The sequence below is a fragment of the Castellaniella sp. genome (assembly GCF_041675725.1).
Taxonomy (GTDB): domain Bacteria; phylum Pseudomonadota; class Gammaproteobacteria; order Burkholderiales; family Burkholderiaceae_B; genus Castellaniella.
This window is the reverse complement of sequence record NZ_JBAYTI010000016.1, coordinates 1-52218: the sequence shown is the minus strand read 5'-3', so window position 1 is coordinate 52218 and position 52218 is coordinate 1. Positions and strand designations below refer to the sequence as shown.

Sequence of the window (52218 nt, the reverse complement as noted above, 5' to 3'; positions counted from 1 at the left end):
CAGCACGCTGAACCACGCGCAAAGCCCCATGGGCAGCCGCCAACTGCGGCGCTGGATTCAGGCGCCGCTGCGCGATAACCCCCAGGCTCAAGCCCGTCAGGATGCGATCACACAACTGCGTAACGGCACCGCGCGCGGCGGCCTGGACCGCCTGCGCGATGCGCTGCACGGCCTGCCCGATCTCGAACGGCTATCGACCCGGCTGTCCATGCAGACCATTCGCCCGCGCGAGCTGGCCAGCCTGCGCGACGCCCTCGCGGTACTGCCCGGCTTGGCGGCCCAGTGCCTAGAGGACTTCACCGATCCGGCCCTGTTGCCGGATAGGCCAGCGGCCAATGACGGGCTGCTGGCACGCTGCCTGGCCGATGTTCCGGTGGATCCGGCCCTGCATGCGGCACTGCTGCATGGCCTGGCCGAAGAACCGGCCGTCATGGTGCGCGAGGGCGGCGTGGTCGCGCCGGGCTATGATGTCGAGCTGGATGAACTGCGCCAGCTGGCCAACGACAGCGGGGCCTTCCTGCTGCAGGTCGAGGCACGCGAACGCGAGCGCACGGGGATCGCGAACCTCAAGGTCGAATACAACCGCGTACATGGCTTTTTCATCGAGGTCAGCCGCGGCCAGGCGGACAAGGTGCCAGACGACTATCGGCGGCGCCAGACCCTGAAGAATGTCGAGCGCTACATCACGCCGGAGCTCAAGGCCTGGGAAGACAAGGTGCTATCTGCACGCGAGCGCAGCCTGGCGCGCGAAAAATCATTGTACGAGCAATTGGTCGCTCAAGCGGCCGGCCACGCCGCCACGCTTGCGCGCAGCGCGGCCGCCCTGGCCTGCCTGGACGCGCTCGCCGCGCTGGCGTGGCACGCCCAGCGCCATGGCTGGACGGCTCCAGCGCTGGCGCAAGACAGCGGGCTGGACATTCGGGCCGGGCGACACCCCGTGGTCGAACGCAGCATCGAAACCTACACGCCCAATGACTGCCGACTGGACGTCGAGCAGCGATTGTTGCTGATCACCGGCCCCAACATGGGCGGCAAGTCCACGTACATGCGGCAGGTGGCCTTGATTGCGCTGCTGGCACGGATGGGCAGCCACGTGCCGGCGGACGAGGCCCGCATCGGGCCCATCGATCGGATTTTCACGCGCATCGGCGCGGCCGACGACCTGGCGGGTGGGCGATCGACCTTCATGATGGAAATGATGGAAGCCAGCGTCATTCTGGGTGCTGCGACACCGCACAGCCTGGTGCTCATGGATGAGATCGGGCGCGGCACCTCGACCTACGACGGGCTGGCCCTGGCCTGGGCCATTGCCCGGCGGCTGCTGAGCCACAACCGGGCCCTGACACTGTTCGCCACCCATTATTTCGAACTGACCCGCCTGCCCGACGAAGACCCGGCCGCCTTCAACGTGCACCTGGCCGCGGCAGACTCAAGCCAAGGGGTGGTGTTCCTGCACCAGGTGCGCCCCGGCCCTGCCAGCCAGAGCTACGGCCTGCACGTGGCCCAACGCGCCGGCATCCCTGCTTCGGTGATCCGCCAGGCCCGCACGCTGCTGACCGAGCTCGAAGCGCGCAACCAGATGCCCACACAGCTGAATTTGTTCGATGCAGCCGCCGACGCGCAGGCGCCAGCGACAGACGGGGCCCTGCGCGATGACTTGCACGATGATTTACACGACGCCTTGCACACGGCCCTGCAGGCCCTGGACCCGGACAGCCTGAGCCCACGAGAGGCCCTGGCTGCCCTGTACCGGCTGCGCGAAGAATTTCTTAGCGCGTAGTCTTCAGATTGTCGGCCAGCACGGTCAGGATGCGCTGGGCGGTGTCATCGGTGAGCATCTGCCCCGTTTCGTCCAGCACGGTGATGACACTACCCCCGCCTTGCTCGACCACATGGATGCGCAGGCGCAGGGGCTCTGCCGTGTTGCGCGAGCCAAACAGGCGCCCGAACATGGTTGGCTGTTCGATTTCTTGGCCGGTATCCGTGTCCAGATAGCGGATGTAGTAATCGCCCGCCGAGCGGTTGCGGTCTTCGACCGTGAAGCGCGCCGAGTCGATGGCCACGCCCACGCGCCGCCAGGCCCGGTCGAAGGGTTCGTCGAGCGTGAGGGCGGTGCGGTCGGCGCTGATTTGGGTGGCGCCGCCCTGTACCGTGCTTTGGCTTGCAGCGCGTACCTGTTCGGCTGCCTGCGCCTGTTCGGCCCCCAGATAGACCATGAGGCGCGCCAGCATGGCGGCGTTCAGGCCTGGATCTTCTTTGCCGAACACCCACTTGAACGCCGTGCCATCGGCCGTGGGGGTTTCTTCCATGTGCTGGTGGCTGATGTAGATCTCGGTGCGCGAGCCGTCTCGTTCGAGCCGCGTGGTGAAGCGATCGCGCTCGCCGCTGTCGAAGACCTGGTCGAGCACCTTGCCCAGCGCGCTGCGCAGCCAGCCTTCGGGAATTTTGGCGCGGTTTTCGGCCCAGTCAGTTTCGATCAGGCCGGCCTCTGGGTTCTGTGTGTGGATGGTGAACCCTTGCTCGTTCCAGAATTCGACGATTTGCGGAAAGAGGATGTGCGGCGATTCGGCCACCGAAAGCCAGCGCAGGGTGCCATCGCGCAGGACCTGCATGCTGGCGCTGCGCGGCAGGACGCGGTCGGCCGGATCCAGGCGCTGACGCTGGCTTGCCGCGTAATCGCTTAGGCGGGCGACCCCTTCGGGGGCCACGTACCGCGTGTTCTTGTTGGCCTGGGTGAGATCGGGCGGGATGGAGAGCGGATCGCCGGACACGGTGCTTTTGTACTCGACGGATTCGGTCGTGCCGACGAGCTCCTCGAGCGAGGAACATGCGGATAGCGACAGGACACTGATCAGGATCAGTGTCGAGCGGGCAAGGGGCATGGGTATATTCATGAAAGGCAACCGGCTTCGGACAGGGCTTCACGCACAATGGGGCGCAGGGAGTCGGACAACGGGGTCAGTGGCAGGCGATAGCCTAACCGAATCAGACCCATTTCGGCCAGCGCCCATTTGACCGGGATCGGATTGGCCTCGAGGAACAATACGTGATTGAGCGTGCACAGCTTGGCATTGAGGCGCTGGGTCTCGGGCACGTTGCCGTTCAGGGCGGCCATGCAGAGTTCGTGCATGAGCCCCGGGGCCACGTTGGCCGTGACCGAGATATTGCCCTGCCCGCCCAGCAGGATCAGCGCTGCGGCCGTGGCGTCATCGCCACTGAGCACATGAAAGCCTTCGGGCGCGGCGGCAATCAGCCGGCCGACACGCGCAATGTTGCCGCTGGCTTCTTTGACGCCGATGATGCCCGGCACCTGGGCCAGGCGCAGGATGGTTTCGTTGGCGAGGTCGGCCACCGTACGCCCAGGCACGTTGTAAAGGATGCTGGGTAGTTCGCACGATTCTGCGATGGCCCTGAAATGCTGGTAGAGGCCTTCCTGGGTGGGCCGGTTGTAATAGGGCACCACAGTCAGGCCCGCGGCAGCCCCCGCTGCGTAGGCATGCCGCTGCAGTTCGATGGCTTCGGCCGTAGAGTTGCCACCGGTACCGGCGATGATGGGCACCCGCCCATCGGCGTGGCGTACGGCCAGTTCGATGAGTTCTGCCTGCTCTTGCACGGTGACGGTGGGCGATTCGCCCGAGGTCCCCACCACGCAGACGGCATCGGTGCCTTGTTGCACATGCCAGTCGATCAGCCCGCGAAAAGCCTCTAGATCGAGCTGGCCATCAGGGTGCATGGGGGTGACAAGGGCCACCATGCTGCCGCGAAAGACAGGAAAGTTGGAATCCGAGCCGGCCATGATGCGCTGTGCCTCCTGGGTACCGGGGTGCCCCGATGAGATAAAACCACAAGTTTACCGGATTCGTGCCGGTGTTTTACATGAACCCGCCGACGAACCATTCTCCGAGGCGCAACAGCGGCATCATCAAGGGCCACAGCCAGCCCAGCAACATCAGGACGATCAGGATGGGCAGCCCGTAGGGTTCTATTTTCCCATACTGCCAGGCCAGGCGGTGCGGCAACAGGCTGTAGACGATGCGCCCACCGTCCAGCGGCGGCAGGGGCAGCAGGTTGAGCGCCATCAGGATCAGGTTGATCTGCACCCCCGCCTGGGCCATGAGCGCCCAGAAATCATGGCCGCTGCGAATCAGGCCGGTCGCAATGCCGGCCCGCAGGAACAGCACCCACAGCACCGCCATGAACAGATTGGACGCCGGCCCGGCCAGCGCCACCCACAGCATGTCCTGCTTGGGGCGGCGCAGGCGGCCGAAATTCACGGGGACGGGCTTGGCCCAGCCAAACAGCAGCCCGCCCCCCATCATCCGGGTCACGAACAGCAGCACCAGCGGCACCACGATGGTACCCATTGGATCGATATGTTTCAGTGGATTGAGGGTGATGCGCCCGGCCTGGGCCGCCGTAGGGTCGCCAAAATGCCGTGCCACATACCCGTGCGCCGCTTCGTGCAGGGTGATCGCAAACAGGACGGGCAAGGCGTAGACCGCCAGTGTCTGGATGAGCTGCTCCATGCCTTGTCAGAGACCCAGGGCGGCGGGGTCGCCCCGCCCACGGCGCATGACTTCGGGGGCGGGACCGGTGAGGTCGATGACCGTGGTGGACTCGAACGGACACGCGCCGCCATCGATGATGGCGTCCAGGTCATGGGCATAGCGGTCGATGATGTCTTGGGCGTCGTTCAGCGGCAGCGCTTCGCCTACCGGGATCAGCGTGGTCGAGAGCAGCGGGGAGCCAGCGGCGTCGATCAGGGCGCGCGCGACGCGGTGGTCGGGCACGCGAATGCCGATCGTCTTGCGCGACGGATGGGACACGCGCCGCGGCACTTCGCGGGTGGCTTCCAGAATAAACGTATAGGGGCCAGGGGTGGCCGACTTGAGCAAGCGGTACTGGGCGTTCTCGACGCGCGCAAAATGGCTGATTTCGGCCAGATCCCGGCACAGCAGGGTCAGGTGGTGGCGTTCGTCGAGCCCGCGCAGGCGCCGCAGGCGCTGAGCGGCGTCCTTGTCATCCAGGCGCGCCACTACCGCGTAGCTGGAGTCGGTGGGCACCGCGACCAGGCCCCCTTCGGCGAGCAGCTCGCCCGCCTGCTGCAGCAGCCGTGATTGCGGGTTGTCCGGATGTACAACGAATATTTGAGTCATAGGGTCGTATCCTTGAAGATGCAGTGCACCATCCAGGGCCTGCAAAACGTGAAAACGTGCTCTTGCGACACGTTAACATGGGGTAAACCGGCACCACAATGAGCCCCCCGCCAGACTCATCTGATATTCGACGAGGCTTATGGCTGCAAAAGAAGTGGGGGCGTGGTAGAATCGCCGTTCTCTCGGTGGTGACCGTAGCTCAGTTGGTAGAGTCCCGGATTGTGATTCCGGTTGTCGTGGGTTCGAGCCCCATCGGTCACCCCACCTCCTTTCGGGCATGGCCCCCATGCCGGGACGACCCGGCCTGCGATCCACCCATGGGTGACGGCACCCCGCCAGCGCGCCACGGGCCGTGTACACCTGAACACCATGCAAATCCATCAGCGTTCGGCAGGCGAACGCCTGTTCCATGCATTGGCCTTCGAAATCCTCGCCATTGGGCTGTCAGCCCCCCTGGCGGCGTGGATCACGGGGCACAGCGTACTCAGCATGGGGGTGCTCACGGCCGTCATCGCCACCATCGCCGTGCTCTGGAACATCCTGTACAACTGGCTGTTCGACCGCGCCCAGGCGCGCTGGCGCTTCGACCGCAGCACCGGGGTGCGTGTCGTGCACACCTGCGGCTTCGAGGGCGGCCTGATCGTGATCGCCATCCCTTTCGTGGCATGGTGGCTGGGGATTTCAGTCTGGCAGGCCCTGTTGCTCGACATCGGCCTCGTGCTCTTCTATTTGCCCTATGGCTTTCTTTTCAACCTGGGCTATGACAAAATCCGTGAAAAGATCGTGCCATGACCCAAGCAGCATCCTTCCTCACCTCCGAACGCCCCGATTGGTCCCTGGCGCCCACCGGTTTTGATTGGTGCGCCCAAGATGCCGACGGGCGCTGGTTCTGGTACCGTACCGAACCCGTTCCCGGCATCGGCGGCGGGGTCTGGCGCTCCAATTCGCGCAACCAGCAACTGGCTGGTCAGGGCCGCCCCAACCCCGATTGGCTCGAGACGCTCATGCAGCGTCCTGCGCAGTACTGAACCATGGTCGATTTGCTCTGGGCATTCCTGCAACAGTATTGGCCTCACCTGATCGCGCTGCTGTCGGTCGTCTTCGGCGTGGTGGGTGCGGTGCACGCAGCCATGCACAAGGACGACGTACGGGCCGCGATCGCCTGGGTTGGCGTCATCCTGCTCTCGCCCCTGTTCGGCGCGCTGCTGTATGCGGCGGCCGGCATCAACCGCATCCGCCACGACCAGATCTCCGGGCAGCGCAGCCGGCTGATCAAGGATTACGTGCACCACGCCCGCCCGTTGTTCGGCGACGTGGGGCCGGTGTCCGCGCCGCAATTCGCCGCCCTGCGCATCCTGTGCGACAAGGTCAGCCGTTTCCCGCTGCACGACGGCAATCACATCACCCTGCTGGATAGCGGCGACGAAGCCTATCCCGCGATGCTGGCGGCCATCGATGGAGCCCATCACTGCATCGCACTGCAAAGCTACATATTCGACCATGACCGCATCGGCCTGCAGTTTGCCCAGGCCCTGCGCCGGGCCCACGAACGGGGCGTGCAGGTCCGCGTGCTGATCGACGCCATTGGCTCGAAATACTCGCACCCGCCCATCATCGACCTGCTGCGCCACGATGGCATCCCGGCCGAACTCTTCATCACCAGTCTGCTGGGCCTGCGTACCGCCTACGCCAACATGCGCAGCCACCGCAAGGTGCTGTTCATCGATGGCCACATGGGTTTCATGGGCGGCATGAACATACGCGAAAGCTTCATGAAATCCCTGGTGGGGCCGCATGCCTCGCAAGATACGCACTTTCGCATCGAAGGCCCGCTCGCCGCGCAACTGTTCGCCGCCTTCGCAAACGACTGGGAGTTCTCCACGCGCGAGCGGCTGCGCATAGAAGACTGGTGCCGCATCGTGCCCCTGGCCCCCGAACCACAGGTGCCGGCCCGTTGCGTGCGTTCCAGCCCCGATCGCTTCATTGCCGCCACGCACAACGTGCTGCTGGGCGCGCTGTCTGTGGCGCAACACCACGTACGCATCCAATCCCCGTACTTCCTGCCCGATCAAACCCTGATGGGCGCGCTGAATACCGCGGCACGGCGAGGGGTCACGGTGGACATCGTCATTCCGGGCCACAACAATCTGCGGCTGATCAACTGGGCCATGATGGCACAGCTCGATCAGGTCATAGAAGGCGGCTGCCGGGTATGGCGCTGCCTGGCCCCGTTCAACCATTCGAAGCTGCTTACGGTCGATGACGCCTGGTCGTATGTCGGCTCATCCAACCTGGACCCACGCAGCCTGCGCTTGAATTTCGAACTGGACATGGAAATCTACGACCGGGCCATGGCTCAGCAGCTGGCGGCACGCATCGATGCGCAGATTGCGCAATCGGAAAGGGTCACGATCGAAGCCCTGCAAGCCCAGCCGTACTGGGCAAGGCTGCGCAACCGGGTGATCTGGCTGGCCAGCCCTTATCTTTGAGCCTTTGGGGCGCCCCGCACAGCCCGTATGGCCCGCCCTGCAGGACTCGAACCTGCGACCTGCCGCTTAGAAGGCGGCTGCTCTATCCAGCTGAGCCAAGGGCGGAATCACGGTACGCCGCAACGTGCCGGATCCCCGCATTTTAACCTGATCCGCCCCATTTCCTTTGAAGCAGCGGCATGAACCATCGATGCGTCCCGGCCGGGGCGCCCCGCCCTCGAATCCTGATCAAAACCTTAGGCTTCATGATAGAATCTGCCTCTTGCATCGGGGCGTAGCGCAGCCTGGTAGCGCATCTGCTTTGGGAGCAGAGGGTCGTAGGTTCGAATCCTATCGCCCCGACCATCCATTCAGGTCACCGTCACAGGGACCCTTCACTCCGGAATCCACCATTCATGTCTTGTTCAACTTGCGACGATCTGGGCAAACTTGTCCTGCGCCTGAGTCTGGGCATCTTTCTGTTGTTGCATGGCGTGGCCAAGCTGGGCGCAGACCTTGGCTGGCTGGTCAACGTCCTGACTGGCAAAGGCCTGCCTGGTTTCTTTGCCTACGGCGTCTATCTGGGCGAAGTCGTCGCCCCGATTCTGATTATTCTCGGCCTGTTTACCCGTGTGGGCGCGGCGATTGCAATCGTCAACATGCTCTTCGTCATCGGGCTGATACACCTGGCAGAACTATTCACTCTGGGCAAATCGGGGGGTTACGCACTCGAGTTGCAGGGTATGTTCCTGTTCGGCAGCGTCGCCATCCTTCTGCTGGGCGCAGGGGCCTTCAGCCTGGGCGGGCGCGAGGGGCGCTACAACTGAACGCCGGGCAGGGTCAGCACCACGCAGGCACCGCCCAGCCGCGCACTGCGCTCCAGGTGCACCCCGCCGCCATACAGCTCGGCCAGGTCGCGCACGATCCCCAGGCCGAGCCCTGAGCCCGGCGCTTTTTCGTCGGCCCTCGAGCCCCGCTCGAAGACCCGCTCGAACTGGCCTGGCGCCAGCCCCGGGCCGTCGTCTTCCATCCGGATTTCCAGCCCCCGGGCGCCCAGGCGGGCGGCCACCCGCACCGTACGACGCGCCCACTTTCCGGCATTGTCGAGAAGATTGCCTAGCATCTCCTGAAAATCCTGCGCCTCGCCCTGAAACGCCAGATCCGCAGACACACCACTGAGGTCGTACTGCAGGGCACGCTCGGCATGAACCCTTTCCATGACCCGCACCAGCCCCTGCAGCAACGGCAGCACCGGGCTGCGCAGGCCTGGCTGACGCACGGCGGCCGCGGCCCGGGCGCGCACCAGATGATAATCCACCTGGCGCCGGGCGGCCTCGATCTGCTCGGCCACCAGGCGCGGCAGTTCGGCATCCTGGGCCGCTGCCGCATTGGCCATGACGCTCAGCGGCGTCTTGAGCGCGTGCGCCAGGTTGCCGGCCTGCATGCGGGCACGCTCCAGGCCCTGCGCATTCTGCGCAAGCACCTGGTTGAGATCGTTCACCAAAGGCTGGATTTCAGCTGGGAAAGCGCCGCCGATCCGCTCTGCCTGCCCGCTGCGCAGCGCTGCCAAACGGGATCGCAGCGAGGTCAATGGCCGCAGGCCGAACCAGACCTGCATCCATACGGCGGCCATCAGCCCAAGCAGCAAAATGCCCAGCGCCAGGGCCAACTCGCGATTGAACCGGGCCACCGGCTCGGCCCACAAGGCCTGATCGGCTGCTGCCGACAGCACCAGCCGGTCGCGGGGGCCTTCGGCCGGGTACACCGTACGCACCCGCATCTGCAAAAGCGCATCGTGGCTGGACAGCCGGGTGGTGGTCTGCAGGTCGCCACCCGTCCGCTGGCTGGGTCGATCATCGGCCAGGCGCACATCCCACAATGAGCGCGAACGCAGCAACTGGGCAGACAGGCCATCCTCGGCCGGGGCGGAGATCTGCCAATACAGGCCTGAAAATGGCATGCTGAAGCGCGGATCGGCCGGCTGAGTGGCCAACGAGAGCCGACCTTCCGGATCCACCTGGATGGCTGCGGTCAGGTGATCCAGATAAATACCCAGTTCGCTTTGCAGCTGGGCGCGTATGTGCTGGCGAAACAGCGTCTGTATGCCCCAGCCTGCGGCCGCCACGCTCAGCAACACCCAGATCAGGGTCCCCAGGAGCAGGCGCCAGCGCAAGGACGGGTGGGTGGCATTCACGGGGCCGACGTCTCCCCCGGACAGGCCAGCCGGTACCCCAGACCCCGCAGGGTCTGGATCAGATGGGCCGGAATCTTGCGGCGCAGACGGGCAATGAACACCTCGATGGTGTTCGAGTCGCGGTCGAAATCCTGCGCATAAATATGTTCAGTGAGCTCGGTGCGCGAAACGGCTTCGCCGCGATGCATCATCAGGTACGCCAGGACCCGGTATTCGTGGCTGGTCAGCTCCAGCGGGGCATCATCCAGCCAGATGCGCGCCTGACGCGGATCCAGGCGCAACGGCCCGCAGCAGATATCTGCCGAGGCATGCCCGGCGGCACGACGCAGCAGGGCGCGCACACGGGCCAGCAGCTCTTCGGAGTGAAACGGTTTCGTCAGGTAGTCGTCGGCGCCGGCATCGATGCCCACCACTTTGTCGTGCCAATTGTCGCGTGCCGTCAGGATCAGCACCGGCATGGATCGATTCGCCTGGCGCCAGGCGCGCAGCACGCTCAGGCCGTCGCGCCCAGGCAGGCCGAGATCGAGCACCGCGAGATCGTAGGGTTCATGGAGACCCTGGTATTCGGCCTCGATCCCGTCATGAACCACGTCGACCACGTAGCTGGCCTTCTGGAGCACGTCCTTGAGCTGTGCAGACAGCAGGGGTTCGTCTTCGACCAGCAACAGCCTCATGAGCGCTTTTTCCTGTTGGTTCGAGCGTCCTTGCGAGACACCTTGATCACCTCGCCTGTACGCGCGTCTACGTCGAGCTTGACCAGTCGGCCCTCGGGCTGCAGGATCTTGAATTCGTAGATCCAGCGAATCTCGCAATCGCGGCCTTTTCTGCGCGCGTGCTTGCAATCGTCGTCCTCTTCGAACTCGACCTTCAGTACCTGGCCGGGATACGTCTTCTGCACGCTGGCCAGAACCTCTTGCAGGGGCAGGACCTCGCCCAAGGCCTGCAGTTGCTCGGCCCGCTCGCGGTCGTCGTCGTCGGCCTGGCTGCTGGCGGCATACAAGCCCAGGGGCGCGGCCAGCGTGGCCATCAAAAGATTTCTGCGGTTCATGTCGGTTTCCTCTTTAGGTTCAAGATACCCACACGATACGCATCTGACCCTGAACAGCAGATGAACGGGCGGCCACCCGAAGGCGGCTAGCCGAACCGCCCGGTAATGTAGTCTTCGGTCTCTTTGCGCCGCGGCTTGACGAAGATCTGATCGGTGGGGCCGTATTCCATGAGCTCGCCCAGGTACATATACGCGGTGTAGTCCGAACAGCGCGCGGCCTGTTGCATGTTGTGCGTGACGATGACCACGGTGTAGTCCCATTTGAGTTCGGCAATCAGTTCTTCGACCTTCGCTGTGGAAATGGGGTCCAGCGCCGAGCAGGGCTCATCGAGCAGAATGACCTCGGGTTTGATGGCCACCCCGCGCGCAATGCACAGGCGCTGCTGCTGCCCGCCCGACAGGCCGTTGCCGTTCTGGCCCAGTTTGTCTTTGACTTCGTTCCACAGCGCGGCCTTGGTCAGGGCCCATTCGACGCGCTCATCCATCTCGCCCTTGCTCAAGCGCTCGAACAGGCGCACGCCAAACGCGATGTTGTCGTAAATGCTCATGGGAAACGGCGTTGGCTTTTGGAACACCATGCCGACCTTGGCGCGGATCAGGGAGATGTCGCGCTTCGAGTTGAGCAAGTCTTCGCCATCGAGCTCGATGGTGCCCTCGGCGCGCTGGCCTGGATAGAGCTCGAACATGCGATTGAAGGTACGCAGCAGCGTCGATTTCCCGCAGCCCGAGGGGCCGATGAAAGCCGTGACCTTGTGCTCGAAGATATCCATGTTGATATCGTGCAGCGCATGGAAGTTGCCATAGTAGAAGTTCAGGTTGCGCACCGCCAGTTTGGTGCGCTCATCGGGCATATGCAGGGTGGATGTCATGGGATGGCTTGCCGGCATCATTTGCGAAACAGGCTGCGGGCGGCAATGTTGATCGCCAGTACCAGCAGGGTGATCAGGGCGGCTCCGGCCCAGGCGAGATGGTTCCAGTCTTCGAACGGGCTGGCGGCATACTGGAAGATCACCACCGGCAGGTTGGCCATGGGCGCGTTCATGTTCAAAGACAGGAACTGGTTGTTGAGCGCGGTAAACAGCAATGGGGCCGTCTCCCCCGCAATACGCGCCACCGCCAGCAGGATGCCGGTGATGATGCCCGAGCGCGCGGCCCGGTAGGAAATGAACAGCACGATGCGCCACTGTGGGCAACCCAGCGCCGCAGCCGCCTCGCGCAGGCTGTTGGGTACCAGGCCCAGCATATTGTCGGTGGCGCGCACCACCACCGGGATGACCAGAATAGCCAGTGCAAAGGCCCCCGCCCAGCCGGAATAGTGCCCGACCTGCGCAACGTATACGGCATAGATGAACAGGCCGATGACGATCGAGGGGGCCGAGAGCAGCACGTCATTCAGGAACCGGGTCATCGGTGCGAGCCAGCCGCGCTGGCCATATTCGGCCAGGTACGTACCGGCCAGCACACCGATCGGGGTACCGATCAGTGTCGCCACGCCTGAAATCAGGACGCTGCCGACGATGGCATTCAGCAGGCCGCCCGCCTCGCCGGGGGGTGGCGTGCTCTCGAGCAGCAGAGCGGGCGACAGCGCCGCCCCCCCCTTGACCAGCAAGGTGATGATGATCCACGCCAGCCAGAACAGACCCGAGCCCAGTGCAAGACCCGAGAGGCCCAGCATCAGGCGGTTGGTGAAGCGTCGGCGCCGATAGAGCGGATTATTGGACAGAATGGGGGCGGGTGTTGCAGCCATGTCAGCGAGTCCCCTCTTTGCGGGCCATGCGCAGCAGCATGAATTTCGACAGCGCCAGCACCACGGTGGTGATCAGAAAAAGTATCAGCCCCAGTTCGAGCAGCGCCGATTTCTGCAAACCGCCGGCTTCGTTGAATTCGTTGGCCAGCGCCGAAGCGATCGAGTTGGACGGCGAGAAAATGGAGGACGGCAGCTTGAAAGCGTTGCCGATCACGAAGGTGACCGCCATGGTTTCGCCCAGGGCCCGGCCCAGGCCCAGCATGATGCCGCCAATGACACCTTGGCGGGTATAGGGCAGCATCACCTTCCAGACCACTTCCCAGGTGGTGCTGCCCAGGCCGTACGCAGATTCCTTGAGCATGGCGGGCACCTGTTCGAAGACGTCGCGCATCACCGCCGCAATAAAGGGCACGATCATGATGGACAGAATCAGGCCCGCCGTGAACAGCCCGATGCCCATGGGCGGACCGGCAAACAGATGCTCGAGTACCGGCACGCCGGCAAACAGGCCGATGACGTGCGGCTGCACGTGGGCCTGAAACAGCGGCACGAACACGAACAGGCCCCACATGCCGTAGATGATGGACGGGATGGCCGCCAGCATCTCGATGGCAATGCCCAGGGGCCGCCGCATCCACATCGGGGCGAGCTCGGTCAGGAACCAGGCGATGCCGAAGGAGACCGGCACGGCAATCAGCAAGGCCAGAAACGAGCTGATCAAGGTACCGGCCACCGTGACCAGCGCGCCGAAGTTCTGCCGCACGGGATCCCAGTCTTCGCCCCAGAGAAACGCGGGGCCAAAAGTCATGATGGCGTCCCGGCTGCCATATACCAGGGAGCCCAGTATGCCCAGCAACAGGACAAAAACCAGGAAGGCGAACAGGCGCGTGAGCTGCCTGAACCCGGCGTCAGCCCATGGCCGGCTGCGAAACCGGCTCATGGCGCGCTCCAGAGTGCGCGAATGCGCTGGACGAGCGGATCGGGCAGCGGCACGTAGTCGAGCGTGCGGGCCAGCGCAGCACCCTGGCTGAAGGCCCAGTCAAAGAACGCATAGACTTGCTGGTTGCGCTCTGGCCGGATAGGACGCTTGCGCACCAGGATGAAGCTGGCCGCGGTGATGGGCCAGGCATCCGGGCCCGCCTGATTATCCAGCATCAGCCCCATGCTCGGGTCATCGTCGTCGCTGGCCGCCAGCGCCGCTGCCACGAAAGTGTCCTGGGTGGGCTGCACGAAGCGGCCGGCGCGGTTTTCCAGCTGAGCCCACGACAGATCATTCTGATGCGCATAGGCGAATTCGACATAGCCGATGGCATTGCGGATCTGGCGCACGTAGGCCGCCACCCCCTCGTTGCCCTTGCCGCCGTGCCCTGTGGGCCATTTGATCGCCTTGCCCTGGCCGACCTCGGCCGCCCAGCGCGCCGAGACCTGCGACAGATAATGCGTCCATACGAAGGTGGTGCCCGAGCCATCGGCCCGATGGACGACGACAATGCCGTGCGCGGGCAGCTTGAGCCCCGGATTCAGGGCCGCGATGGCGGGATCGTCCCAACGGGTGATCCGGCCCAGAAAAATGTCGGCCAGAACCGGCCCCGTCAGGCGCAGTTCGCCGGCCGCCACGCCCGGCAGGTTGACGATGGGCACGATGGCGCCGATGATGGCCGGGAACTGCAGCAAATCATACCGCTGCAGCTGATCGAGCGGCATGGGATCATCCGACGCGCCAAAATCCACCGTGCCAGCGATGATCTGCTGCTGCCCGCCACCCGAGCCGATCGATTGGTAATTGACCCGATGCCCGGTTTCCTTGTGATACTGGGCGGCCCACTTGGCATAGATGGGGTACGGAAACGACGCCCCCGCGCCAGTCAGGTCGGCGGCGTATGCTGCCGGGCACGCCAACAGGACCAGGCTGATCCAGATGATGGACAAGCTGCGCAGGCGCATGCCCCCTCCGTGCAAGATGTACCCTCGGGCACTGATTCAGGCCAAAACCCAGATGATAGGCTATCAATATGACAATTTGATGACAATTTCCACTTTGACCCCATGGACGCCCCAGGCCACTCGCAAGCGCCGTGGGATTCAGGCCAGGCGCGCCATCAGGTGCTGATGCAGGTTAAAGGGCGCGCGACGGTTGCGCACCCGCAGATAGCGGCCATCGGCCTGTACCGCCCAGGCCAGCTGGTTGTCGCGCCAGGCAAACGTAAAGGCCTCGTCGATCACGCGCCGGCGCAAAGCCTTGTCGAGCACCGGAAAGGCGAGCTCGACCCGGCGCAGGAAATTGCGGTCCATCCAGTCGGCCGAAGACAGATACAGGGCTTCGGCGCCGTCCTGGTAAAAATAAAACACCCGCGAGTGCTCGAGGAAGCGCCCTATGATCGAACGCACCCGGATGCGTTCGGAGAGCCCTGGCACCCCCGCCTGCAGGGCGCAGGCGCCGCGCACGATGAGATCCACGCGCACCCCGGCCTGGCTGGCCTGATATAAGGCCTGGATCACGGTGGGCTCGAGCAGCGAGTTCATTTTGGCCCGGATCCGGGCACGCCGGCCCGCGCGGGCAAACTCGGTTTCGCGCTGGATGAGTTGCAGCACCGTCTCGTGCAGCGTGAAGGGCGACTGCAGCAGCAGCTTGAGCTCGCGCCGCGCGCCCAGCCCCGTGAGCAGCGAAAAGATCTGATCCATGTCTTCACAGATCTGCTGATTGGCGGTGAGCAGGCCAAAATCGGTGTATACACGGGCCGTGCGCGAGTGATAATTGCCGGTGCTCAGGTGCCCGTAACGACGCAGGCGCCCTTCTTCGCGGCGCAGCACGAGCGCCATTTTCGCGTGCGTCTTGTGGCCGACCACGCCATAACTGACGTGAGCGCCCACTTCTTCGAGGCGGGCTGCCCAATTGATGTTGGTCTGCTCGTCGAAACGCGCCATGAGTTCGACCACCACGGTGACTTCTTTGCCCGCCCGGGCCGCCGACAGCAGCAGGCCCATGAGCTCGGAGTCTTCACCCGTGCGGTAGATGGTCTGCTTGATGGCCACCACCTGGCTGTCGAGCGCCGCGCTGCGCAGGAACATGAGCACCGGCTGGAACGACTGATAGGGATGGTGCAGAAGATGGTCGCGAGCCGCAATGGCGGCGAACATCATTTCGGGGCGCTGCACTTCGGCATCGAAAGGCTCGGGAATGCGCGGCCTGAACACCGGGTATTCCAGATCGGGGCGATTGATCCGGTCGCACAGCTGCATCAGGCGCGCCAGATTCACCGGGCCATTGATGCGATAGGTGTCCGCCGGCCCCAGGTTGAACTCGCGCTGCAGGAAAAGCTCGAGATCGGGCGGCATGGCGTGGGCGATCTCGAGCCGTACCGACGCGCCGAAATTGCGCTGCGAGAGCTCGCCCTGCAGGGCCTGTCTCAGGTTGGTGATCTCTTCTTCGTCTACATACAGATCGCTGTTGCGGGTCACCCGCCATTGGTAGCAGCCGAGCACATCCATGCCCGGGAAAAGCTCGCCCACGAATGCATTGATGACCGTGGTCAACAGCATGTAGCCATCGGGGATGCCGGCAATCTCGGCCGGCACCTTGATCATGCGCGGCAAGGCACGCGGTGCCTGAACGATGGCGATATGGCCTTCGCGCCCGAACGCGTCTTCGCCGGTCAGCGAGATGATGAAATTGAGGCTCTTGTTATAGACCCGGGGAAAAGGGTGGGCCGGGTCCAGCCCGATCGGGGTCAGCAGCGGCATCACGTCGCGCTGGAACAGACCATGGGCCCATTCGCGCTGCAGATCCGTCCAGCCCGTGGAATAGACCAGCCCCACCCCCTGCTCGAGCAGCCGGGGCATGACTTCGCCCGCGAGCAGGCGGTTCTGCCGGTCGACCAGCACGTGCGCCGCCCGTTGCACCCGGTCGAAGGCCTCGTCGGGCGTCAGGCCATCGACACCACGCAGGTCCGGGGTCTGGCGTTGCTGCTCCTTGAGGCTGGCCATGCGGATCTCGAAGAACTCGTCCAGGTTCGAACCGACGATGCACAGATAGCGCAGGCGCTCCAGGGCCGGCACATCGCTGCGCTCGGCCATGGACAGCACGCGTTCATTGAATTTCAGGACAGAAAGCTCGCGATTGAGCAAGGGTGGCAATTCTGCGGCGCCCACGAAACGGCTCCATGATCAAGGAATCCCGACTGAACCACTATAATCGCACAGTGTGACAATTTCGGGTATGGACATGAGCGAGCGGCTGGCCTCGATCGACCTCGGATCCAACACGTTCCGCCTTTCCATCGGCCGGGTCGTTCGCCAGGGTGGCTGTGCCCAGGTCTACACCGAAGACCACCTGCGTGAGCTGGTGGCCATGGCCGAGGGCCTGGATGAACACCAGCGGCTGCGGCCGGCCGCCATCGAACAGGCGCTGGCCACCCTGCGGCGCTTTGGCGAGCGCCTGCGTGGCTTCCCACCCGCCAATGTGCGCTGCGTGGCCACCAACACCTTTCGCGTGGCGCGCAACGCGGCAGACATCCTGCCCGCGGCCGAGCGCGCACTGGGCTTTCCGATCGAGATCATCTCGGGCCTCGAAGAAGCGCGCCTCATCTACCTGGGGGTCATGCAGGACCTCCCGCCCACCGACCACCACCGGCTGGTCATCGACATTGGCGGCGGCTCCACCGAGTTCATCATCGGCCGCGGCAAAACGCCCCTGCAGCTGGCTTCGCTCGAGCTCGGCTGCACCACCCTGACTCGGCGCTTCTTCCCCCAGGGCCGAATCACCGAAGCCAGGATGCAGCAGGCCATACTGGCCGCACGGGTGGCGATCGTGGGGATTGCGAGCCGATATCGCCAGGCCGGCTGGCAAGAGGCCTATGGCTCCTCGGGCACCGCCAAGGGTCTGATGGCCATCCTGCGCGGCAACGGCCTGAGCCAGACGGGCATCACCGCGTCGGGCATGCAGCAGCTGCGGGCCGGTCTGGTGCGCAGGGGCCAGGTTCGCCTGGAAGACTGGGTCGGCCTGAAACCCGAGCGCGTCCCGGTACTGCCCGGTGGCCTGGCCATCATGATCGCGGCCTTCCACGAGCTGGGCATCGACACGATGCAGACGGGTGAAGGCGCCTTGCGCACGGGCGTGCTGCAGGACCTGCTGGGGCGCGACCAACACCGGGATCAGCGCGACGAAACCGTGCGCCAGTTCATCCGGCGCTATGCCCTGGATGACGGACAGGCGGAAAATGTCTGCCGCCTGGCGCTGGCGCTGTTCGACCAGCAGCCGGCGGCCGAAGATGCGATCGAGCGGCTCGAATTGCGCCGCGCCCTGGGCTGGACGGCGCGCCTGCACGAGGTGGGCCTGGCCATCTCGCGCCACGATTATCACAAACACGCCGCCTATATTCTTGAACACGCCGATATGCCGGGGTTTTCACACGATGACCAGAAACTGCTGGCGTTTCTCGCGCTGGGCCACCAGGGGCGCCTGGCCAAGGTGCGTGCCTGCAAGCCCGACGCGGCGCGCTGGCTGGCCCTGCTGTGCCTGCGCTTGGCCGTCCTGTTTTTCAGACGGCGCGACGCAGCCGATGTCCCGGCCATGACGCTGCAATCGGCCTACCCGCACGTATTCCTGACGCTCGACGCCCGATGGCTGGCCGATCGGCCGCTCACCCGCTTTCAGTTGGCTGCCGAGACCCGGATCTGGCATAAGGTCGGGATCACCCTCGAAATTCTCGAAGCCAATGCTCAGAGCATGCCGAAATGACGCTTGTAGCGTATGTCCAGCCATTCGAGATCGAGCAGGATGGGGAAGTCGGCCGTATGAAAATCCGGATCCCAGGCCGGTTCCCCACAGATGGTGGCCCCCAGATGCAGGTATCCCTTGATCAGTGGCGGCACGCGGGCCGGTTCCTGGCGGTTCAGGCGCTCCAGGGGCCAGGGCAGCAGCGGCTGCAGGCGGGGTACATCGGGGTGCCGCTCCAGCAGAACCCGGGCGCGACGCCAGACCTCGGAGGCCGTGATGCCGCCATCTCGCAGGCTGACGCTAGCGCAACCCAGCATGTAGCGGTAGCCGCCCTGCATCATGATCTGCGCCAGCCCCGACCACAACAGCATGATGGCAGTGCCATGCCGGTAGCCGGCATCGATGCACGAGCGGCCGACCTCGACCAGCAGGGGTCGCAGCGCGTGCATGGGAGCCAGGTCGAATTCCGACTCTGAATAATAGCCACCGGCCTCGACGGCCGCCTGCGGTGTCAGCAGGCGATAAGTGCCCACCACTTGGCCCGTGCGGCTGTCACACACCATGAAATGCAAGCACCATGGATCGAAGCGGTCTACATCGCGGTCGCCCTGGGCATGAGGAAAATGCGCGCCCAGTTCTTCGGTGAAGATGCGCAACCGCAGCCGCTGCAGCTCGGCCAGCTCGGCCTCGGTACGCGCAAGGCTCAGGGTCAGGCCGCCGACCTCGAGCCCTTTCCAGTCGATCTGCTTCATGGTCGCGTCACGTCAGGCGAACCGCCAGCAGCTGACGAACACCTTCATCAGCCTGGACCGGATCCGCTGCCTCGACCATCAGGCGCAGCTTGGGCTCAGTGCCCGAGGCCCGCACCAGTACCCGGCCACGGCCGGACAAGGCACGCTCCACCGCGTGGATCGCGGCCTGCAGGCCCTCGTGGGCCTGCCAGTCAAGGCCCGGCGCGAGCGGTACATTGACCATCTTCTGTGCATACAGAGCCAGGCCGGCCGTCAGGTCGGCCAGACGCCGGGCGCCCGTGTGGCGCAGGGCCGCCAATACCTGCAGTGCGGCCACGATGCCATCACCTGTCGAGTGGCGATCGAGACACAGCAGGTGGCCAGAGCTTTCGCCGCCATATAGCCAGCCGCGCTGGTGCAGGCGCTCGAGTACGTAGCGGTCACCCACTTGGGCGCGCTCGAAGGCAATGCCCAGCTCGAACATGCGCTGCTCGAAGCCGACGTTGGTCATCAGCGTGCCCACGACCCCGGCCACTGCCCGTTCACGGGCCCGGTCCCGCACAATGGCGTAGAGCAGCTCGTCGCCATTGAACAGACGCCCGTCGGCATCCACCATCTGCAGCCGGTCGGCGTCGCCATCGAGCGCAATGCCCAGGTCGGCCTGATGCTCAATGACCGCGCGCTGCAAGGCCTCGGGGTGGGTGGCCCCCACCCCTTCGTTGATGTTGAAGCCATCGGGCTGGCAGCCAATGGCGATCACCTCGGCACCCAACTCGCGAAACACGTGCGGGGCGATGTGGTAGGCCGCCCCGTGGGCGGCATCGACCACGAGCTTCAGCCCCTGGAGATCGAGTGCGTTGGGGAACGTGCTTTTGCAGAATTCGATATAGCGCCCCGCCGCATCGTTGATGCGGCGGGCCCGCCCCAGGCCCGCTGAATCCGCGCACCCCGGCGGCTCTTCGAGGCGCGCCTCGATCGCCGCTTCGGTGGCATCGGGCAGTTTGGTACCGGCACCCGAGAAGAACTTGATGCCATTGTCGTAGTGGGGGTTGTGAGAGGCACTGATCACAATGCCGGCGGCCAACCGCCAGGCACGCGTCAGATAGGCCACGGCCGGCGTGGGAATGGGCCCGGCCAGCAGGACATCCACGCCTGCCGCCGACAGGCCCGCCTCGAGGGCCGCTTCGAGCATGTAGCCCGAGATGCGCGTATCTTTGCCGATCACCACCGTCGGGCGGCCGCTGGCGGCATCGGCTGCTTCACCGGCGAGTACCCGCCCGGCGGCATAACCCAGCCGCAAGGCAAACCCGGCGTTGATGCAATCGCCCCCCACGATGCCACGCACCCCGTCCGTGCCAAAGTACTTGCGTCCGCTCATGTCGTGGCTCCCAGGATTGCCGCCCGGACTTTCAGGGCATCCACGGTGTCGGCGACATCATGCACCCGCACGATGCCGGCACCGCGCTCGACTGCCAGCAGGGCTGCTGCGACGCTACCCCCCAGGCGCGCTGTGACTGGCCGCCCGGTTACAGCACCGATCATGGACTTGCGCGACAGGCCCACCAGGACCGGAAACCCGGGTTCTGCAATCTGCCGCAAGCCATGCAGCAAGGTGTAATTATGCGCGACCGTCTTGCCAAAGCCAAAGCCCGGATCGAGCACGATGCGATCGCCCGCCACCCCCGCCTCGCGCAGGCGTTGGGCGCCACGGGCGAGAAAATCACGCACTTCGGCCACAACGTCCTTGTAATGTGGGGCATCCTGCATGCTGCGCGGCTGGCCCTGCATGTGCATCACACAGACGGCACAAGCGCTTGGTGCAACCGCTTCGGGCGCCCCCGGCGCCATGAACCCATTGATGTCGTTGATCATGTCGGCGCCCGCCTGCAGCACCACCCGCATGACCTCAGGCTTGCAAGTATCCACCGACAGCGGCAGGCCGCAGGATTGCAGGGCCTCGAGCACCGGCAGGACGCGGCGCAATTCTTCGGCGGCCGAAACGCCATGGGACCCCGGGCGGGTGGATTCCCCGCCGATATCGAGCAGGTCGGCGCCCTCTTCGCACAGGCGCCAGGCCTGTGCGATCGCCCGGTCGGCCTGGAAATAGGCATTGCCGTCGGAAAATGAATCGGGCGTGACGTTGACGACCCCCATGACCAACGGGCGCTGCAGGGATATCCTGTAACGCCCGCAAAGCAGCGTGCCCGAAGTGCTGCCGCCAGACACGGTCAGACAGGCGTGGTGGCCGGATCTTGATCGTTCTTGGCCGTCGCCTGCCCCGTGGAGGGGGGCGTGTGCGGCGGCGTATCGCCGCCGCCGGACGCGTGCGGCGGGCGCGGTGGACGACCTTCCATGATGTCGTTGATCTGTTCGGCGTCGATGGTCTCCCACTCGAGCAGGGCCTTGGCCATGGCATGCATCTTGTCTTGATTGCTTTCGATGAGCTCGCGTGCAATGCGGTATTGCTCATCGATGATGCTGCGGATTTCGGCATCGACCTTCTGCATGGTGGCCTCTGAGACGTGCGTGGTTTTGGTGACGCTGCGCCCCAGGAAGACCTCGCCCTCGTTTTCGGCATACACCACGGGCCCCAAGGTGTCGGTCATGCCGTAGCGGGTGACGATGTCGCGCGCGATCTGCGTCGCCCGCTCGAAATCGTTCGATGCGCCCGTCGTCATTTGGTGCATGAAGACTTCTTCGGCAATGCGCCCGCCGAACAGCACCGCGATCGTGTTCAGCAGGCGTTCTTTATCCATGCTGTAGCGGTCGGTTTCGGGCAGCTGCATGGTGACCCCCAGCGCCCGCCCACGCGGGATGATGGTGACCTTGTGCACCGGATCGGTCTTGGGCAGCAGACGCGCCACCAGGGCATGCCCGGACTCGTGGTAGGCCGTATTGCGGCGCTCTTCCTCGGGCATGATCATGGAACGCCGTTCGGCCCCCATGATGATCTTGTCCTTGGCCTTTTCGAGATCCGCCATGTCGACCGTGCGCCCATTGCGGCGTGCCGCAAAAAGGGCGGCCTCGTTGATGAGGTTGGCCAGGTCGGCCCCGGAAAAGCCCGGCGTACCGCGGGCCAGCACGTTGGGATCGACGTCGGGTGCGATGGGCACCTTGCGCATGTGGACTTTCAGGATCTGTTCGCGCCCGCGGATATCGGGCAGCGAGACCACCACCTGGCGGTCGAAGCGCCCAGGCCGCAACAGGGCCGGGTCGAGCACGTCAGGGCGGTTGGTGGCGGCGATCACCAGCACCCCCTGGCCGGTTTCGAAGCCATCCATTTCGACCAGCAGCTGGTTGAGCGTCTGTTCGCGCTCGTCGTTGCCGCCACCGAGGCCGGCACCCCGCTGGCGCCCGACCGCATCGATTTCGTCGATGAAGATGATGCACGGCGACTGCTTCTTGGCATTTTCGAACATGTCGCGCACGCGGGCCGCGCCCACGCCGACGAACATCTCGACGAAATCGGAACCGGAAATACTGAAGAACGGCACCTTGGCTTCGCCGGCGATGGCCTTGGCCAGCAGGGTCTTGCCGGTACCGGGCGGCCCCACCATGAGCACCCCGCGGGGAATACGCCCGCCCAGGCGCTGGAATTTGGTGGGATCGCGCAGGAAATCGACCAGTTCCTGGACGTCTTCCTTGGCCTCGTCGCAGCCGGCGACGTCTGCAAAAGTGACGTTGTTGTTGTTTTCATCGAGCATGCGGGCGCGCGACTTGCCGAAACTGAACGCGCCGCCCTTGCCGCCCCCCTGCATCTGGCGCATGAAAAAGATCCACACGCCGATGAGCAGCAGCATGGGGAACCATGAAATGAACAGGCTGGTGAGGAAGGATGGTTCTTCGCGGGCCTTGCCGGAGACCTGGACGCCGTTCTTGACCAGTTCGGGCACCATCCAGAGGTCGCCCGGCGAGGTCAGGCTGTAGGAGCGCCCGGCATCGGGCGTGACATACAGCGTATCGCCCTGGATGTCGACCTTGTTGATGCGCCCGGCACGGGCATCATCCATGAATTGGGTGTAGCTGACCGCGTCCCCGCTGCTGGCGGGCCGGCCGTCGAACTGCTTGAACACCGTGAAGAGCACAAGCGCAATCACCAGCCAGACTGCGACCTTGGAAAACGAGTTGTTCAATGCGAAATCTCCGTGGTTTTGCGCTGTCTTCGCTGCCAAAGTACCCGGCAGGAAAGTATCAGGCGTATCTGATTGCCATTTTACCCGATCTGTGCATTGACCAATCTGCCCCCAGGCCGGGTTATCGGCCGTGCCGCTGCGCGGCCGGCTTCAGACCGATGCCGATCAGGTAGGTTTCAGCCGACTCGCTGCGCGAGGCGGCCGGCTTGCGCTCGAGCACCCGTACGAAATGCCGCTTGAAAGCCTGCACGAGCTGCGAAAAGCCGCTGCCGTGAAACGCCTTGACGATCAAGGCGCCGCGCGGTTGCAGATGCCCGCAGGCGAATTCGAGCGCCAGTTCGCACACGTGCTCCATGCGCGCCGCATCGGCCGAAGCCACACCAGACAAGTTGGGGGCCATATCGGAAATGACAAGATCGACCGGCTGCCCCGCCAGCCGGTCGCGCAACTGCTGCAGCACAGCGTCCTCGCGGAAGTCGCCCTGAATGAACTCGACCCCTGCCACGGGTTCCATGGGCAGCAGGTCCAGGGCCAGGATGCGCCCCTGGACCTGGCCTTGCGGCCCTGCCAGACGTTCGCGCACCACCTGCGACCAGCTGCCGGGCGCAGCACCCAAATCGACCACCACCGCGCCTGGCCGCAACAGCGATTCGCCCTCGAGCAGCTGGATCAGCTTGAAGGCTGCCCGGGCCCGATAGCCCTTTTGTTGCGCCATTTTGACGTAGGGATCCTGAATGTGGCGCTGCATCCAGGCCTTGGAGAATTTTTTCTTGGCCATGCCATTACAATTGCCAGATGACGAAACTGGAAATCACCCCGGCCCAGCGGCGCGCATTGCGCGCCCAGGCCCACGCCCTGAACCCGGTGGTCCTGGTCGGCGACCGCGGCTTGGCGCCCTCGGTGCTGGGTGAAATCGAACGCAGCCTGCAGGCCCACGAACTCATCAAGGTACGTATCTCGGGGGCCGAGCGGGATGTCCGCGAAACCATGCTGGCCCATTTGTGCGACACGCTTGGGTGCGCCGCGGTAGACCACCTGGGCAAGATTCTGATCCTGTACAGGCCCCGCGCAACCCCTGCCGCCGCCCAGGCGCCCGATGATCGCACGCCGGTCGCGGCAAGCCGGCGCGCTACCCAAAGACCGGGCAGGGTACAGCAGGCCCGCACGGTGGCGGCCGATGCACCTGGCCGCCCCGCACCGCGCCCACGGCAGCCCGCGCACGGCACGCGCCGGCCCATTGGCGGCACCGCCACAGCCCCCCGCCCCAGACGCCGGGTCGGCAGCGCGCTGTCGCTGCGGGCGGGGCGGCGCAGTAGCCGCACTACTCGTAGCTGACCGCGCGGATTTCGTATTCGCGTACCCCGGCCGGCGCGCGCACCTCGACCACGTCGCCGGCGCTTTTGCCAATCAGGGCCCGGGCCACCGGGCTGGATACGGAAATGCGGTTGGCGCGGATGTCGGCCTCCATGTCGCCCACGATCTGGTACACCAGACGCTGGCCGGATTCCAGGTCTTCGATTTCGACCGTTGCGCCAAACACCACCCGACCATCGGCATCGAGTTCGGCCGGATGAATGATCTGGGCGTTGGACAGGGCGCCCTCGAGTTCCTTGATGCGCCCTTCGATGAAGCCCTGACGCTCGCGGGCTGCATCGTATTCGGCATTTTCGGACAGGTCGCCCTGGGCCCGTGCTTCGGCAATGGCATTGATGACGTCCGGGCGTTCGACCGTCTTGAGACGTTGCAGTTCGGCTTGCAGGCGCTCAGCCCCGCGAGCGGTCAGGGGGATCGCAGACATGGTGTGGACTCGAGAAGGAAAACGCCCCATGCGCGGGGCGCCCCGATTTTATGGATACATGCGAAAAACCCCGGCAGAACCGGGGTGCTGCTTCATATTGTGGGCATTTCGAACGAAAAAATCAAGCCCTGCCGCGCAATAGCGCGTGCAGCAGAATCGCCCCAAAAGTGGCCGTGCCGATACCATCCAGGCGAAAGCCGCCCAGTTCGAGCGCAAAGTTGCCGGCCCCGAGAATCAGCGTCACCGCAGCGACGATGAGGTTGCGATTATCGCTGAAATCGACCTGGTTGACGACCCAGATGCGCGCACCGGCGATGGTGATCAAACCAAACACCACGACCGACATGCCGCCCAGCACCGGACCGGGAATGGCCTGTATGACGGCCCCGAACTTGGGCGAGAACCCCAGCAACAGCGCCACCAGGGCCGCCACCACGAACACCAGCGTCGAATAGATCTTGGTGACGGTCATGACGCCGATGTTCTCGGCATATGTCGTGACCCCGGTCCCGCCCACCGATCCCGAGATCATGGTGGCCACCCCATCGCCCAGGAAGGCCCGCCCCAGGTAGCGATCGAGGTTCTGCCCGGTCATGGCGCTGACCGCCTTGATATGACCCAGGTTTTCGGCGACCAGGATGATCGCCACCGGGGCAATCACGCCGATGGCGTGGGCCTGGAAGACCGGCGTGGTCACCTGCGGCAAACCCAGCCACGGCGCAGCGGCAATTGCGGCGAAATCGATCGGCGCCCCCAGGCCCAGGCCATTGGCCAGCAAGGCGTACAGTACACAGGCCGCCAGCAGGCCGACCAGAATCAGCAGACGCTGCACCAGCCCCCGGGTATAGACCGCCACACCCCCCACGCACAAGATGGTCAGCAAGGCCATCAGGGCCTCGAAGAGGCTGCCGCCCATGGCCCCCTTGGCCGCGATCGGTGCCAGATTCAGGCCGATGACGGCCACTACGGCCCCGGTCACCACCGGCGGCATCCAGCGATCGATCCACTCTGCAGCCCCTCCCTGGCGGGCATTCACCCACATGACCAGCAGCCCGATCAGGGCATAGAGAAAGCCACAAACCACGATGGCGCCCAGGGCGACGCCCATATTCAGATTCGGACCGCTGCCGGCATAGCCGCTGACCGCCACCACCCCGCCAATGAAGGCAAAGCTGGAGCCCAGGTAACTGGGCACGCGCCCGCCCACGAACAGGAAGAACACCAGCGTGCCCACCCCGGACATGAGGATGGCCATGTTGGGATCGAAGCCCATGATGAGCGGTGCCAGAATCGTCGAGCCGAACATGGCCACGACGTGCTGAGCGCCCATGGCCACCGTCTGCGGCAAGGGCATGGTTTCATCGGGTTGCACCACGGCCCCTTCGGCCGTCCCCGAGACCAGGCGCCAGCGCGGGAAATAGGTCTGAGACATGATTTGAGCTCTCGATCTGTATGACGCGGTTCAAAAAAACCCCGCCGAGAATGGCGGGGCAATGGTTTCGTTGGAGCTTCAGCTTGCGTGCGCGGCGTGCATGGACTGCAGTGAATACACCGTCAGGCCATCGCCATGACGCAAGTACTGCAGACCCTCGACCGCGGCGCAGGCCCCCGCGATGGTGGTGAAGAACGTGACCCGGTTGGCCAGCGCCTGGATGCGTATGGCACGCGAGTCCGCGATCGCATTGCGCCGCTCTTCGACGGTGTTGATCACCATGGCGATCTCGTCGTTCTTGAGCATGTCGACGATATTGGGCCGGCCTTCGGTCACCTTGTTGACACGTTTGACCACCAGGCCGGCCGCCTCGATGACGTCGGCCGTACCGCGGGTGGCCACCAGCTGAAAGCCCATGCCAGCCAGCCCACGGGCCACCTCGACGGCGCGTGGTTTGTCTTGGTCGCGCACGCTGATGAACACCTGCCCCGCCTCGGGCAGCCAGGCTCCGGCAGCGATCTGCGATTTGACGAAAGCTTCGCCAAACGACTCGCCCACCCCCATGACCTCACCCGTGGATTTCATTTCGGGCCCGAGGATCGTATCGACGCCCGGAAACTTGATGAAGGGGAAGACGGCTTCCTTGACGCAGTAATAGCGCGGCTCGGGGACCGTCTGGACCGCTTGCGACGCCAGGCTGCGACCGGCCATGACGCGCGCAGCGATCTTGGCAAGCGGACTGCCGGTGGCCTTGGAGACGAAAGGCACGGTGCGCGATGCCCGCGGGTTGACCTCGAGCACGTAGACTTCGCCTTCCTGAATGGCGAACTGCACGTTCATCAGGCCCTTGACGTTCAGTGCGCGGGCCATGAGCGTGGTCTGGCGCCGGATCTCCTGTACGGTTTCGGGCGACAGTGAATACGGCGGCAGGCTGCAGGCCGAATCCCCCGAATGCACGCCGGCTTGCTCGATGTGCTCCATGACCCCGCCGATGATGACTTGTTCGCCATCGGCCAGGCAATCGACATCGACCTCGGTGGCATTATTGAGAAAGTGATCGAGCAACACCGGAGAGTCATTACTGACCTTGACAGCCTCGCGCATGTAGCGCTCGAGGTCCTGGGGTTCGTGCACGATTTCCATGGCGCGCCCGCCCAGCACGTAGCTGGGGCGCACCACCAGCGGATAGCCGATTTCCGATGCCAGCGCCAGGGCCTCGTGTTCGGTGCGCGCCGTGCGGTTGGCCGGCTGACGCAGGCCCAGCTTGTTGAGCAGCTTCTGGAAGCGTTCGCGATCTTCGGCCACGTCGATCGAATCCGGGCTGGTGCCGATGATGGGCACCCCGCTGGCCTCGAGCGCGCGGGCCAGCTTGAGGGGCGTCTGCCCGCCATACTGCACGATTACGCCCAGGGGGTTTTCCTTGTGCACGATTTCGAGCACGTCTTCGAGCGTCAGCGGCTCGAAATACAGGCGATCGGACGTGTCGTAATCGGTGGAGACGGTTTCGGGATTGCAGTTGACCATGATGGTTTCAAAACCATCCTCACGCAAAGCGATGGCCGCATGCACGCAGCAGTAGTCGAACTCGATGCCCTGGCCGATGCGGTTGGGGCCGCCCCCCAGCACGATGATCTTCTGACGGTCGCTGGGGCTGGATTCGTCTTCGTCCTCGTAGGTGGAGTACAGGTATGCCGTGGTCGTGGGGAACTCGGCCGCACAGGTGTCGACCCGCTTGTAGACCGGGCGCACGTTCATCAGGTGGCGCTGCTTGCGGACCTCGGCCTCGGTGGTGTCGAGCAGCCAGGCCAGGCGGCGGTCGGAGAAGCCGCGGCGCTTGAGCTCGCGCATGGTGGCCTCGTCGAGATCGGACAGCGTGCGCTGTTCCAGCGCCAGTTCGATATCGACGATTTCCTGGATCTGCGCAAGAAACCAGGGGTCGATGCGCGTGAGCTGGTGGACTTCGTCCAGGCTGAAGCCTTGCGCGAAGGCATCACCCACGTACCAGATGCGTTCAGGCCCGGGCTCGCCCAGTTCGATCTGCAGGCGTTCGCGGTCGGTGGTCATCTGATTCAGGCCGTCGACCCCGACCTCGAGCCCGCGCAAGGCCTTTTGGAAGGATTCCTGGAAGGTGCGGCCGATGGCCATGACTTCGCCCACCGACTTCATCTGGGTGGTCAGACGCGAATCGGCCTGAGGAAATTTCTCGAAGGCGAACCGCGGCACTTTGACGACGACGTAGTCCACCGCCGGCTCGAAAGAGGCAGGCGTGGCCCCGCCGGTGATTTCGTTGTCGAGCTCGTCGAGCGTATAACCCACGGCCAGGCGCGCCGCCACCTTGGCGATCGGAAACCCCGTGGCCTTGGAGGCCAGCGCCGAAGACCGCGAAACCCGCGGGTTCATTTCGATTACGATCAGCCGGCCGTTGTCTGGATTGACGGCGAACTGGACGTTGGAGCCGCCCGTGTCCACGCCGATCTCGCGCAGGATGGCGATGGAGGCATCGCGCATCACCTGGTATTCCTTGTCGGTCAGCGTCTGGGCAGGTGCCACGGTGATCGAATCCCCCGTGTGGACGCCCATGGGGTCGAGGTTCTCGATCGAGCAGACGATGATGCAGTTGTCGACGCAGTCGCGAATGACCTCCATCTCGAATTCTTTCCAGCCCAGCAGGGATTCCTCGATCAGCAGCTCGTGCGTGGGCGAGGCCTCGAGGCCCCTGCGGCAGATGATTTCGAATTCTTCGGCGTTGTAGGCGATGCCGCCCCCCGTTCCGCCCAGGGTGAAGCTGGGGCGCACCACCATGGGAAAGCCAGAATTGCCGAGCTCTGCCGCAATCCGTTTCTGAACCGCCCAAGCGTCGTCCATGCTGTGCGCGATGCCTGATTTGGCCGACTCGAGCCCGATGGACGTCATGGCATCCTTGAACTTGAGCCGGTCTTCGGCCTTTTCGATGGCCTTGGCATTGGCCCCGATGAGCTCGACCCCGTAGCGCTCGAGCACCCCGTGGCGCGCCAGATCGAGCGCGCAGTTCAGGGCGGTCTGCCCGCCCATGGTGGGCAGCACGGCATCGGGTTTCTCGATGGCGATGATTTTTTCGAGCGCCTGCCAGGTGATGGGTTCGATATAGGTGACGTCGGCCGTATCCGGGTCCGTCATGATGGTGGCCGGGTTGCTGTTCACCAGGATGGTGTGGAAGCCGTCGGCCTTCAGGGCCTTGCAGGCCTGGGCGCCGGAGTAGTCGAACTCGCAGGCCTGGCCGATGATGATGGGGCCCGCCCCGATAATGAGAATGCTGTGGATGTCTGAACGTTTGGGCATGTGGGATGGCCGGAGTGCTTAGTGTGACGATTGGGCTTTGTATTGCGCCATGAGCTCGATGAATTTGTCGAACAGCACGTTGATGTCGTGCGGCCCCGGGCTGGCTTCGGGGTGCCCCTGAAAGCAGAACACCGGTTTGTCGATGAGTTCGAAACCCTGCAGGCTGCCATCGAACAGAGACACGTGCGTCACACGCGCATTGGCGGGCAGGCTGTCGCCATCGACCGTGAAGCCGTGGTTCTGGCTGGTGATGAACACCCGCCCCGTCGCCAGCTCTTGTACGGGATGATTGGCACCGTGGTGGCCGGATTTCATTTTCACCGTACGCCCGCCGAGGGTCAGCCCCAGCACCTGTTGCCCCAGACAGATGCCGAACAGGGGAATACCGCGTTCGATGATGGCCCTGCTGGCCTGCGCGGCATAATCGCAAGCGGCGGGATCGCCGGGCCCGTTGGACAGGAACACGCCATCGGGCTGCCGGGCGAGGATTTCGTCTACCGGCGTGGTAGCTGGCACCAGCGTGATGCGACAGCCCCTGTCGGCCAGCAGGCGCAGAATGTTGGCCTTGATGCCGTAGTCGTAGGCGATGACTTCAAACCGGGGATCGCTGGGCGCCTGATAGCCACTGCCCAGCTGCCAGGTACCCTGCTCCCAGGTGGCAGCCGCCGGCGTGCTGACTTTCAGCGCGAGGTCCTGGCCTTCCATGCCGCCGAACTGGCGCGCGAGCGCAACCGCCTGGTCGACGTCATCGCCCACGAACAGGCAGGCCCCCTGGGCCCCACGATCACGCAGGATGCGCGTGAGTTTGCGGGTGTCGATACCTGAAATGGCGACGATGCCTTCGGCCTGCAGGTAGTCGGGCAGGCTGCGGGTGGCCCGGAAGCTGGACACCCGGGCTGGGCAGTCGCGCACCACCAGACCGGCGGCGTGGATGCGATCGGACTCGACGTCTTCGTCGTTTACGCCGGTGTTGCCGATATGCGGATAGGTGAAGGTGACGATCTGCCCGCTGTAGCTGGGATCGGTGAGGATCTCCTGGTAGCCCGTCATGGCGGTGTTGAAAACGATCTCGGCGACGGAATAACCTTGGGCGCCTATGGATATGCCCCGGAATATGGTACCGTCAGCCAAGGCAAGAATTGCTGGTGAGCGGCCGGCAGGCCCCTCGGGAAAGATCGACGGCAGCAAGATATGACCCCGGATGCGAAACGGATGTTAAACCTTCGCATTATACAGTGCGCATGATCCCGCCATCAGCCGCCTGCACGGGGTCCAGGCGTGCCGCTTGGACAGCTTTTACATCAAGGTTTATTGCAACATGCCCCATCAACTGGACGCGCTGCGCGCACTGACCACGGTCGTGGCCGATACGGGTGACTTCGACGCCATGCGGGCCTGGCAGCCCACCGACGCCACCACCAACCCCACACTGATTCTGAAAGCCGTCCAGCAAGAACGGTACCGGCCCCTGCTCGACCAGATCCTGCGGGATCACCCCGCAGCGAGCCTGTCCGAACAGGTCGACCACCTGTTGGTGGCATTCGGGCGCGAGATCCTGGCCATCGTACCCGGGCGGGTCTCCACCGAAGTCGATGCCCGGCTCTCGTTCGACAGCCAGGCCAGCATCGAGCGGGCACGCCAAATCATCGCGCTGTACGAAGCAGCCGGCATCGCGCGCGAGCGGGTGCTAATCAAGCTGGCTTCCACCTGGGAAGGCATCCAGGCGGCCCGGGTGCTGGAAGCCGAGGGCATCCATTGCAACCTGACCCTGCTGTTTTCGCTGCCCCAGGCCATCGCCTGTGCCCAAGCGGGTGTCACGCTGATCTCTCCGTTCGTGGGCCGCATCTACGACTGGTACAAAAAAGCAGCCGGAGCCGCCTGGGACGAAGCCGCTCACGCCGGCGTCCATGACCCGGGCGTGCAGTCCGTCACCCGCATCTACAATTACTTCAAGGCCTACAACCTGGATACGCAGATCATGGGGGCCAGCTTTCGCAACATCGGCCAGATCCGCGCGCTGGCCGGCTGCGATCTGCTGACCATCAGCCCCGCGCTCATGGCCGAGCTGGCCGCCAGCGCCGATCCCCTGCCGGCCGGCCTGAGCGTCGACCAGGCCAAAGTGCAGGCACCAGAGTGGCAGGCCAGCAACGAAGTGGCTTTTCGCACCCAACTCAACCAAGATGCCATGGCCACCGAAAAACTGGCCGAGGGCATCCGCCTGTTCACAGCCGACGCCCTGCAGCTGGATACCCTGCTGGGCGCAGGGCGGGTGGCCGCGCGCTGAACCGGTTCAGGTTCCGCGCCGTTCCATCAGGGCCCAGGCGAGGGTGCCCGCATCCACGTATTCGAGCTCGCTGCCGCTGGGCACGCCGCGGGCCAGACGGCTGACCTTCAGGCCCTGGGCGCGCAGCATGTCGGCCAGGTAATAGGCCGTGGTCTCGCCCTCGGCCGTAAAGCTGGTGGCCAGGATGACTTCGCGCACCGCACCGTCGGTGGCGCGCGTGCGCAGCTCGGCAAAACGGACCTGCTCGGGGCCCACCCCCTCTAGCGGCGCAAGCCGCCCCATCAGAACATAATAAAGCCCGTTGTAGCCGTGGCTGGACTCGATCACCTGCTGATCGGCCGGGTTTTCGACCACGCACAACAAGGATGCGTCGCGTTCGGGATCCTGGCAGACCGGGCACACCGGTTCCTGAGAAAATGAATGGCATTGCCGGCAGTGCTGCAGGCCTTCGACGGCCTGCTGCAAGGCCGCGCCCAACTGCAGCGCAGCCTGCGGATCATGCTGCAGCAGGTGGTAGGCCATGCGCCTGGCCGTGCGCACGCCCACCCCGGGCAAGGCCCGCAGGGCCTCGACCAATGCCCTCAGGGGTTCGGGCTCGGGCAGCGGCGCGGGCATCAGAAGGGCAGCTTCATGCCCGCAGGCAAGGACATGCCGGCCGTGACGGATGCCATTTTTTCTTGGGCGGTGGCCTCGGCCTTGCGCTGGGCGTCATTGAACGCGGCGGCCACGAGGTCTTCGATCATGTCGCGGTCGTCGTCAAACAGCGTGGGGTCGATGGTGACCCGCTTGACGTCATATTTGCAGTTCATGCTCACCTTGACCAGCCCCCCACCCGCCGCACCTTCCACCAGGATGTCGGCCAGGGCGTCCTGGGCCTTCTTCATGTTTTCCTGCATTTGCTGCGCCTGGCGCATCAAGCCGGCAATCTGGTTCTTCATCATCTCAGGGGTCTCGTGTCATTGGACAAAAAGTGGAGAAAAGCTTCAGGCTGGGCGCACCGAACCAGGAACGATCCGGGCCCCAAACTGGCTGCCCAGGGCCTGTATCAAGGGGTCGCGTTCAGCCGCGTGTTCGGCTTGTTCCTGGCGTCGCGCCTGTTCGGCCTCGCTCACCGCATGCGCCGTATCCGCACCGGTTTCGCCATATTCGATATCGAGGCGCAGGACCCGCGCATAGTGTTCGGACAACACCGTGCAAAGCCGCTCTTGCCCCCCTCCACCCGATAATGTGTGGATCGCGACCCGCAACCGGATCTGCGTGTCGTCTGCGGCCACCCATTCGCTGTTCAGAGCAAGGGCACGGGCCGCACCGGTGACGGGCAGACGCGCCGCCAGTTCGGGCCAGGCCTGGGGGGTCATGGCAGCCGGATCTGGTATCTGCGCAATCACCGCCGACCCACCCGACCGCCCCCTGGCGCGCTCGGCAACCTGAACGGGCAGCTCGAGTGCGTCATCCGGCACGAAATCTGCAAAGTTTTCGTCTGGGATCAGATCGCCGTCCGGATCCCAGGGTGGGCCGTCATCCTCTGCCGACGGGGTGCCCTCTGCCAGGGCCTCGGGCGGATCGGCAGTATCTGGCGAGCGGCCCATGTCGGGCGCCCGGCGATCTGCTGCAGGCGGTGGACTGCCGGCATCAGGCGACGAACCATCCGCATCAGGCGATGAATTATCCACGTCAAGCGATAGATCATCGCCTGCGGTATCCGCCACCGGATCATCACGCTCTGGCGCCAGGGCCAGCATGCGCAGACAGGCCATCACGAAACCAGCGTATTCGTCTGGTGCCAGGGCGAGCTCGGCCCGGCTGTGCACAGCCACCGTGTAGAACAGCTGCAGGGTATCGGGGGCGAGCAGCCTGGCCAGCGCCACGAGATCATCGGCCTGGGGGTCATCTGCGGGCGCCTGGCCCAGCTGCCGGGTCATGGCCACACGTGACAGCAGCGTGGCCAGATCGCCCAACGCCACCCGAAATGACAGGCCGCGTGCCAGGAGATCGTCCGCCACGGCCAACACCCCGCCGGCATCGCGTGCAGCCAATGCCTGCACCAACGCCACCAGCTGATGCTGATCGAGTGTGCCGAGCATCTCGCCGACCACGGCAGCCGTGAGCGGGCCAGCGGCATATGAAATGGCCTGATCGGCCAGAGACAAGGCATCGCGCATGGAACCTGCCGCCGCCTGCGCCAGCAAGCGCAGGGCCTGCGGCTCGGCGTCGATGGCTTCGTCTTCGAGCACGTGCGTGAGGTGCTCGACCATGGCCGGTACCGTCATTTGCTTGAGATTGAACTGCAGGCAGCGGGACAGCACCGTAACAGGAATTTTTTGCGGGTCCGTGGTGGCCAGAATGAACTTGACGTGCTCGGGCGGCTCTTCCAGCGTCTTGAGCATGGCGTTGAAGGCGTGGCCGGTCAACATGTGGACTTCGTCGATCATGTAGACCTTGTAACGCCCCGACGAAGGTGCGTATATGGCCTGCTCGAGCAGCTGGGTCATTTCGTCCACCCCGCGATTGGAGGCGGCGTCGAGCTCGATGTAGTCGACGTAGCGGCCGGCATCGATTTCGGTGCAGGCCTGGCAATGACCACACGGCGCAGCGGTGACCCCTTGCTCGCAATTGAGGGATTTGGCCAGAATACGCGACAGCGTGGTCTTGCCCACACCCCGGGTGCCAGTGAACAGCCAGGCGTGATGCAGCCGGCCGGAAGACAGCGCATGCGTGAGCGCGCGGACCACGTGCTCTTGGCCGACCAGGGTCTCGAAAGTGCGGGGGCGCCATTTGCGCGCCAGAACGAGATAGCTCACAGGCGCCTTGCCAGAAAGGAAATGAAGAGGCGAGCCTGACTTCGGCACTGATTCTGCACGGCTGTGGCTGCTTCGTTCCCGACCTGACCAGGTTGACCGCCGAACCATGCGAAGGGGCCCGCCGCCCTGATTTTAACAGGGATACGCCGGCGGGTTTGGCGGGAGTGCCGGGCTTCGCCGTCTCGCGTGGCCGCGACACAGCGCCGTTTGGCCGGGACCACCTGGAAAACCCGGGCCGATCCAGGCCGATTCACCATTCAGTGGAAATCGCGACTCTTGTTGGTCTCGTCAGCCAGCCGCCCAAGCAGCGGAGTCAAGTCGACCAGGTGTGCCGCGACCACGTTGCCGACCCCTTCCGCCTGCTGCCAGCGGCCATATACCGCCAACAGCTTCGATTGCAGCAATACCGTGCGCTGACGCTCGCGCACCTTCTGCCAGACCACCACCTGCACCACCCCGGTTTCGTCTTCCAGCGAAACGAACACCACGCCCTTGGCCGTGCGGGGCCGCTGGCGCAGCGTGACAATACCGCAACAGCGCACCAGGCTGCCATCACGTGCATGTTGCAACTCTTGTGCGCTTTGCAGGCGCCGCTTGCGCAACACGGGCCGCAGCAGCTCGAGCGGGTGGCGCCGCAGCGTCAGGCCCACGCTGGCATAATCGAACAGGATCTCTTCGCCCTCGGGCGCGGGCGGCAGCTCGAGGATGTCTTCGCGGATCGGCGCATCCTGCAAAAGCCGGGGTGCGGCGTTGGATACCGAGGCTTCCCAGACCTGCTGGCGCCGGTGACCCGACAAGCCGGCCAGTGCATCGGCACCCGCCAACCGGCGCATATCCTGCATGCCCAATGCCGCCCGCCGGGCCAGGTCATCGGTGTCATCGAACAGCCCCTGGGCGCGCGCTGCCACGATGCGCGCGGCAGTGGCTTGCGACATCCCGGAAACCATGCGCAACCCCAGCCGCACGGCCGGCAGATCCACGGCCCCCTCGAGGGTGCAATCCCAGTCGCTGGCGAGCACATCGACCGGGTGCACCTGGACCCCGTGACGACGCGCATCCTGCACGAGCTGATCTGGGCTGTAGAAACCCAGCGGCTGGCTGTTGAGCATGGCCGCCAGGAATTCGGCCGGATGATGCCGCTTGATCCAGCACGAAGCATAGACCAGCAACGCAAAGCTGGCGGCATGGCTTTCCGGGAACCCGTATTCTGAAAACCCCCGGATCTGTTCGAAGATCGACTCGGCGAAAGCGCGCTCATAGCCCCGCGCGGTCATGCCATCGACCAGCCGGGCATAGTGCGCCTCGAGATTGCCCTTGTGCCGCCAGGCGGCCATGGAGCGGCGCAGCTGGTCGGCTTCGCCGGGGGTAAAGCCGGCCGCCAGCACCGCGATCTGCATGACTTGCTCCTGGAAGATGGGGACCCCCAGGGTGCGGCCCAGCGCCTCGCGCAGGGCTTCGCCTGGATAGCGCACGGGTTCCCTGCCCTGGCGCCTGCTGAGATAGGGGTGCAGCATATTGCCCTGGATCGGCCCGGGGCGGATGATCGCCACTTCGATGACCAGGTCGTAGTAGCACCGTGGCCGCAGGCGCGGCAGCATGCTCATTTGGGCACGGCTTTCGATCTGGAACACCCCGATCGTGTCGGCCCGACAGATCATGTCATAGGTCTCGGGATCCTCGGGTGGAATATCCTGCAGCTCGAACACGCTGCCCGTGCGCGCGCCGATGAAGGCCAGAGCCTTGCGAATCGCCGTGAGCATGCCCAGTGCCAGCACGTCGACCTTGAGCAGGCCCATGGCATCGAGATCGTCCTTGTCCCATTCGATCACCGTGCGGCCTTCCATGGCCGCGTTCTCGATGGGCACCATGCGCGACAGCGGCCCGCGCGACAGCACGAACCCCCCCACGTGTTGGCTCAGGTGCCGGGGAAAGCCGACCAGCTGCCCGGCAAACCGCAGCAGCTGGCGCACCCCGAGGCTGTCGGGTGTCAGGCCCGCCGCACGCAGCCGCTCGGGCGCGATTTCGCGGCCATCCCACCAGCGCTGCCCCTTGGCCAGGGCATCGAGCACGCTGGCCTCGAAACCCAAGGCCTTGCCCACATCGCGAATCGCGCTCTTGGGCCGATAGCGAACCACCACGGCCGTCAGTGCAGCCCGGGCACGCCCATATTTACGATACAGGTACTGGATGACCTCTTCGCGACGCTCGTGCTCGAAATCCACATCGATATCAGGGGGTTCGTTGCGCTCGCGGCTGATGAAACGCTCGAACAACACTGCCATGCGGGCCGGATCCACCTCGGTGACGCCAATGCAATAGCAGACCACAGAATTCGCCGCACTGCCCCGCCCCTGGCAGAGAATCCGACGCGAGCGGGCAAAAGCCACGATATCGGCCACGGTGAGGAAATATGGTTCGTAGCCGAGTTCGGCGATCAGCGCCAGTTCGTGCTCGATCTGTTCCTGCACCTTGGCGGGAATGCCACCCGGCCAGCGCCATCCGGCCCCCTCGTAGGTGAGACGGCGCAAATGGCTGGCCGGGGTTTCCCCCTTCGGCACGACTTCTTCGGGATACTGGTAACGCAGCTCGTCCAGGCTGAAATGACAGCGGGCCGCCACCTGCATAGTTTCGGCCAACAGTTCGACCGGATAGATCTGCGCCAAGCGCAGGCGCGAGCGCAAGTGGCGCTCTGCGTTGGGCTGCAGGCTGCGGCCGCAGTGCGTAAGCGGCTTGCCCAGGCGAATGGCGGTGAGAATGTCCTGCAGCATCTTGCGCGAGCGCACGTGCATGTGGACATCACCGCAGGCCACCAGCGGGATGGCCGTCAGCTTGCCGACCTCGCGCAACTGGTGCAGCCATCGCTCGTCATCGAGGCTGCGCAAGAGTTCGACCGCCAGCCAGCAGCGCCCCATGAAGCGCTCCAGCGTCCAGCGCGCCACCCCCAGCAGTTGCTCCGGGTCGGCAGGACGATGGGGTGAAACGAGCACGACGCAGTCCGCCAGGACGCGCGGATCGAGATCGTCTGCCTGCAGCTGGTAGCGGCCTTTGGCGGATGACGCACGCCGCAAGCCAGTGATGAATTCACACAAATTGCCATAGCCATGGCCATTGGCAGCAATTACAACCAGGGTGAAAGACGCCAGCGGCGCAGCGGCGCGGACCTCGAACTGGCTGCCCACCAGCAGCCTCAGGCCATGCGCCCTGGCTGCGACGTGGGCGCGCACGATGCCCGCCATCGAGCATTCATCGGTCAGGGCGAGCGCGCCGTAGCCCAGCTGCCGGGCGCGTTCGACCAGCTCTTCGGGATGGCTGGCGCCCCGCAGGAAAGAGAAATTGCTGAGGCACCTGAGCTCGGCATAGCCTGGCAAGGTTGGCGACGCATTGGTCATGGCGCCCTCACGCAAATGCCCCGTGCAGATACCAGGCCGTGGCATCACCAGCCAGGCGGACCTGGTAGATCCAAAGCACCCCGGCATGCTGGCTGAGCGCCACCCAGTAATCCCGCTCGACATGGTGGTTGGTGGCGTCGTCCCCAGCTCGATGCCACCAGCCGCCTTCGACGCGGTGGGGGCCTGCCAGCAGCATCAACGGCCCCTGGTAGATCGGCCGGTTGTCACGCACCGCAAGCTGCAGGGGTTCAGGCAGGATGAAACCTGGCTGCGGCACCGGGGGCGGTGCGATGCGCGGCCCCCGCACAGGCTGCGGCGCCGGCTGCCAATGCTGCATCCATTCGACGCGATGGTCTTCACACAACACTGGCTGCCAGACACGCCCGGGACCCAGGCGGGCGGCAATGCGTTCGAGCACCCGCGGCAGCAGCTCGCCCGCCGGGCCGTCTTGGGGCAGCAGCGAAGCACTATGCGCCTGCAGCGGCACGACTTCGGGCGCTTCGAGGGCCAGTTCGCCCACCGGGGCCTGCAACCTGACATGAGCCAGGTGCTCGGCCAGCAACCGGCACAGATGCTCGACATCGCGCATCGGCTGCGCGGTGCGAACCGTGAGCCAGCCTGTGCCGCCTGCGTCGCCCCCTGGGCGCAAATGCGCGCCATCATGCGCCCAGCGCACGGTGAAGGCCGTAGTGCCCGCCTGCCGCGCCGCCAGCCAGCCACACAACTGGACCAACAGGCGGCGGGCGCCGAACAGCAGTGCCGGGGCGGCATCCACGCGCGCCATCAGCTCGAGCCGGGCATGAAAGGTTTCGGGGAGATCGACCCAGCGATGCGCCTCGGGTTGCACGCCATAGGCCTGATCGAGGGCATCGAGCAAACCCTTGCCAAAGCGCCGGCCGATGCCCCCGCGCGGCAGACGGCGGACATCGCCCAAGGTGCGGCACCCGAGCTGTGCCAGCGTCAGCCGATGGGGGGCCACGGCCGACAACACCCCCATGGGCAGGGCATCGAGCACCTGGGGCAGTGGCTGGCGCACCCCGTTGAGTACCCCGGCCCGCACGCAAGCCAGCGCAGCCAGGCTGTTGGGCGCCCAGGCGATGGCGGCCATGCCTATTTCCCGGCCTTCGCCATCGATGCGCTCGTGCAGCGCCCGGCGCCCGCCGAACAGACGCGTGCTGGCCTCGACCTCGAGGACGACGGCGTCATCGGCGATGGCGACCCGGGGCGTGAACTGCAAGGCCCAGACCGCCAGCCCATGAAGAGCCTCATTGGAGGGTGGGGTTCCGTCGGGGGCGCAGGGCAATGACAGGGCGGCCCACAGCATGAGCAGGCACCTCGCGGGAAAACAGTTGGCCAGGCAGTTGGCCAGGATGCAGCTGCCGGGGGCTGAGAACCGAGGCCAGCGCACCGGGAACGGACGGCAGCGCAATCGGCCGGGCGTGTGGGGGGCCACGGCGCTTGAGGATATGCAGATCGAGCGCCCAATCCGGCCGCAAGCCGGCCCACACCCGCAGCGGGGCAGCCGAGGGTTCAACCCGTACGGCTTCGGGGCGGCACAGAAATACCAGCCCCTGGCAGGACTGCGCGCAGACTTGCAGGCGCCGGATGTGTTCGGGCCGAGCCTGGGGCAACCAGGCGATGATGGCGCCGCAGGCGTTGGCCCTGACCAGCTGCTCGGTGGCCCAGAGGCGCTCGGCCGGCGTCTGGGCCTGGATCCAGACGAAACGGCGCTCATCCAGCCCCCCCTGCTGCAGGCCCGGCAGGTATGGCTGACGCGGCGGCCCGACGACGATGACCTGCCCACCCCGTTCAGAGACCTGGCGCAATGCGGGACCCAGCAGCCGCCATTCGAGGATGGCGGGCTGTGGGGCCAGGATTTCGACCAGCGACTGGCTCGGCCAGCCGCCGCCCGGCAGCTCGCGATCCAGCAGTGCCCAACCCGTGGGCACCACGGCGACGGATGGATTGCTGATTTCAGTGCCGCGCCACACCCCCTGGATCGCCAGCACGGACTGCGCCCCCCTGCCGGCCGAGGAGGGAGCCCCTGCGGCCGGTTGGGCACGGAAGGAAAAAGCAGATTGGCTCATGATGACTACTGTGTTTATGAACAGTAATTTTGCCACAGAATCATGATGCAGGCCCGCTTCACCGGGTGAGGGCGACTCTGGGCACCGGACGCTGGTGACGGAGCAGGTCCTGGCCTTCGGACACGGGTACAATCGGCTTCATGCACGCATTGCGAAACCTGAAAGGAAGCCACAAGGGCGTCTGGCAAATTCTGCTTTGTCTGACGCTCTTCGCGCTGCTGTTTCGTACGGCGTTTCCTGCAGGCTATATGCCCAAGCTGTCGGGCCCAGGCAGCGGCACACTGACCATAGCGCTATGCACGGAAACCGGGGATGTCGGCCTGGCGTCGGTCACGCTGCTCGACGGTGTGCCGGACCACGATGGCGCCGCGCAGTCCTGCCCCTTCTGCGCCGTGGTGTCCCAGGCCGTCATGCCGGGTGCGGCCGCGCCAGCCATGGCCACTGCCGTTGCACGCGTCCCCACCCTCACGTTGCGCGACGGCATGACACCGCTGCCTGCGCGCATTGCGGGCCCGCCCCTCGGGCCACGCGCCCCCCCTGTCCTGCTCGGGTCATGACACCCGCACGGCTCATCAACCGTGCCTCTTACACCTCATCATCCCCGAAAGGCCGCCCTTGGCAGGCACTTTCACTGTGCGACACCCCGTCGCACGACCCGTTCTCGGACAGGAACTCACATGAAAATCAAGCTCACTCATATCGCAACCACCCTGGGGCTCGCCCTGGCACTCATGCAACCTGGCGCAATCGCCTGGGCGCACGGCAACGACCACAGCCACGGCAGCGATCACGGCCACGCCCACGGCGCCGCGGCGCAGGGCCCCGACTACGCGACACTGGCCAGCCGGCCCATCGCCGGACAGGTCACGGCCGACGGCTGCTGGATCCGGCAAATGCCCAAGCCTACGCCCTCAGGGGGTTTCCTGGTCATCCACAATCAAGGCAGCGAGCCTGTGCGCGTCCAGTCGGCCGCCTCACCCGACTATGAAGAGATCATGCTGCACCAAACCACCCACGAAGGGGGCGTGAGCAAAATGGCCATGATCGACGAGCTTGCCATACCCGCAGGGCAGCAAGTCGAACTCAAGCCCGGCAGCTACCACCTCATGCTCGAAGGTCCCCGGGAAGGCCTTGCCTTGGGTGACGAGGCCCAGGTGCTGCTTGCCCTGAGCAACGGCACGACCGTCTTGGCACGCTGCGCAGTGATGTCCCCCAAGACTGCCCGCAAACCCTAAGCTCGGGCCCGGGCCAGACTACGCCGAGGCGTCTGGCTCGGGCGCGCCGGCAGGCGGGCGCGGCCTGCGCAGCACTTCTTCGGCGCCTTGCTTGATCTTGCGGAACTGGTCGGACATGCCTTCCAGCTTGGCCTCCCATTCTGGATTGGGTTCCTGCCCCTCGATCGCCTGGAAATACACCTGCATCATGCAGGTGAGCGCCAGCGGTTCGAACAGGCCCACCTTGATGCTCCAGGCCAGCAACACGGCAAAGGCGACGGCCGCACCCGAGAGAAAGCCGGGCATGAGATAGGCAATCAAGGCCGCCGGAGCCAGCATGACGACGAACACCAGAATACTCAGGCCGTACATGATGGCGGCCAGCCAGGCGGCATTCTTGAGCATGGGCTTGTAGTTCTGGCCGTAGAGCACGAGCGACTTCCTGGCCGAATCCCAGGGCTCTTCAGCGCCGGTACGGATCATGCGCGCGAGGATGAGTTCATCCACGAAACCCAGTGCCATACGCAGGAACGCCTGGATCAGCGACGCCAGGCGTTCGCCTGCGGGAAACATGTTCAGCAGGCCGCGCACCAGGCCAGACAAAGCGCGCACCACGCCCTTGATGAGGATATCGATACCGAACAAGACGTTGGACGCGCCAAAGCGCTGTTGTATGACCTCTCGGCCATGACCAAGCTGGGATTTGCCCTCGGGGATGGACTTGCCATCGACCAGTTCGATGAGGACGGCGATGTGCGCGGCCTTGATCATGTACAAGAGCCACGCCCGCGCCCAGTACATGAGGGCGCCAAAGACACCAAAGCCAATCACCCCCCCAATGCCGGCACCCGTGGTCTGGCCATCGGCGCCAAATAGGGTGCCGACCCCGTAACCCAGGCCCGCCCCCACCCCGGTGACCAGCATGTAGCCCAGCGCAATGCCCAGATAGACGACGAGGCGCAGGATGATGAAAGGCATCGTGCGCATCATGAGGCCGAAGGCGGCGCCGAGGTTGAAATCCCACATAGTCGTTCAATTCCTTATTTTGCTTGACCGATTGATGCTGCGTGATACGGCGTAACCCTGGCCGCCGCATGTCTCTGGCGGCGGCCAGGGCGTGAAACTGCCGCTTTGGTGGGCTGCCCTCATGGGGCGGCCGTGACTGTAATCATGTGACGCGCCAGGGTCTTGTAGCCTTGGTTCTGGATGTAGCGGATTTCATAGGTGCCGGGCTCGGACGGCATGCGCAACGCCAGCGGGCTGCCCTCTTCAGTGTAGGTGTACTGGAGGGACGAAGCCGCGTTGGAGTCCTTGTCGGGGTGCTCCACACTGAGGTAGTCATGACGGTAGTCCGGGCCCGCCCAGCTGACGCGCACCTCGGAGCCGGCCACCGCCGTTGCGGGCGCCTCCAGCGTGGCACTCACCGGCGTCACCTCGATCGTGTGGCGCGCCAGGGTCTTGTAGTCCTGGTTCTGGATATAGCGGATTTCATAGGTGCCGGGCTCGGACGGCATGCGCAATGCCAGCGGACTGCCCTCTTCAGTGTAGGTGTACTCGAGGGACGAGGCTGCATTGGAGCCCTTGTCGGGACGTTCTACGCTGAGATAATCATGGCGGTAGTCCGGGCCAGCCCAGCTGACGCGCACCTCGGAGCCAGCCGCCGCCGTTGTGGGCGCCTCCAGCGTGGCACCCACTGGCGTCACCTCGATTGTTTGACGCGCCAACGTCTTGTAGCCCTGGTTCTGGATATAACGGATTTCATAAGTGCCGGGCTCGGACGGCATGCGCAACGCCAGCGGGCTGCCCTCTTCAGTGTAGGTGTACTCGAGGGACGAGGCCGCGTTGGAGTGCTTGTCGGGACGTTCCACACTGAGATAATCTCTCTCGCGGTCCGGGCCTTCCCAGGTCACGCGGATCACGGACCCGGCCACGGCCGTGGCGGGCGCGGAAAGGGCGGCGTCATAGTGCACCACGATGGGCAAGGTATAGCGCGCATCCTTGGCTGGATTGAAGGAGCCCTCGGCAGCAGCGCCATCGGACAGGCGTTCGACACGCACGTCTTTGATGCCCGGCTTCAGTGCCAGCTCGAGGCGGCCGGCATTGTCGGCCTGGTGCAGGATCTCGCCGGTACCGCCATCGCGCACGACCCAGCTCAGGCCCTGGGTGATCGGTGCGCCGCCTTCGCCATCCGTCGCCTGAAGAATACTGTCCACTTGGCGGGCTGGCACAGCGGGTGCCGCAGGCGCTGCCGGTGCGGTGGGTGCGGTCGTCGCCACGAGAGTGAGCGCTTCAGCCAGCTCCTGGGCATTGTCCGCCGTAAAGAACTGCCCCCCGGTGTGTTCGGCCATGCACTGCAACTGCTCGCGCGCCTTCTTGGCTTCGGCGCTCTCCAGCCCGAAGCCCACGGTGTGCACAGTCAGGTCCACACCCAGCTTTTCCAATGCGGCCACCGCCTGGCACGGATCGGCGTGACAGGTTTCTTCGCCGTCAGAGACCAGGATGACAGTGGCCTTGTTCTCGGTGAACTTGAGTTCTTCGGCGGCCAACTGCACGGCAGCCGCCATGGGCGTCATGCCCTTGGGATTGAGGCCCATGACGGCACTGCGGATCCCCGCGCGATCCGTACCAACAGGCGCCAGCATCTGAATGTCGCTGCAGTCGCCCTTGCGGTTGTGGCCATAGGCCATGAGGCCCAGGCGCCGGCTGGCCGGCAGCTCGTCCAGCAGCTTGCTGACCACATCGCGCGCGATGACGATCTTGTTGACGCCATCGATCTGGCCCCACATGGAGCCCGAAGCATCGAACACCAGGATGGCATCGGTGGCATCCGGGCTGGATTGCGCCAGCGCTGTCCCGCCGGTCAACAGGCCGCTGAGGGCGAGACAAATGGCAAATCGTTTCATGAAAGGGCTCCTTTTGTTCTTTGTTTTCTCAATTTATTTTCTCGATCTGTCTTCTCGGTCGGTTCGGCAGAAGGATTGGACTTCATCCGCCAGGGCCAGCACAGGGGTCCGCAGACCAAGCGGCTGTCGGTGGTTGGGCTGACGGGCAGGTTATGATGAACGCGCTCTTGAACGCGCCCTTGACCCCGCCCCGGGCCGATGGATGCTGCCGCGCTTCATCCTATCGTGACCCATGACGCTAAACCATGGGCCAAATGGCCCATGTGGGAGACACGTTTGGACACACTGGATGCATTTGCCCTGCTGCTGGTAGACGATCACCCTTTGTTCCGGGATGGCCTGGCCACGGCGCTGCGCCATCAGGCACCTGGCTTGCACGTGACCACCGCAGACCGGCTGGAACAGGCCATGGAAGTGCTGGCCCGCGATGCGGCCGGCTTCGATCTCGTACTGCTGGATTACTATCTGCCCGGCATCAACGGCCTGCGCGGCGCAGAGCTCGTCATGAAGCGCCACCCGGGCGTCGCCATCGGCCTGATGTCGGGTGCCGAAGATCCCACCCTGTCCCAGCGTGCACGGGACGCAGGGCTGGTGGCCTATCTGCCCAAGACGCTGGAAATTCACGCCCTGATCAGGCATCTGCGCAGGCTGGCAGCGGGCCAGGTGGTGTTCGAGACCAGCGACCCATGGGCTGCCCTGGCCACGGCCAATGCCAACCCGTACGGCCTGAGCGCCCGCCAGATGGACGTCTTGCGGGTGCTGGCCACGGGCGCCAGCAACAAAGAGATTGCGAACGCCATGGGCATCGCACCAGCCACGGTGAAGAATCACCTGGAAGCCATCTTCGCCAAGACGGGTGCGGTCAACCGGCTGCAGGCAGTGACATTGGCGCGCCAACTGCCGGCAGATCCCCCGGTTACCTGAATGGGCACGGCGTGATGAAGCGGTTGCCGGCTCTTCTGCGCGGTTTGATGCTGACCCCCAGCGCCATGGGGCCGGTGAACCTGAAGCCGTCGCACCGCTGCGCACTCGAGCGGCAGATGCTCGACGTATTGCTGCACAGCATGCGCGAGTTGCTGTTGACCGTCTCTCTGGTTCTGCCGGCACTCGTCGCCTGGCTGCTGTTGCCCTATGTAGGGCCGGTACAGGCAGTGGGCCCTGCCGTACTGATCCTGCTGCTTTCACTCGAGCGCCTGATGTTGCTGCGGCGGGTGCGGCGGGAATGGGACGGCACGATCGAAAGCACCCGCCGCTGGGCACGAGCCCTGGCCGTCCGTGTGCTGCTGGCGATCGGGGTCGTCGTGCTGTGGATTCATTTTGCACTGCAGGCGGGCGACGGGGAACTGATCTCGCGCGTACTCGCCTTGATCGCCGTCCTGGCGGCGGGCGCCGCTGCGCAATATTGTTGCTGGCCCCCGGTCATGTGGGCCACGAACACGCCATTGCTGCTCGGTCTGGCCATCCAGCTGGCGGCGCTGGGGACCACCGAACGCCTGATCGAAGCGGGTTTTGCGTGCATCCTCTGGATGGTGCTCACGATGGTCGGCCTGCGCTTTGGGCGCACTCTGCACCAAAACGTGCTCAATGAACTGCGCAACCGGGATCTGATGCGCGACCTGCATGAGAAAAGCGTACAGGCCGAAGCCGCAAATGCGGCCCGCGCGCGTTTTCTGGCGGCTGCCAGCCACGATCTGCGCCAGCCCCTGCAGGCGCTGAACCTTTACTTGAGCCTGCTGCAGCCACGCGAGCAGGACGCCACCACCCTGGCGCGCCTGCACCAATGCACTGCGGCGCTGGACCAATTGCTGGAAAGTCTGCTGGATCTCTCACGCATGGATTCAGGCCGGCTCGTTCCCGAGCCCCGCCCCTTTGCACTGCAACCGCTGCTGGAGCACGTGGCCAGCCTGTTCGAGGCGATGGCGCACGAGAAAGGCCTGCAACTGCGCGTGCACGCCACGTCGGCCTGGTCACGCAGCGATCCGGTCCTGCTGGAACGAGCGCTCTCCAACCTGCTGTCCAATGCCATTCGCTACACGGAACGCGGCGGTGTGCTGCTTGGTGCGCGCCGACGGGCCGGCGGTCTGCGCTTGTGCGTATACGACACAGGCATCGGCATCCACGCAGAGGCGCAGGCCAGCATATTCGAAGAGTTCGTACAGCTCGACAATCCGCAGCGGGATCCCGCACGGGGCTATGGCCTGGGCCTGGCCACCGTACAGCGCACCGCCCAGATATTGGCGCACCCGCTGCAGATGCGCTCTGTACCCGGGCGGGGCAGCTGCTTCATGCTGGATATCCCAATCGCCCTGCCCCAGCCGGCGCGCTGCGCCTCCGTGCAAACACAGCCAGCCGCGGGACAACTGCAGGGTCGCGTGCTGGTGGTCGAGGACAATCTGGTGGTGCGTGAAGCGCTGGTGCAGCTGCTGCGCGGCTGGTCCCTGCAGGTGCACGCCGTACCAGACGGCGAGCAGGCCTGCGCTGCCATGACCGAGGCGGCGTTCGACGCCGTACTGAGCGACTGGCGCTTGCCCGGAGGCATGGACGGCATCGCCGTGCTGCGGCACGCGCAGGCCGTCCTGCCGGAATTGCGCCTGGGTCTGCTGCTGACAGGCGAGGATACACAGCGGCTGCAGGACTTGCACCTCGAGTTCCCCGTGTTGCGCAAGCCCGTACGGCCGCTGCGCCTGCGCGCACTCTTGGGGCCCGCCCTGGCATCCTCGGGCTGGTGCGCCACCAAGCGCCCAGCCGTCAATCGCCGCCCCATGGGCGGAAAGCCTGTACGATCCGGTCACGGTGCGTCACGCCGTGGCGCAGCAGCAAGGTGAGCAACAGGCGCGCCTTGAGCCCATCCAGCCAGCCGCCACGTATCAGGCCACGGCGCTGCAAGTCGATTTCGCTGCCCAGGAAACCATAGGTCTTGGCCAGGGTATCGCCCGCCCCCGTCCGCGAGACAAGAATCACAGGCATGTCGTGTGCGGCCTGCTCGAGTGCATCGGCGACACTTGGCGCGACGTGGCCGCCACCAGTCGCTTCGACCACCAGGCCATCCAGCCGTGCCGCCGTCAGGGCGCGCACCATGGTGCCGTCATCGCCCAAAGCGATTTTCACCAGGCCGACCCTGGCGTCGGCCGGGGTCGGCTGCTGGACCAGAGGCTCGACGTGCGGTGGGCGCAAGCCCAGGATGACCTTATCCTCGCTGATCCAGCCGATGCGGCCGCAGTTTGGCGAACCAAAGGCATCCGGCCGGCTGGAGTGCATCTTGCGAACGAAGCGCGCCGCATGGATCTCGTCATTGAGCACGACCATGCAGCCGCATCCGCGTGCAGCCGCACTGACGGCAACGCGAACCGCGGCGAGAATATTGCCTGGCCCGTCGGCGCCTGGCAAAGTGGGATTGCGCATGGCGCCTGTGACGATCAGCGGCATCGGCAGGTCAACCAGGCGATCGAGTACGAAGGCGGTCTCTTCGATGGTGTCCGTACCTTGCGTGATCACGACGCCCTGGCAGCCGCTGGAGGCCAGCTCGCGTATTGTATCGGCCAGCGCTTCCAGATCGGCGAACTGCAGGTGTGCACCGGGTAGCTGGCGAAAAGAGCGCGCATCGATGTGCGCGATTTCCTGCAGCTCCGGCACGGCACCGACAAGCTTCTCGCCCGTGAGATTGGGGACGACGCCCGCGCCATCCCCCCGGGTCATGGCGATTGTGCCCCCCAGGGCGAGCACGGCGACAGATGGTTTGTTCATGAGGTTCTCCATGGTTGTACCAAACGCGGTCATGGTTGTGCCGGCTGCGGTCGTGCCGGTGCCCGCCGGCAATGCTTCAGCGGATCATCGCACGTTCGATGGCGTCGACGCAGACCGTCAGGTGTTTCGTCACCTTTTCCTGCCGATCCGCCAGCATGCGGTGGCGGATCGAGGCCACGAAAATGGCGGCCACTGGCGTTTGTGCGCGGTCGCGCACCGCGCGCCCGATCGCACAGACATCGAGCGCCGCAGTGCCTTCGTCGATTGCAATGCCGCCGCGCGCCCGGGTCAGGTCGATGGCTTCGCGCAGTTTTTCCTCAGTCAGCTGATAGGCTTGGAGACGCGGGCTAATGGCGTCGATGGCTACATTGATATCGGCATCATGCATGGCTGACAATATCGCCAGGCCACCGGCGCCCATGCCCAGGGGGTGGCGATCCCCTTCCGTACGCGTCATGGTCTGGATTGGAAAGTGCCCTGCAATGCGGCTCAGGCAAACGGACTCAAAGCCGCTGCGAATGACCAGGAAGACCATGTCGCCGGTCGAATTGGCGAGTTCGTGCAGCGCCATCTGCGAGATCTCACGCAAATTGGTGTCGGGCAGCGCCGCCAGGCCCAGCTCGTAGAGCAAGGGGCCAAGCCGGTAGCCACGCACCGGATCGCGCGCAAGCAGGCGTTCCGACTCGAGCCGGTGCAGCAAGCGGTGCGCTGTGGATTTGTCCAGGGACGCCATGGCCGCGATGTCGACCAGGCGAAGATTCTGTGCCTGGCTAGAGGCAATGATGCGCAGCAGCAATGCCGCGCGTCCAACCGTCTGTGCCGGCGCCTTCGGGCTTGAAGAGAAAGGCAATTTTATCTCAATAAATGAAATATCAAACAGAATCATTCTATCCCAAGTTTGTTCGGCGGATACGGTTCGGACACGAGGATGCCTGTTCCTGCCTGACATGAGGCAAAACAGGTTGATTCGGCAATCGAATACGCTGGTCGCGGGTGACGGGTCACAGGCAGGGCCGACCCATGAAATATTGGGGTTTACACGCATTTATTTCATTTAATGAGAAATAAATCGAAACTTGATTGACATGGCTATATCCAGGTTTTAGCCTTTGAGCGTCGAGGGTCGAATGGCATCTGTGCCAGAGGAACACAATCATGAAGTCGTGGGGCATGTTCGTGGGCGGGCAGTACCGCCCGGCCGCATCGGGCAAGGATTTTCCCGTCATCAATCCAAAGAATGGCAGTACGATCGCGAAAGTCGCTCACGGCGAGCAGGCGGACGTAGACGCCGCAATTGCCGTTGCTCAGCAGGCGTCTTCAACCTGGGCCGCTTATTCGGGGGCGCGGCGCGGCGACATCATGCATAAGGCAGCGGAAATCCTCGAGAGCCGCCTGCCCGAACTGGCCAGCCTCGAGGTCGATCAGATCGGGCGGCCCATCAACGAGATGCGCGCGCAGCTCGCCCGCCTGCCAGAGTGGTTTCGTTATTTCGGCGCGCTTGCGCGCACCCAGGAAGGCACGGTCCCCCCTTTCGACGGCCATTTCCTGAATTACACCCGGCGCGTGCCCCTGGGTGTCGTGGGCCTGATTACGCCCTGGAACCACCCGCTGCTCATTCTTACAAAAAAAGTGGCGCCCGCGCTCGCCGCAGGCAACGCCATGGTCATCAAACCCAGTGAACTGGCGCCCATAACGCCCATGCTGCTCGGTGAAATAATGGCCGAAGCGGGCGTACCCGACGGGGTCTTCAATGTGGTCACGGGCTTTGGCGCGGGGGCGGGTGCGGCGCTCTCCCAACACAAAGGCATTAGCAAGATCGACGTGACGGGCGGCACGGAAACCGGCAAGGTCATTGCTTCCATGGCCGGCAAAAACCTCACCCAGGTATCGGCCGAACTCGGTGGCAAGGCGGCCGTGGTCCTATTCCCCGACGTCGATGTCCAACAGGGCGTGGCGGCGGCCCTGTTCGCTTCGTTCATTGCAAGCGGGCAGACGTGCGTGCAGGGTGCAAGGCTGTTGGTGCATGAGTCGATCCACGATCAGGTGGTGGCCGAAATCGTGCGCCGCACGGCGCAGATACGCATTGGCGACCCACTTGAAAAGACAACCCAAATGGGGCCGCTGGTTTCCGCGCGGCAACGGGACCTGGTAGAAAAATACGTGGCCATCGGGCAGGCCGAGGGGGCGCACCTGGCGGCCGGCGGCCAGCGTCCGCAGGGCGCCCCATTCGAAGCGGGCTTTTATTACGAGCCAACCGTCTTCACCCACGTCAAGCCCCATATGCGGATTGCGCAAGAAGAAATCTTCGGGCCAGTCATGTGCGTGATCCCGTTCAAGACAGAAGCCGAAGCCGTAGAGATCGTCAACGACGTCGATTTCGGGCTTGCCGCCAGTGTCTGGACCAAGGACGTCGCCCGCGCGCACCGGGTGGCTCAAGCCATCCAGGCCGGGATCATCTGGATAAACGACCACCACCGCATCGATGCGTCATCGCCCTGGGGCGGCTTCAAAATGAGCGGGCTCGGGCGGGAAAACGGCATCGTCGCCTATCAGGCGTACACCCAAATACAGAACATCATCGTCAACCTGTCGAGCGAACCCTTCGACTGGTACGCCGATGATGGTCAGGAAAAAAGGTATAGCTGACATGCGCATAGACATACACAGCCACGTCATTCCAGACCGTTTCATCACTGCGCTGAAGAAAACGCCGGCAGATTTCCTGGCGCGCCTCGAGACGCACGGTGAACACGCCAAGGTCATCCACGATCAAGGCTACGTCTACCCCTTGTTCGCAGAGTTCCGCGATCCGCAGGCCAAGCTCGAATCGATGGACCGCAAGGGCATCGACATCTCGGTGATATCGCCCGCACCGCCCATGTTCTATTACTGGGCCGACATCGAACTCGCGCTGCGCGTGGCCGGCCTGGTGAACGATGGCGTCGCGGACATGGTGGCCGCCCACCCCGCGCGCCTGCGCGGCATGGCGACCATCCCCATGCAGCACCCGGATGCGGCGATCGCCGAAATGGAACGGGTCGTGCGCGAATACGGTTTCAAGGCGGTGGAAATCGGTACGTCCATCGAGGGCGCGCAATTGTCCGAGGGGCGCTTTCGGCCTATTTTGCGCCGCGCCCAGGAACTGGGCATCTTCGTCTTCGCACACCCGTACTACGTCGGCGCCAAGGCCGGGCTGGAAGCCTATTATCTAACCAACCTCATTGGCAACCCGCTCGATACGACCGTCATGGTGGCAAATCTGATGTACAGCGGGGTGCTCGATGAGCTGCCCGACCTGAAAATCTGCCTGGCTCACGGCGGCGGCTTCGTTCCCTATCAAATCGGCCGCCTGGCGCATGGCCACAAGGTCAGGGATGAAACGCGCGCCGACAGCGCCACATCCCCGCGGCAACTGCTGCGCCGCTTCTATTTCGACAGCCTGGTGTTCGAGCCGCAGGCCTTGCGCTACCTGATCGATCTCGTCGGTTCGGACAGGGTCTGCATAGGGACGGACGCCCCCTTCGACATGGGCGACGAGGAACCTGCAAAGGCGATCTCTGCAATACCGGGCATCACGCAACATGAGCACGACGACGTCTGCTGCCGCACGGCACTGACGCTGCTGGCCGAAGGCCAGTCGGGTTTTTGACGGCAACAAAGCCGTTTTTCAAAAGATTCATCTTGGTTGATGGAGGTAAACATGGGGAATATCGGGGATAGCATACGGGCAAGGATTCCATATGTGCCCATTCACAAAAGAAAGAAACTGCATCTCCCGGGCAATGGCAGGATCATTCTCTGGACCATCGTCAACATCGAAAACTGGCGGCCCGAGAAACCCATGCCGCGCGTCATTTTGCCGCCCCCGATGGGTCAGCCCATGCTGCCGGACCTGCCCAACTGGGCGTGGCACGAATACGGCATGCGTGTGGGTTTTTGGCGGTACCTGAAAGCACTCCAAGAGCGTAACCAAAAAGTGACGCTGGCGGTCAATGGCAGTGCCTGCATGCTCTACGAGGAAGCATGCAGGGCGGCACTAGAGGCGGGCTGGGAGT

General features: G+C 64.6%; 45 protein-coding genes, 3 tRNA genes, 1 other RNA gene and 1 pseudogene. 17 read left to right on the top strand and 33 right to left on the bottom strand.

Annotated elements, in window-relative coordinates:
- A partial coding sequence (mutS, locus tag WCZ84_RS05045) for a DNA mismatch repair protein MutS (RefSeq protein WP_372685167.1) occupies positions 1-1780 on the top strand: 1780 nt, incomplete at its 5' end.
- Here mutS and bamC read toward each other — a convergent pair.
- The 4 genes from bamC to WCZ84_RS05025 form a co-directional block, all read right to left on the bottom strand.
- A complete protein-coding gene (gene bamC, locus WCZ84_RS05040; protein ID WP_372685166.1) occupies positions 1770-2894 on the bottom strand; it encodes an outer membrane protein assembly factor BamC in 1125 nt (374 codons plus the stop codon). The two genes, mutS and bamC, sit on opposite strands and share 11 nt — an antisense overlap.
- Positions 2891-3796, bottom strand: a complete 906-nt coding sequence (gene dapA, locus WCZ84_RS05035) for a 4-hydroxy-tetrahydrodipicolinate synthase (RefSeq protein ID WP_372685165.1) — start codon at positions 3794-3796, stop codon at positions 2891-2893. Before dapA ends, bamC begins: the two co-directional genes overlap by 4 nt.
- Positions 3797-3872: 76 nt before the next feature.
- Positions 3873-4526: a site-2 protease family protein gene (locus WCZ84_RS05030; RefSeq protein WP_372685164.1), complete on the bottom strand. Its 654-nt coding sequence runs from the start codon at positions 4524-4526 to the stop codon at positions 3873-3875.
- Positions 4527-4532: 6 nt separating this feature from the next.
- Positions 4533-5156, bottom strand: a complete 624-nt coding sequence (locus WCZ84_RS05025) for an L-threonylcarbamoyladenylate synthase (protein ID WP_372685163.1) — start codon at positions 5154-5156, stop codon at positions 4533-4535.
- A 188-nt stretch (positions 5157-5344) separates the two neighbouring features.
- On the opposite strand from WCZ84_RS05025, the gene WCZ84_RS05020 reads away from it, so the two are divergent.
- From WCZ84_RS05020 to WCZ84_RS05005, 4 genes are all read left to right on the top strand, one after another.
- Positions 5345-5420 (top strand) — tRNA-His (locus WCZ84_RS05020).
- Positions 5421-5525: 105 nt separating this feature from the next.
- Positions 5526-5948, top strand: coding sequence for a multidrug/biocide efflux PACE transporter (locus tag WCZ84_RS05015; protein ID WP_372685169.1), 423 nt, complete (start codon positions 5526-5528; stop codon positions 5946-5948).
- The gene (locus WCZ84_RS05010) at positions 5945-6184 is read left to right on the top strand and encodes a hypothetical protein (protein ID WP_372685162.1); all 240 of its coding nucleotides are present in this window, start codon (positions 5945-5947) and stop codon (positions 6182-6184) included. The genes WCZ84_RS05015 and WCZ84_RS05010 overlap by 4 nt, the downstream gene beginning before the upstream one ends.
- A 3-nt stretch (positions 6185-6187) precedes the next feature.
- Positions 6188-7645, top strand: a complete 1458-nt coding sequence (locus tag WCZ84_RS05005; RefSeq protein ID WP_372685161.1) for a phospholipase D-like domain-containing protein — start codon at positions 6188-6190, stop codon at positions 7643-7645.
- Between the two features lie 28 nt (positions 7646-7673).
- Here WCZ84_RS05005 and WCZ84_RS05000 read toward each other — a convergent pair.
- Positions 7674-7750: transfer RNA gene (locus WCZ84_RS05000), tRNA-Arg, on the bottom strand.
- A 163-nt stretch (positions 7751-7913) separates the two neighbouring features.
- On the opposite strand from WCZ84_RS05000, the gene WCZ84_RS04995 reads away from it, so the two are divergent.
- Positions 7914-7990: transfer RNA gene (locus WCZ84_RS04995), tRNA-Pro, on the top strand.
- A 50-nt stretch (positions 7991-8040) separates the two neighbouring features.
- Positions 8041-8451 (top strand): DoxX family protein, encoded by a 411-nt coding sequence (locus WCZ84_RS04990; protein ID WP_372685160.1) that lies wholly within the window; start codon positions 8041-8043, stop codon positions 8449-8451.
- Here WCZ84_RS04990 and WCZ84_RS04985 read toward each other — a convergent pair.
- The 8 genes from WCZ84_RS04985 to ppk1 all read right to left on the bottom strand — a co-directional run bounded on the left by WCZ84_RS04985 (position 8442) and on the right by ppk1 (position 16687).
- Positions 8442-9818: a sensor histidine kinase gene (locus WCZ84_RS04985; RefSeq protein WP_372685159.1), complete on the bottom strand. Its 1377-nt coding sequence runs from the start codon at positions 9816-9818 to the stop codon at positions 8442-8444. The two genes, WCZ84_RS04990 and WCZ84_RS04985, sit on opposite strands and share 10 nt — an antisense overlap.
- On the bottom strand, positions 9815-10492 hold the full coding sequence (locus tag WCZ84_RS04980) for a response regulator transcription factor (protein ID WP_372685158.1): 678 nt from the start codon (positions 10490-10492) through the stop codon (positions 9815-9817). Before WCZ84_RS04980 ends, WCZ84_RS04985 begins: the two co-directional genes overlap by 4 nt.
- Positions 10489-10866: a PepSY domain-containing protein gene (locus tag WCZ84_RS04975; protein ID WP_372685157.1), complete on the bottom strand. Its 378-nt coding sequence runs from the start codon at positions 10864-10866 to the stop codon at positions 10489-10491. The genes WCZ84_RS04980 and WCZ84_RS04975 overlap by 4 nt, the downstream gene beginning before the upstream one ends.
- Before the next feature lie 86 nt (positions 10867-10952).
- On the bottom strand, positions 10953-11735 hold the full coding sequence (pstB, locus tag WCZ84_RS04970; protein WP_372685156.1) for a phosphate ABC transporter ATP-binding protein PstB: 783 nt from the start codon (positions 11733-11735) through the stop codon (positions 10953-10955).
- Positions 11736-11752: 17 nt separating this feature from the next.
- Complete coding sequence (gene pstA, locus WCZ84_RS04965) at positions 11753-12613, bottom strand: phosphate ABC transporter permease PstA (protein WP_372685155.1); 861 nt, start codon at positions 12611-12613, stop codon at positions 11753-11755.
- Between the two features lies 1 nt (position 12614).
- Complete coding sequence (pstC, locus tag WCZ84_RS04960; protein WP_372685154.1) at positions 12615-13553, bottom strand: phosphate ABC transporter permease subunit PstC; 939 nt, start codon at positions 13551-13553, stop codon at positions 12615-12617.
- The gene (pstS, locus tag WCZ84_RS04955) at positions 13550-14557 is read right to left on the bottom strand and encodes a phosphate ABC transporter substrate-binding protein PstS (RefSeq protein WP_372685153.1); all 1008 of its coding nucleotides are present in this window, start codon (positions 14555-14557) and stop codon (positions 13550-13552) included. The genes pstC and pstS overlap by 4 nt, the downstream gene beginning before the upstream one ends.
- A gap of 138 nt (positions 14558-14695) precedes the next feature.
- Entirely contained in the window at positions 14696-16687 is a 1992-nt protein-coding gene (gene ppk1, locus WCZ84_RS04950) for a polyphosphate kinase 1 (protein WP_372685168.1), read from the bottom strand.
- Between the two features lie 148 nt (positions 16688-16835).
- Here ppk1 and WCZ84_RS04945 point away from each other — a divergent pair, with 148 nt between their 5' ends.
- A complete protein-coding gene (locus WCZ84_RS04945; RefSeq protein ID WP_372685152.1) occupies positions 16836-18350 on the top strand; it encodes an exopolyphosphatase in 1515 nt (504 codons plus the stop codon).
- Here WCZ84_RS04945 and WCZ84_RS04940 read toward each other — a convergent pair.
- The 5 genes from WCZ84_RS04940 to WCZ84_RS04920 form a co-directional block, all read right to left on the bottom strand.
- Positions 18332-19081 carry a GNAT family N-acetyltransferase gene (locus tag WCZ84_RS04940; protein ID WP_372685151.1) on the bottom strand — a complete coding sequence of 250 codons (750 nt, stop codon included), beginning with the start codon at positions 19079-19081 and terminating at the stop codon, positions 18332-18334. The two genes, WCZ84_RS04945 and WCZ84_RS04940, sit on opposite strands and share 19 nt — an antisense overlap.
- Positions 19082-19088: 7 nt before the next feature.
- Entirely contained in the window at positions 19089-20438 is a 1350-nt protein-coding gene (glmM, locus tag WCZ84_RS04935) for a phosphoglucosamine mutase (protein WP_372685150.1), read from the bottom strand.
- Positions 20435-21214: a dihydropteroate synthase gene (folP, locus tag WCZ84_RS04930; protein WP_372685149.1), complete on the bottom strand. Its 780-nt coding sequence runs from the start codon at positions 21212-21214 to the stop codon at positions 20435-20437. The genes glmM and folP overlap by 4 nt, the downstream gene beginning before the upstream one ends.
- A gap of 74 nt (positions 21215-21288) precedes the next feature.
- On the bottom strand, positions 21289-23193 hold the full coding sequence (gene ftsH / locus WCZ84_RS04925; protein ID WP_372685148.1) for an ATP-dependent zinc metalloprotease FtsH: 1905 nt from the start codon (positions 23191-23193) through the stop codon (positions 21289-21291).
- A gap of 121 nt (positions 23194-23314) precedes the next feature.
- Positions 23315-23971, bottom strand: a complete 657-nt coding sequence (locus WCZ84_RS04920) for an RlmE family RNA methyltransferase (protein ID WP_372685147.1) — start codon at positions 23969-23971, stop codon at positions 23315-23317.
- 17 nt (positions 23972-23988) lie between these two features.
- Between WCZ84_RS04920 and WCZ84_RS04915 the strand changes: the two genes are divergently transcribed.
- Positions 23989-24528: a YhbY family RNA-binding protein gene (locus tag WCZ84_RS04915; RefSeq protein ID WP_372685146.1), complete on the top strand. Its 540-nt coding sequence runs from the start codon at positions 23989-23991 to the stop codon at positions 24526-24528.
- Here WCZ84_RS04915 and greA read toward each other — a convergent pair.
- From greA to carA, 4 genes are all read right to left on the bottom strand, one after another.
- Positions 24515-24991: a transcription elongation factor GreA gene (gene greA, locus WCZ84_RS04910; RefSeq protein ID WP_372685145.1), complete on the bottom strand. Its 477-nt coding sequence runs from the start codon at positions 24989-24991 to the stop codon at positions 24515-24517. The genes WCZ84_RS04915 and greA overlap by 14 nt on opposite strands.
- A gap of 121 nt (positions 24992-25112) precedes the next feature.
- On the bottom strand, positions 25113-26423 hold the full coding sequence (locus tag WCZ84_RS04905; protein WP_372685144.1) for a solute carrier family 23 protein: 1311 nt from the start codon (positions 26421-26423) through the stop codon (positions 25113-25115).
- A 78-nt stretch (positions 26424-26501) separates the two neighbouring features.
- Positions 26502-29741, bottom strand: coding sequence for a carbamoyl-phosphate synthase large subunit (carB, locus tag WCZ84_RS04900; RefSeq protein WP_372685143.1), 3240 nt, complete (start codon positions 29739-29741; stop codon positions 26502-26504).
- An 18-nt stretch (positions 29742-29759) separates the two neighbouring features.
- Positions 29760-30929, bottom strand: a complete 1170-nt coding sequence (carA, locus tag WCZ84_RS04895) for a glutamine-hydrolyzing carbamoyl-phosphate synthase small subunit (RefSeq protein ID WP_372685142.1) — start codon at positions 30927-30929, stop codon at positions 29760-29762.
- Between the two features lie 130 nt (positions 30930-31059).
- Here carA and tal point away from each other — a divergent pair, with 130 nt between their 5' ends.
- Positions 31060-32025 carry a transaldolase gene (tal, locus tag WCZ84_RS04890; RefSeq protein ID WP_372685141.1) on the top strand — a complete coding sequence of 322 codons (966 nt, stop codon included), beginning with the start codon at positions 31060-31062 and terminating at the stop codon, positions 32023-32025.
- 6 nt (positions 32026-32031) lie between these two features.
- Here the strand turns inward: tal and recR are convergent, their stop codons facing one another.
- The 7 genes from recR to imuA form a co-directional block, all read right to left on the bottom strand.
- Positions 32032-32640: a recombination mediator RecR gene (gene recR, locus WCZ84_RS04885; RefSeq protein WP_372685140.1), complete on the bottom strand. Its 609-nt coding sequence runs from the start codon at positions 32638-32640 to the stop codon at positions 32032-32034.
- Entirely contained in the window at positions 32640-32966 is a 327-nt protein-coding gene (locus WCZ84_RS04880; protein ID WP_372685139.1) for a YbaB/EbfC family nucleoid-associated protein, read from the bottom strand. The genes recR and WCZ84_RS04880 overlap by 1 nt, the downstream gene beginning before the upstream one ends.
- A 42-nt stretch (positions 32967-33008) precedes the next feature.
- Positions 33009-34826 (bottom strand): DNA polymerase III subunit gamma/tau, encoded by a 1818-nt coding sequence (gene dnaX, locus WCZ84_RS04875; protein WP_372685138.1) that lies wholly within the window; start codon positions 34824-34826, stop codon positions 33009-33011.
- 25 nt (positions 34827-34851) lie between these two features.
- Positions 34852-34949: signal recognition particle sRNA small type (ffs, locus tag WCZ84_RS04870), an RNA gene on the bottom strand.
- 134 nt (positions 34950-35083) lie between these two features.
- Positions 35084-38215 (bottom strand): error-prone DNA polymerase, encoded by a 3132-nt coding sequence (locus WCZ84_RS04865; protein ID WP_372685137.1) that lies wholly within the window; start codon positions 38213-38215, stop codon positions 35084-35086.
- 7 nt (positions 38216-38222) lie between these two features.
- Positions 38223-39539: a DNA polymerase Y family protein gene (locus WCZ84_RS04860; RefSeq protein WP_372685136.1), complete on the bottom strand. Its 1317-nt coding sequence runs from the start codon at positions 39537-39539 to the stop codon at positions 38223-38225.
- Entirely contained in the window at positions 39481-40302 is an 822-nt protein-coding gene (gene imuA, locus WCZ84_RS04855) for a translesion DNA synthesis-associated protein ImuA (protein WP_372685135.1), read from the bottom strand. The genes WCZ84_RS04860 and imuA overlap by 59 nt, the downstream gene beginning before the upstream one ends.
- Before the next feature lie 140 nt (positions 40303-40442).
- Here imuA and WCZ84_RS04850 point away from each other — a divergent pair, with 140 nt between their 5' ends.
- A complete protein-coding gene (locus WCZ84_RS04850; RefSeq protein ID WP_372685134.1) occupies positions 40443-40859 on the top strand; it encodes a DUF2946 family protein in 417 nt (138 codons plus the stop codon).
- A 120-nt stretch (positions 40860-40979) separates the two neighbouring features.
- Positions 40980-41537: a copper chaperone PCu(A)C gene (locus WCZ84_RS04845; protein WP_372685133.1), complete on the top strand. Its 558-nt coding sequence runs from the start codon at positions 40980-40982 to the stop codon at positions 41535-41537.
- A gap of 18 nt (positions 41538-41555) precedes the next feature.
- Here the strand turns inward: WCZ84_RS04845 and WCZ84_RS04840 are convergent, their stop codons facing one another.
- On the bottom strand, positions 41556-42542 hold the full coding sequence (locus tag WCZ84_RS04840; protein WP_372685132.1) for a hypothetical protein: 987 nt from the start codon (positions 42540-42542) through the stop codon (positions 41556-41558).
- A gap of 119 nt (positions 42543-42661) precedes the next feature.
- Positions 42662-44419 (bottom strand): VWA domain-containing protein, encoded by a 1758-nt coding sequence (locus WCZ84_RS04835; protein ID WP_372685131.1) that lies wholly within the window; start codon positions 44417-44419, stop codon positions 42662-42664.
- 276 nt (positions 44420-44695) lie between these two features.
- Between WCZ84_RS04835 and WCZ84_RS04830 the strand changes: the two genes are divergently transcribed.
- Positions 44696-45343 (top strand): response regulator transcription factor, encoded by a 648-nt coding sequence (locus tag WCZ84_RS04830; protein ID WP_372685130.1) that lies wholly within the window; start codon positions 44696-44698, stop codon positions 45341-45343.
- A 47-nt stretch (positions 45344-45390) separates the two neighbouring features.
- Entirely contained in the window at positions 45391-47244 is a 1854-nt protein-coding gene (locus WCZ84_RS04825) for a hybrid sensor histidine kinase/response regulator (protein WP_372685129.1), read from the top strand.
- Here WCZ84_RS04825 and WCZ84_RS04820 read toward each other — a convergent pair.
- The gene (locus WCZ84_RS04820) at positions 47168-48163 is read right to left on the bottom strand and encodes an asparaginase (protein WP_372685128.1); all 996 of its coding nucleotides are present in this window, start codon (positions 48161-48163) and stop codon (positions 47168-47170) included. The genes WCZ84_RS04825 and WCZ84_RS04820 overlap by 77 nt on opposite strands.
- A gap of 76 nt (positions 48164-48239) precedes the next feature.
- The gene (locus WCZ84_RS04815) at positions 48240-49013 is read right to left on the bottom strand and encodes an IclR family transcriptional regulator (RefSeq protein ID WP_372685127.1); all 774 of its coding nucleotides are present in this window, start codon (positions 49011-49013) and stop codon (positions 48240-48242) included.
- Between the two features lie 305 nt (positions 49014-49318).
- On the opposite strand from WCZ84_RS04815, the gene WCZ84_RS04810 reads away from it, so the two are divergent.
- The 3 genes and pseudogenes from WCZ84_RS04810 to WCZ84_RS04800 all read left to right on the top strand — a co-directional run.
- Entirely contained in the window at positions 49319-50809 is a 1491-nt protein-coding gene (locus WCZ84_RS04810; protein WP_372685126.1) for an aldehyde dehydrogenase, read from the top strand.
- Between the two features lies 1 nt (position 50810).
- Positions 50811-51812, top strand: a complete 1002-nt coding sequence (locus tag WCZ84_RS04805) for an amidohydrolase family protein (RefSeq protein WP_372685125.1) — start codon at positions 50811-50813, stop codon at positions 51810-51812.
- 93 nt (positions 51813-51905) lie between these two features.
- Positions 51906-52218 (top strand): annotated as a pseudogene (locus WCZ84_RS04800) (polysaccharide deacetylase); the annotation flags it as partial.

Excerpts from the sequence above, each read along its gene's own strand:
- WCZ84_RS04840 (WP_372685132.1), bottom strand. The coding sequence starts at position 42,542 with ATGTGGGATTTCAACCTCGGCGCCGCCTTCGGCCTCATGATGCGCACG.
- WCZ84_RS04835 (WP_372685131.1), bottom strand. The coding sequence starts at position 44,419 with ATGAAACGATTTGCCATTTGTCTCGCCCTCAGCGGCCTGTTGACCGGC.
- WCZ84_RS04810 (WP_372685126.1), top strand. The coding sequence starts at position 49,319 with ATGAAGTCGTGGGGCATGTTCGTGGGCGGGCAGTACCGCCCGGCCGCA.
- WCZ84_RS04920 (WP_372685147.1), bottom strand. The coding sequence starts at position 23,971 with ATGGCCAAGAAAAAATTCTCCAAGGCCTGGATGCAGCGCCACATTCAG.
- WCZ84_RS04860 (WP_372685136.1), bottom strand. The coding sequence starts at position 39,539 with ATGCTGTGGGCCGCCCTGTCATTGCCCTGCGCCCCCGACGGAACCCCA.
- glmM (WP_372685150.1), bottom strand. The coding sequence starts at position 20,438 with ATGAGCGGACGCAAGTACTTTGGCACGGACGGGGTGCGTGGCATCGTG.
- pstC (WP_372685154.1), bottom strand. The coding sequence starts at position 13,553 with ATGAGCCGGTTTCGCAGCCGGCCATGGGCTGACGCCGGGTTCAGGCAG.
- pstA (WP_372685155.1), bottom strand. The coding sequence starts at position 12,613 with ATGGCTGCAACACCCGCCCCCATTCTGTCCAATAATCCGCTCTATCGG.
- pstS (WP_372685153.1), bottom strand. The coding sequence starts at position 14,557 with ATGCGCCTGCGCAGCTTGTCCATCATCTGGATCAGCCTGGTCCTGTTG.
- WCZ84_RS04980 (WP_372685158.1), bottom strand. The coding sequence starts at position 10,492 with ATGAGGCTGTTGCTGGTCGAAGACGAACCCCTGCTGTCTGCACAGCTC.
- WCZ84_RS05005 (WP_372685161.1), top strand. The coding sequence starts at position 6,188 with ATGGTCGATTTGCTCTGGGCATTCCTGCAACAGTATTGGCCTCACCTG.
- WCZ84_RS05015 (WP_372685169.1), top strand. The coding sequence starts at position 5,526 with ATGCAAATCCATCAGCGTTCGGCAGGCGAACGCCTGTTCCATGCATTG.
- recR (WP_372685140.1), bottom strand. The coding sequence starts at position 32,640 with ATGCCCGCGCCGCTGCCCGAGCCCGAACCCCTGAGGGCATTGGTCGAG.
- bamC (WP_372685166.1), bottom strand. The coding sequence starts at position 2,894 with ATGAATATACCCATGCCCCTTGCCCGCTCGACACTGATCCTGATCAGT.
- WCZ84_RS04975 (WP_372685157.1), bottom strand. The coding sequence starts at position 10,866 with ATGAACCGCAGAAATCTTTTGATGGCCACGCTGGCCGCGCCCCTGGGC.
- tal (WP_372685141.1), top strand. The coding sequence starts at position 31,060 with ATGCCCCATCAACTGGACGCGCTGCGCGCACTGACCACGGTCGTGGCC.
- WCZ84_RS04850 (WP_372685134.1), top strand. The coding sequence starts at position 40,443 with ATGCACGCATTGCGAAACCTGAAAGGAAGCCACAAGGGCGTCTGGCAA.
- greA (WP_372685145.1), bottom strand. The coding sequence starts at position 24,991 with ATGTCTGCGATCCCCCTGACCGCTCGCGGGGCTGAGCGCCTGCAAGCC.
- carB (WP_372685143.1), bottom strand. The coding sequence starts at position 29,741 with ATGCCCAAACGTTCAGACATCCACAGCATTCTCATTATCGGGGCGGGC.
- WCZ84_RS04820 (WP_372685128.1), bottom strand. The coding sequence starts at position 48,163 with ATGAACAAACCATCTGTCGCCGTGCTCGCCCTGGGGGGCACAATCGCC.
- pstB (WP_372685156.1), bottom strand. The coding sequence starts at position 11,735 with ATGACATCCACCCTGCATATGCCCGATGAGCGCACCAAACTGGCGGTG.
- ppk1 (WP_372685168.1), bottom strand. The coding sequence starts at position 16,687 with ATGGCCGAGCGCAGCGATGTGCCGGCCCTGGAGCGCCTGCGCTATCTG.
- WCZ84_RS04945 (WP_372685152.1), top strand. The coding sequence starts at position 16,836 with ATGAGCGAGCGGCTGGCCTCGATCGACCTCGGATCCAACACGTTCCGC.
- imuA (WP_372685135.1), bottom strand. The coding sequence starts at position 40,302 with ATGAGCCAATCTGCTTTTTCCTTCCGTGCCCAACCGGCCGCAGGGGCT.
- folP (WP_372685149.1), bottom strand. The coding sequence starts at position 21,214 with ATGGGGGTCGTCAACGTCACGCCCGATTCATTTTCCGACGGCAATGCC.
- WCZ84_RS04805 (WP_372685125.1), top strand. The coding sequence starts at position 50,811 with ATGCGCATAGACATACACAGCCACGTCATTCCAGACCGTTTCATCACT.
- WCZ84_RS05025 (WP_372685163.1), bottom strand. The coding sequence starts at position 5,156 with ATGACTCAAATATTCGTTGTACATCCGGACAACCCGCAATCACGGCTG.
- WCZ84_RS05030 (WP_372685164.1), bottom strand. The coding sequence starts at position 4,526 with ATGGAGCAGCTCATCCAGACACTGGCGGTCTACGCCTTGCCCGTCCTG.
- WCZ84_RS04845 (WP_372685133.1), top strand. The coding sequence starts at position 40,980 with ATGAAAATCAAGCTCACTCATATCGCAACCACCCTGGGGCTCGCCCTG.
- WCZ84_RS05010 (WP_372685162.1), top strand. The coding sequence starts at position 5,945 with ATGACCCAAGCAGCATCCTTCCTCACCTCCGAACGCCCCGATTGGTCC.
- WCZ84_RS04990 (WP_372685160.1), top strand. The coding sequence starts at position 8,041 with ATGTCTTGTTCAACTTGCGACGATCTGGGCAAACTTGTCCTGCGCCTG.
- WCZ84_RS04940 (WP_372685151.1), bottom strand. The coding sequence starts at position 19,081 with ATGAAGCAGATCGACTGGAAAGGGCTCGAGGTCGGCGGCCTGACCCTG.
- WCZ84_RS04880 (WP_372685139.1), bottom strand. The coding sequence starts at position 32,966 with ATGATGAAGAACCAGATTGCCGGCTTGATGCGCCAGGCGCAGCAAATG.
- WCZ84_RS04915 (WP_372685146.1), top strand. The coding sequence starts at position 23,989 with ATGACGAAACTGGAAATCACCCCGGCCCAGCGGCGCGCATTGCGCGCC.
- dapA (WP_372685165.1), bottom strand. The coding sequence starts at position 3,796 with ATGGCCGGCTCGGATTCCAACTTTCCTGTCTTTCGCGGCAGCATGGTG.
- WCZ84_RS04865 (WP_372685137.1), bottom strand. The coding sequence starts at position 38,215 with ATGACCAATGCGTCGCCAACCTTGCCAGGCTATGCCGAGCTCAGGTGC.
- WCZ84_RS04825 (WP_372685129.1), top strand. The coding sequence starts at position 45,391 with ATGCTGACCCCCAGCGCCATGGGGCCGGTGAACCTGAAGCCGTCGCAC.
- WCZ84_RS04905 (WP_372685144.1), bottom strand. The coding sequence starts at position 26,423 with ATGTCTCAGACCTATTTCCCGCGCTGGCGCCTGGTCTCGGGGACGGCC.